Below are 57,671 nucleotides of genomic sequence, written 5' to 3'. Positions count from 1 at the left end.
GTTTCCAAAAATGCGGCTGCTTCAAACACTGGCATTAACGTCATGTCGCCAACAACTGCAAACACAACTGTCTTATCTCCTGCTATTTCGTGCAGCACTATTGCACCGTCTTGCAAACCTTGGCGAGTTTGTTCCAAAGTAGTGCGAATTGGCAGTGGCGACTTGCTTGCAGTAATCACAACTCCCTTATTTTTAGCAGTCAAAGCCCACTCGTAACAAGCTTGAATGCTGTTAGCATCCGGTGGAAACAAAGGAAACACATTTCCGTTCCGCATCATCGCCGCAAAATAAGCCTCAATTTCCGGCCGTTGGTGCGTCCAACCGTTGCGGCCTTGTTCCAATGCACCCGCTGTAAATAAGGTGACAGTTGCCGGAGTTGGACGGCGCAATTCGGCCATTGCTTGGGTTACAGTTTGCCAAATTGGTAAACCGTTGATGGCAAAAGATTCGTAGGAACACCACAAACTCCGCGCTCCGAATAGCGATAAACCTACGGCTAAACCAGCGCAAGCATCTTCGCTCAAAGGTTCGTAAACTTGACCGTTTGGCGATTGATTGTACAGGTCATCTGTCGTCGGGTGAATAATTTTGAGAGCTTGGTTGATATTGGCAATTGCCGATGCTTCATTGCCGTCAGCATTAGTCACAAGAAAAGTACGATCGCACTCGCCGACTTTCCCTACCAAACGTCCCATTGCTGTTGTCGAAATCTTCGCTTCTCCCCCAACTGCAAATTCTTCTAAAGGCAATTCGCCTAAATCTGCCAGCGGCAATGTAAACTCAGTAACAACTGTTTTAGCCGCCGGCCCGCCGCCCGCACGCTCGCAATTTGTCCGCACTAACTCCCAAGCAGCAGCAGTCAAAGCGCGCTCTTTTAAAGCACTGATAATGTGCGGAGCATCCAGTGTATCTTTCGGATAAAGGTTGTGAGATTTTGCTCCGCGCGCGTGAACCCCGGCCCCTTTCAACTGTTTGATAATAAACGCAGTTAATTTGCCACCGAGAGCAGATTTTGCCGCTTTGTCTACTCCTTGTAAAACAGCTTTGGTAAATGCCATCCGCTGTTCGAGCGAAAAAGCAGTGCTGTCCACATAATCTTCCGGTTGATTTTTATCGTCAAATTCCTTAGCATCAACTAAGATAACTTCTTCAAAACCGTTGCCTTGCCAATAAGCAATCATTTCAGCATTAGTTTTAGTCGAAACCATGCTGTGATGTTCCTGAGAATATCCGTTCCAAACCAACACAGGCAAAAAGTTAGTAACACTCGGATAAGCAGTGTGGAAATGCGCCATACTGCTCATCGGATAGGGTTCGCCCATGCCGCCGTCGCCCATTGTGAAAGCAAACAGTTTTTCGCGGTGCAAAAGCGCTCCAGCCATTGCGAAATGCTGCCCTTGTCCGAGGGGGCCGGCCGGTGCTAAAAGGCCGGGAATGAAACCGGAAAGATGTCCTAACAAACCGTCTTTTTCTCGGAATTTATCGCGTACTTGCTGCACGTTGAAAATTCCCATATCCTCCAAAGATCGATCGAGAAACATGGCGCTGTAAAAGCCGGGCGCGTGATGGCCGACTTCGGTGACAATGTTTTTGTGTCCGAGCATCACCAAAGCGGCATAGGCCTCAGCTTGGCTAGCAAAACCCCCCGGATGTCCCGATGCCTTGCTGGCGGTAACTTGTAGTGTCAGGTAGCGCAGGGCGTCTGCTCCCAGCATCGTTTGAAAGACGGCGACGGGATCGGCAGGATCGGCGATCGACTTGCTCCCCTCGGCGATCGCAGGTGTTTTCCCATAAGTATCAAAACCAGGGACTGTTTCAGAAAAATATTGAATGCCTTCGCAAAAAGCGGGCGTTGTTGACGTTGCCTGCGGGGTAGTTGCTGTCATGCTTGATACCGGAAAAATTTGAATTGGATTAATATAATAGTAATTTTATAGCTTCCGTGTTCCAAAAAATCATGAGTTCTATTAAGCTGTTGCGGCCTTTAAATTGTCTGTCAAAAAACAATCAAAGTCTTGTGGGGAGTAGGGGTTGAGCGTCCCGCCCGCCTCGAATATGCAATTTAAATGCGCGACAGCTTATGTCAGTGATAAATAAGTAAAATCTCTCAAATTTTCAGCTAATAAGTAGTTGTTTGAGAACCCGGAGTTTTTTAATAAATCCGGGTTCTGTGTTTACCCATTACTAATCCCTCTCAAATCTCAAATCGCCAATCTAAAATTGTTCCAGCCGTTCCCGCACATCGATATACAGCACAGTACCGCTTTCAGAAAGAGAAGGCACAGCTTTTTGATTCCGCAGCCAAACAAAAAAACTGCTAAGTGCAGGAGTCGGATCTTGATCGCGGCGCAGCGTGTAGATCAAACCTTCGCAAGGCCCATTAACGCGGCTAGTCGTGCAAATCGCTTTCTGGTTATTTACTATACCCACCGTCACATAATTTAGCTGTTTATTTCGGTTATAATTCTCAAGGCGCTGAGTCACTTGTTGGCAGCGAGTTAAAGGATCGTAGCCAGAACTAGAAAAGAAATTAGAATTCCAGCGAATCCAAGGCTCCCTGAACCCTTGCGGATTTTGATACACAGTCACCGGCTCGCCCGTGGAGGTATCGCATACAAATCCTCCATAACTCCGATTCGGCTGGTTTTGATCCGAGGCGCTGCTGAGAGAAAGATTGCTGAGAATGTCCCAGCCGTTACGCTTGTTTTGTGAAAGCAATGCCATAAAAGCATCGATCGGGATTGCCGCATTTAACCCCGTTTTTATCTCCTCAATCTGACCGTTCCACTGACTTCTAATTGTGCCAACAGTATCCCCCTGACCGTGAATTCCTATTACCCTGCCATCAGCATTAAATACAGGCCCGCCGCTCATCCCGCGCCTGGTTACAGCTTGGTAGCGCAGACGATACCCTGATGAGGCGCTGCCCAAGCGAGAAGAGATGATACCAGTAGTAAACTCAAGTTTTCGTTCAACTCCCGAAATTGGCAGCGGATAGCCAGAAACGTAAATAGCAGAACCAACAACAGCACGTTCTGACTCGCCCATTGGTGCTACTGGATACTGTTCTCGGCTCTGAAACTGGATCAAAGCCAAGTCTATATCCGTGTCATTTTTCGGTAGGCGCTGTATTCTAATCGCAGCATAATCCTTCTCTAAATGAGTGCGAATGCTGTATTTTTGAGCGAGGCTTGCCACTACATGATTAGCTGTCAAAACAGTGTAAATATTACCCTGTTTGGCAATAATTACTCCCGAACCACTAGCAAAAAAACCCAGCGTATTGTTGACTTCCACAGTTGTCAAGGTCGCTAGCTGGGCAATTTCTTCTGCTGTTTTGGCACAGGCAGCATATTGTTGACTGACAAGCGCCGTCACTGTTAATGCACCTGTCAAGATGATTGTCAGCGCGTCAAACCGCAAACTCCACACATTCATCGATAACTCCCTAGATGAAACGAGGCGAACTGCCAATATATACTAATTGGAATTCCCCAACTGGATTTAACCATTTTTTCCGATAATTCCGCTGTTGGTTCACTTCCCTCTTCAAAAGCATAAACGCAAAAATTTGGATCTCGATACTTGCCCCTACAGTTAATCCCAATCAAGAAACCTTTGGCATTAAAAATCGGGTCGCCACTCATACCGATTTTACCTCATTTGTATAGCCCAACCTATAACCTTGAGGCAAAGATTTGGCTAGCGGCACCGAAACGAAGCCCGCGTCAATCGATTTTAGATTTTAGATTTTAGATTTTAGAGGCGACCCCACGGATAAATGCGGGGGCTTGAGGATTTTCGATTTTCGATTGACTCCACGGATAAGTACCTACACAAAATTAATTACACATCCGACTTTGTTACTCTTTAGACGTATCAAGGGTTTTAAGTCAACTCAGTCGGCAATTATTAATTTTGTTTACCTACTTAAATCACGTGGCGGGTACCACCTTTGAAATTCGTGGTCAGCGAAACTCCTAACCTCAGCACCCCCAGGAAAGCCGACTGCCAACACTGGCTCAGACACCGCTCCGGGTTCAAGGCTGAATAGTGCTATTTTATACTCGATCGCGCTGCGAAACATAACGATCGCCCGATCGGTATTGCCCAGCCGCCTCAGAACTCCTAGCAGTGGGTGGAGGAGGCCGTCGTCGGTGACAAGTCCGATCGCCACAACCTGCTAGTTAGTGAGCACCGTATAGGTTTGGCCCTGCTGCCGGACGATCGTCCCGGAACCAGAAGATATTCCGGTCGGGATGCGTACCGCTGTTTGACCAAGAATTTCTTGATGGTACAAGCCCCCGGCTTGATCCGTGGAATCAATCCAAAATCTAAAATCTAAAATCCTCAAGCCCCCGAATTTATCCGTGGGGTCGCCTCCAAAATCCAAAATCTAAAATCTAAAATCTAAAATCGAATGACGCCCCAACTTTTCCACCTCAATCCTTGGAATTGGTGATGGGATGGAAAATTTGCCAATCTTTAAGGCTGTCCGAACGGTGGGGAAAAGAAGGCTGTTGCACCTCATCATCCGTGTTTTGCCCTAGCTTTTCCCTGACATCAATGTAAGGAATTTTACTGGTCTCATCAAAAGACGGCATCCCAACATATCCTTGGCGCCAAGCCAACAAATTATACAAAGAGCCGATCGGGTCCTGGCCGGGTCTGAGGGTATAAATCAAATTTTGACACCGCCCATTGACTTGATTCGCCGTGCAGATGACGTTCTGGCCGTTCATTTGGCCCGCAGTAATGTACTTAAGCATTCGTTGGCGGCGATAGGTTTCGAGGCGTTGACTCACTAATTGACACCGAGTTGCCGGATCGTAGCCAGAACTGGAGAAATAATCGGAAGTCCACTCAATCCAAGGCTCTACGGCACCTTTAGGGTTTTTGTACACCGTCACCGGCGCACCGGTCGAGGTGTTACACCAAAATCCACTTTCCCCCGGTGCTCGCCGACCGTAACTCGGTTCAGAAGCAACCGACAGGCCGCTGAGGGCGATCGCTGTTGCCACCAAAACTTTTGTCAATAATTGCTGTTTCATGATATTTTCACTCTTTATTTAGAGGATTCGGGACAAAAATCACCGAATGCTGAGATAACCCTCTTGACGCGCCTGTTCATTAAAGATCCGCTGACTTCGGAATAATGTTATTCGCGACTTGACCAGAAACCAGTTTTTTTACGAAAACACTTCGTTGCAGCCCTTATGCCTGGTTAAAAAACCCGGTTTCTTCGCTCTTGATGCGTAAGTTTTGATATTGTTCGCAACTTACCTTACGTATTCCTTCTAACCCCGCTTTCGACGGCGTTCACAAACCGCGCCGAAGGCGAGCTTAAAATACGCGCGCCAATCTGAATTCTGTCCTGATTACTACTAATAAAACTCAGGCTTTTACCAACCGGAAAGAGGCTTTTCACCTCAGACCTTGGAAGGGATCGAGTTGCAACGGTACATCACACCACTGACAAGGTATTTGATATCACTTACGAGCTGGGTCGCGAGTTCGATCTGCTGAGACAGGTAAACTGCTGGGCTACACCCTTGAGGGGTAAAACCCCTCTTACCTGATCTAACACTAAAATCCACGTATTAACAAGAACTCTTAACTTGTTTTCATCTCCGTACTGCGGGAAATACTTCTAAGTAAGTGTAATCAGGGTCTAAGTGCTTTCTACCACCAAAATTTACCCTCCATACACTGACGTTTAGTAGAGTATTAAAAACTATGAACCGTATCTGCAAACAGTTAGGATATTTAGGCGTTTGGTTAATTTTGATGGGCGGTAGCAGTTGTTCTAGCTCAGATGCAGCTACCTCAACCGAAAACCAGAGCCAACTCTCAGCAAGCGCCCGTCAGTTCCAACACCTACAGCTAACGGGAAATCAAATTGAGGCTCGATCGAGTCAATTAACGCAGCCTTCTAACTCTGTTGCCTCAGTTTTAGGCAGTGCTGCCCTCTCAGAAAATACTGTCACCGTTACGGTTTATAAGGTAGATAATTTGTGTCAAACTCTGAAGCCGGAAACAGTTACAGGCCCAGAGAACCAGTTAATGTCATCGGCGGTTAATGAAGTGTTAAAGCAGCAGATTTTCGATAGTCTTAGTTTGGCTGGCTATCGCCTCAAGATCGATCGCGACCTCGGAATAGCTACCGTGGATCTGCGAGCCTCCGGAAATTCGCGGCAGAAATTGCAAAATTTGTCCAGTTGTCAAATGTTAGGTTTGTTCGGGGGCGTGCGCCAAACTTTAACCAGTTATGCTCCTTGGCAAATCAAAACTGTTCGTTTTACAGAGCTTGGAGAGGATATTTTGAGCACAGTTCGAGAATAAGCGATTAAAATTATTGGAGATGGGAATTACACAATTCTCCCCTTAAAAACAAGGGTTGGGAGGGATTAAATAAACCTTCAAACCCTTTGAGGTTTTTTGATGCTGCTAAGTCCTGTGACCCAAACCCCGGTAATTCCTATGACACTACCTAACGGCCCCACAGATCCACCCTTTGTGCAGCTAATTCAATGGATCGGCGATCCCCTGACATTCATGGATAAATGTGCCAAACAATACGGCGACATTTTCACCGCTCAACTGAACAAGGGGAAACCATTGGTGATGATCCGCCACCCCCAAGCTGTCCAGGAGATGCTCAACAGCAACGCGTTTCACGCTCCAGGCCGCCTGAACAGCCTCCTCAAACCCTTGCTGGGAGAACAATCCATGTTTCTCCTCTCAGGAGAAAGGCACAAACGCCGGCGCCAATTATTGATGCCGCCCTTTCACGGCGAACGGATGCGGAATTACGGTCAACTAATTTGCGATATAGCTCAAGATGTTGCCAGCAAGTGGTCGGTCGATCGACCTTTTGTGGCCCGCAGCGCCATGCAGGAAGTCACCATGCGGGTAATCTTGCAGGCTGTCTTCGGCATGGATGACGGGCCGCGGTTACAAGCACTCAGGCCCTTACTTGCCTCAGTCGTCGATATGACCAACTCTCCCCTGCGATCGAGCATACTGTTTTTCGGCTGGATGCAGCAAGATTGGGGCTCTTGGAGTCCTTGGGGACGCATGAAACAGCGGCAGCGGAAAGTTGACGCACTCATCGACGCGGAAATTGAAGAACGCAGACAGCAACCAGACACCAGCCGCACCGACATTCTCAGCTTAATGATGGCCGCGCGCGACGAAAACGGGCAACCAATGACGAAGGAAGAATTGCGCGACGAGTTGATGACGCTGCTGCTGGCCGGCCACGAAACCACAGCAACGGCCCTAGCTTGGGCGTTTTACTGGATTCACAGTTTGCCCTCGGTGCGCCAGAAGTTGCTGCAAGAATTGGACAGTTTGGGGGAAAATCCCGACCCGATGGAGATTTTCCGCTTACCTTACCTGAGTGCTGTTTGTCAGGAGACGCTGCGAATTTACCCCGTGGCAATGCTGACGTTTTCGCGAGAAGTTCTCACGCCCGTGGAACTGATGGGATATCAACTCGAACCGGGCACGGTTGTCATCGCCTCGATTTATTTGACCCACAGACGGGAGGATTTGTATCCAGAACCCCTGCAATTTAAACCGGAACGGTTTTTGGAGAGGCAATTCTCGCCTTATGAGTATTTGCCCTTTGGAGGTGGCAGCCGCCGCTGTATCGGCTTGGCGCTGGCACAGTTGGAGATGAAACTGGTGCTGGCAACGATTTTGCGGGATTTTGACCTAGTATTGGCCGAGAAAAAGCCCGTACAGGCCAAACGCCGAGGGGTGACTTTAGGGCCTGCCGGGGGCGTGCGGATGGCCCTGCTGGGGCGGCGGATTCCGCAGCAGAAGCCTGAACCTGTTCTGAGTGGGGTTTAAAGTCGCAGCAGTTGCAGGGGGCGATCGAACTTTCAGCTTTGAGTGCAAACAATTTAGCGAGAAGGTGCGATCGTCCGCCAATGCCACCATTTTTTGTAGCACCCGCTACAGATAAATAGCTAGAATCCTTAACCTGTAAGCCTCCCCCCTCTCAATTTTCAAATTCTCAGTCTAAAATAATAGGAGCCTCGCAAACACAGCCTGAAAGCAAAAGTGGGTGATTGCAATAGTCCTCTTGATATCTCAAAAGCATCCCTGCCATACTTTAAAAACATATGCATACCCTGTTATTCAGCAAGGTCGGAAGCGTGTTGGCATTGCCACCAATCTTCCGGCCTCTTTATTTTTTGGGCTACTTCAGGCATTGGAGACAAGATGCAGAAGGCAAGGCAAAAATATAAATTCTCCCCCTGTCCCCCTCTGCCCCTCTCCCCAATGTAGAGCTTCTCCCTCTAATTCCAATAGAATCCGACAGCAAGTTTAAGGAATCACTAAGGAATAATTAATAACTTGTTAAATTATCTCCTTTGGCCCTTCTCTCAATCTTCTGTTTTCAGAAATTCTGACACCGAGACAGACTTCGGGAGACTCTCCATATCTTGAATTTCGCTTTCGTGGGCAAAAAACTCGACTTCTTTGTCGTCAATCTGGATTTGATAGCTAGCGGTAGCTGTCACAACCCGTCGCTTTTTTTTATCTTCTATTAAAACCCAACACACTACAGGTCTTACCCATCTCTCAACGTGCTGGCTTTGCTTGGTACTGCCAAAGGCATACCAGCCTTTAGCTTCAATAATCTGAAGCACTTTAAAATCGTTACTTGCCATATATTTCTATCGCGTTAACTTCAGTATTCTTCTTAGATAGAACGGCTAGCTTGCTAAGCATGGCAAAGGTTTGACTATCCCAAGCCACACTTTATAACCTGATTTTTTGTCAGGAAAAGCGGGTTGGGAGGGCCTTGTCTGCGTTGTTGCCTGCTAAATGTAGTGCGAGCTTTTTGTACTCTCCCACAATTACCGTAAAGTATCTATACCGCATCCTCAAAAAATATTCTCGCATTAGCCTCAACAGCAGCCAACTAGACCTTAGCTAGCTGCATCTAAGTGGATGCCAACTGCTTCTAACGCCTGGTTGGTGAGAGCGATCGGCATACAATCCTGTTAAGAGTTTTTGCTGCAATCAACTATCATCTTTACCCGATGGGGTAAAACTTAACTAGAGGTTGCCGCTTTCAATTCTAAGCCTCGGTGCGCCTAATTACTAATTAATTGTATGGTGTACTTGATAATTGCCAAACCGTCGATCGCACTCAACAGCCGTGTCTAACTCTTCGATTACCATCACCGTTAAACTGTTCGCCGCCTTCGGTGAAGCCTACGGCGTTTCGGAACTTACATTAGAACTTCCTCCCGAAACCCCAGTGTCTCAAGTGCTCGAAAGCTCGATCGCCCAATATCCTCAATTAGAACAATGGCGCGATCGCACCCGCTTCGGCCTCAACATGGAATTCGTCCCCCCCGACACCATCCTCCAAGACGGCGACGAAGTTGTACTCATCCCTCCCGTCAGCGGCGGGTAGGCGAAGTTGGTTCATCTGAAATGTTGCACCATTCTCAATAAGCTTTTTATGAACAGGCAAGATGCCTGTTCCACAAGAAAATTCATCTCTTGTGGAACAGGCATCTTGCCTGTTAAGCGAGAATGGTGCAATATCTCAGTTAATCAAAAATTCGAGGTTTTGTAGTTGTGTTCGATCGCACGACTGCCCAATTGTGCACCCAAAAAAGATTTATTAAGTTTTGTAACAATTTCGTCGGCAAATTATCCTTGAGATCGATCGGGCTGGCGTGCGGGCCTGAAAATCTGGATTAAGAACCCGATCCTGAAAACAACTCAAATCCTTGTGGTCTGGGCGTCCCGCCCGCCCAAATATCAAAGTTAAATACACCACTGTTTAATTGAAAAATCAATCCCGACTAAAAAAATCGGGTATGGTTGACGAGGTAAATTGACCGTGTTAATCTTGCACAAGACTAAGAAAACATCGCAAAACTAGAGAGTTGAGCTATGACCCAGGCCACCAGAACACAATCCACAGCAGCAACCTTCACAGCCCTCAAATGTAAAGAATGCGGCGAAGAGTACGAACTCCAAGCCAAGCACGTCTGCGATTGCTGTTTTGGCCCGCTTGAAGTCAAGTACGACTACGACGCCATCCGCCGCAGCGTCACTCGCCAAACCATCGCAGCCGGCCCCAACTCGATCTGGCGCTACCGCGCATTTTTACCAGTCGCTACAGATAACGTCATCGATGTCGGCACGGGGATGACTCCTCTATTAAAATCCCACCGCTTGGCGCGCCGCCTCGGTCTAAAAAATCTTTATATTAAAAACGATGCCGTCAATATGCCCACTCTCAGCTTTAAAGACAGAGTGGTGTCAGTCGCCCTCAGCAGAGCGAGAGAATTGGGTTTCACAACGGTATCCTGTGCCAGCACCGGCAATTTAGCTAACTCTACGGCTGCGATCGCCGCCCACGCCGGACTCGACTGCGTAGTCTTCATCCCCTCCGACTTAGAAGCAGGCAAAGTCCTCGGCACTCTGATTTACAATCCAACTGTCATGGCAGTTCACGGCAACTACGATCAAGTTAACCGTCTCTGTTGCGAAGTCGCCAATACACATGGCTGGGGATTTGTCAATATCAACTTGCGTCCCTACTATTCCGAAGGCTCAAAAACCCTCGGTTACGAAGTTGCCGAACAGCTAGGCTGGCAATTGCCCGATCACATCGTCGCTCCCCTCGCCTCCGGCTCTTTGTTCACAAAGATTTACAAAGGCTTTAATGAATTCATCGAAGTCGGTTTAGTGGACGAAAAGAAAGTCAGATTCAGCGGTGCCCAAGCTGACGGCTGTTCCCCCATCGCCCAAGCCTTCCGCGAAGGCCGTGATTTCGTCAAACCGGTGAAACCGAATACAATTGCTAAGTCGATCGCGATCGGCAATCCAGCCGACGGTATGTACGCCTTGGAAATCGCCCGCAAAACAGGCGGCAACATTGAATCCGTCAGCGACACCGAAATCATCGAAGGCATGAAACTGCTAGCAGAAACTGAAGGCATATTCACTGAAACCGCAGGCGGCACCACAATCGCAGTCTTGAAGAAACTCGTAGAAGCAGGTAAAATCAATCCCGATGAAACCACAGTCGTTTACATCACCGGCAACGGTTTGAAAACGCAAGAAGCAGTTCAAGGCTACATCGGCGAACCTATCACCCTCGAACCGAAACTAGAAGCATTCGAGCGCGCCCTAGAACGCGCCCGCACGCTCGAACGCCTAGAATGGCAACAAGTTTCGGTTTAATAAATAGTCATTAGTCATCAGTCATTAGTCATTAGTTATTAGTTATTAAGCTGTTGACTACTGACTGAGGACTACTGATTAATAGTCATCAGTCATTAGTCATTAGTTATTAGTTATTAAGCTACTGACTACTGACTACTGACTACTGACTACTGACTACTGACTACTGACTACTGACTAAGGACTAAAAAAATGACCGTCAAAGTTTTAATTCCAACCCCCCTGCAAAAATTTACCAACAATCAAGCCACCATCGAATGCGCCGGCGATAACATTTCCGAATTAATTGAATCGCTGGAAACCAATTGTCCCGGCATCAAAAAAAGCCTGTGCGACGAAAAGGGAGAACCCCGCCGATTTCTCAACTTCTACGTCAACAGCGAAGACATCCGCTTTTTGGATGGCTCAAACACAGCCCTCCAAGATGGCGATGAAGTCAGCATTGTTCCTGCTGTTGCTGGTGGCTGATTAATTTTCAAATAAACGCAAGTGAACGCAGATAGTTATTTAAATCTATCTGCGTTCATTTGTGTTTATTTACGGTTTAAAAACTACTCCTTCGCTAAGCTGTTCGGCATTTAAAGGGCTTGCGTAAGGTGCGTCAGCATCTAAGGTTTTCCGTTTCAGCGTAAGGGTTATAAGCTGACGCACCCTACTAGCCTCGTTACTGGTTTAAATGCTCCACAGCTTAACCGAGAAAATCCTACAAATCCCGGATTAGGTAAGGAATGAGAATTAAATAACTTACAATTTTAATTGTTATTGTGGGATGGGCGTCCCGCCCGTCCTTTTTGGACGGGCGGGACGCCATCCCACAATCTTGTGGAAGTTATTTAATTCTCATTTCTTATATCTAGGCTGGTAGTTGCGCTTGGGTACCCAAGCGCAACTACCAAACCTAAAACTCCTTTCTTTGTTCGCAGTGCGTCCGAGAATTATCCTACTAGGAAGCTGCCCTTGCAGCAGTCCGGGGACGGCGCCGGCCCGTCACCTGATTGGCAGGAGATGGCAAGGATGGGGATGATGGCGATGACGGCGATGATTGCGATGATTGCGAGGATAATAGCTTAGGTGCTTCCAGGGCACCTGGAGATACTGCTGCTTTTTCCGATCGCACTGCTTCTTCAGGAATTTGCATCAGGAATACCAGCAACGGATTGCTTTGCAGTTCCCGGCGCATCACTCGCTGAATAGCCTTTTCTATTTGCGTTTGCACTCCTACCCAGTCAACATCAACTTGTGAGTCTGAAGTAGCAGGTTTTACAAATTCTGACCAACGATCGCTCAAAACTGTTTCAATGGTTTGAGTGATTAATTTGATCACCTCTGCGCGATCGGCTGATGTCACTACGCCTTTCAAGTGAACTTCTGGTTTGGCAACTAATTTGCCTTCCCAATTCAAAGCCGCCGCTACAGTTACAACGCCATCTCCGGCCAACTGCTGACGTTCCTTGAGGACGCTAGCTTTGACAACGCCCGATCTAGAAGCATCTACCAATTCAATTCCTGAAGGCACTTGGCCAGCAACTCGTATCGAATTTTCGGTCAATTCTACGACATCGCCGTTATCAATAACCACCATATTGCTAGCGGGAATGCCCATGCTTTGAGCCGTCTTGGAGTGCTGGATCAGCATCCGGTGTTCCCCGTGAACCGGCAAGAAGAACTTGGGACGAGTCATGTTAATCATTAACTTTTGGTCTTCTTGACAACCGTGGCCGGAAACGTGAATGCCTTTGTCGCGGCCGTAAACCACGTGTGCTCCTAGCATCATCAGTTTATCGATCGTGTTTACCACTGCGATCGTATTTCCGGGAATCGGATTAGCTGAGAAAATGACAGTATCGCCTTTTCTGATTTTCAGTTCGTGATGTTCGCCGTTAGCAATGCGAGTCATCGCCGCCATCGGTTCGCCTTGGGAACCTGTAGTTAAAATCAGCACCTTGTCTTCTGCCAAATTGCGGATTTCTTTCAGCGGTTTGAAAATACTATCTTCGCATTTGATGTAGCCAAGATTGCGGCAGTGAGCGATGACGTTAAGCATCGACCGGCCAACCACTCCGACATACCGATTGTTTTTCTTAGCCAAGTCCAAAACAATTTGCAATCGGTGTACCGACGAAGCAAAAGTCGTCAGCATTATCCGTCCCGGTGCTTGAGCGATAATTCTGTCTAAATTCGGCGCCACAGAACTTTCCGAAGCGGTAAAACCGGGAACTTCCGAGTTAGTAGAATCGCTGATCAAGCACAGCACGCCTCTCTCGCCGTACTCCGCCAGCTTTTGCAAATCAAAATGCTCGCCGTCTACAGGAGTGTGGTCAATTTTAAAGTCTCCGGTGTGGATCACAATTCCGACGGGAGTGTGAATTGCCACCGTAAAACTGTCGGCCATCGAGTGAGTGTTGCGGATGTATTCGACTAAGAAATTCTTGCCAATTCTGACAGTATCCCTGGGTCTAACCGTTCTCAATTCAGTGCGGTGAGACACTCCGGCTTCTTCGAGTTTTCCGGCTAGCAAAGCCATCGCCAAACGCGGGCCGTAGATGACTGGAATTTCAAATTGTTTGAGGTGATAAGGGATACCACCTATGTGGTCTTCGTGACCGTGAGTCACGATCATACCTTTAATTTTGTGGCTGTTTTCCCGCAGGTAAGTCATGTCGGGAAGGACAATATTTACCCCGTGCATTCCATCTGTCGGGAACGCTAAACCGGCATCTAAAAGAATGATTTCGTCGCCGTACTCGAACACACAAGTGTTTTTACCGATTTCGTGCAGCCCGCCGAGGGGAATAACTTTTAGAGCAGATGCAGTTGTATTTTTGATCATGCGTATCCTTTGTTAGTTATTTTTGTTATTGGTCTGTGGTCTATGGTCTGTCGTCTTTCGTCTTTCGTCTACGGTTCGTTGGTAGGGCGATATTTTTCCAAATATTTATGGAAAAATCCCTGGCGGGTTTTACTCTCCCGTACAGTCAGTTGTCTTTGGCCTTCATTCTTCTATCTTCAGTCTTTAATCCTTGACTGTTAGCTACTTACTAACACTTAATTACTAATGACTGATAACTCAGAACTAATGACTGATAACAACCAATATTCAGTTGTCTGAAAACTCGTTCTCGCTCGTCTAGCTAGCTGATACTGCTGCTAGCTGACTCAGTACGTCCTTTAACTTTTGAGTTACCTCAACGGGCGGATCGCACAGGGGCGGACGGGTGGAGCCGACATCCCAGCCTTGAAGCTTGAGAGCTGTCTTGACGGGAATGGGATTTGTGGTGAGAAAAAGAGCTTTAAACAGGTCAAAAAGTTGCAAGTGAATCTGGGTAGCGACTTGAACTTGACCGGCCTCGAAAGCTTTGATCATCTGTTGCAGTTGTTCTCCTACCAGATGGCTGGCTACGCTAACTACACCAGATCCTCCTACCGCCAACATTGGCAAAGTTAGGGAATCATCTCCAGAATAGATGGCAAATTCAGGGGATGTCAAGCACCGAATTTGACTTGCTTGATCCAAGTTGCCACTTGCTTCTTTTACGGCCACAATGTTGGGAATTTGGGCCAATCGAGCCACCGTCTCCGGCAACATATTCTGACCAGTGCGACCGGGGATGTTATATAACATTATAGGCAATTCTGGAGCAGATTGCGCGATCGCCCGAAAATGATTATATAAACCTTCTTGCGGGGGTTTGTTGTAATAAGGAACCACCTGCAAACAACCGTCTAACCCTAGTTTAGCTGCTTTTTGGGTAGCTGCGACTGCTTCTGAAGTAGAATTCGATCCGGCTCCGGCGATTACCAACGCCTTACCGGCCACCGCCTTTTGTACCACCTGAAATAATTCGTACTCTTCATCCCAGGTCATAGTGGGAGACTCGCCAGTAGTGCCGCACACTACCAAGCTATCTGTACCGCGATCGGCTAAATGAACTGCCAATTGTTCTGCTACCGCATAGTTAACGCTGCCGTCTTCCTTAAACGGCGTAATCATTGCAGTCAGAACCCGTCCAAACTTTACCACACTTTCTCCGATTTTAGACTGTTGATGTTTGATTTTAAATTTTTGATTTCAGATGAAAGGTTTATCTAAAATCCCCAATTTCAATTTCCTAATTGCCAGGGTTCCCCCTAATTAGAAGCCGCCGCCACTTGGGTTCGCAACAATTTTTTTTGGACTAGCAACTCAGCTATCTGCACCGCATTTAAAGCCGCCCCTTTGCGAATTTGATCGCCCGACAGCCACATCTCCAACCCGCAGGGGTGAGAAATATCTTGGCGAATCCTGCCGACTAACACGTCATCCTTACCGCTGGCTTCTGCGGGCATCGGGAAATAATTAGCTTGCCAGTCTTCTACCAGCTTAACCCCGCTTGCCTGCTTTAAGATTTCCCTGGCCTCGATCGCGCTAAAAGGCTCTGCAAACTCTAGATTAATCGCTTCCGAATGAGCCCGCAGTACGGGAACCCGCACACAAGTTGCCGTAATTTTAATCTCGTCCGTACCAAATATCTTCCGAGTTTCGTTTACCATTTTCATTTCTTCTTCACAATACCCCAAATCGTTAATCGGGGTGTTGTGCGGAAACAAATTAAATGCTAACGGGTAGGGAAATATATCTGTTTTGGGAGTTTCTCCCTGCAAAATTGCTCTTGCTTGAGCTTTCATTTCCTCCATTGCCCTGGCCCCCGCCCCGCTGGCAGACTGGTAAGTTGCTACAACGATGCGCTGTATCGGCCTAACTTTGTGAAGTGGCCAAACGGCAACCGCCATCAAAATAGTCGTGCAGTTGGGATTTGCAATTATACCTCGGTGAGCTGCTGCCGCTTGGGGATTGACTTCGGGAACCACTAGCGGTACCGTCGCATCCATGCGGAAAGCGCTAGAATTGTCAATTACCACTGCCCCGGCTGCCACAGCTTGCGGAGCCCATAATTTAGAAGTAGAGCCGCCGGCAGAGGCGAGCACCAAATCTACATTATCAAAAGATCGCGCCGAAACTGCTTCGACCGGCAGCATCTCGCCACCAAAAGGCAAAGTTGTGCCTGCTGAACGTTCCGAAGCCAGCAGCTTCAAGTTAGAAATCGGAAAACTCCGGCTGTGCAAGAGTTCTAGCAACTCGGCCCCGACTGCGCCGGTAGCTCCTAAAATGGCAACTCGATAGGATTGAGACAAATTAGTTTCCTCCACAAATTAAAGTCTAAAGGATCGAAATCAAAAATTTAAATAACTGCAATTCTCAATATCAAACTTAATTAATGTTATGCGATATCAGGAGCATGAGAGGATAGCAATGGTGCAGTTAACCTAAAAGGGCGATCGAACTTCCCGATCGATCCGTGCGATCGTACCCAATGCCAGTTTAGCATCTTTTGCCACTCGCCCACGCCCAATCCGCATCCGGTTAAGTTTTGCGATATATCTGCATTTTCGCAGGCGCATCCATTGACTTTGACTGGCCGCAGAGACCGGCAAGATTGACATCACAGGGCGATATGTGCTATGGTGCATCGGCAATTAGTGGACTTAACCTCCACATTCCTAGCAAAAGCTAGTATCCTCAAACCCAAACTATTTGGCAAGAGCCAAAAAAGTAGCCGGCAATGACTTACAGTCTCATCCGGTAAAGGTGTTGTAGTTGTGCCGTTACGAGTCAAAGCGTACAAAATTAAAATGCAGGCAAAGTCAGATTTGTATGTATTTTATCAAGGAAATTGGGTCTAAAACCCTGTCCTTCTAGGACGGCTTTAATTTCTTAAATCCCTTCCTAAAAGTCAGGAAATTTCTAGTATTCTAGAGTAGTCAAGGTTAAACTCCTGCGCCCTAGTGCATAAAAACAGTTAACGACACACTTTGGCGCGTAAACCGGGGGACAAAGAGCGGCGAAAACTCTATAAACAGCTAGGGGCTTAACACAGTTCCTTTAACCAGAGAAACAAACTATTTAGTCTTGTTAAGTAGGGTAGGGCATACCCGAACTCTAGGTAAATATCCTAGTACGCTTTTGGAGATAGACCAAGAGGGATGACTGCGAATCAGGCTCGTTAATTGGTAGGATTTCTACGGTTAAAAAGTTTGAGGATTGCCGAAAGGACGCAACATTTTAAGGTCAGTCGCTGAATTAAGAATCCCTGACCTAAAGGACAGGGAGTGTCAATACACTATTGTTAAATATCAAAAAAGCCGATGAAAGTAACCCAGGAAAAACTTCCAGCTAGCCAAATTGGTCTGGAAATCGAAGTACCGTCAGAAAAGTCAAAACAAGCTTACGAGCAAGTAATTAAACAATTTGCTCGCGAGGTTAGTATTCCTGGGTTCCGCAAAGGCAAAGTTCCCCGTCAAGTTTTGCTACAGCGCCTAGGCCAGAGTCGTTTGAAGGCGACGGCTTTGGAAAATTTGATTAATGATTCCCTGCAAAAAGCCCTCGAACAAGAAAAAATTGCGGCAATTGGCAGTTTTGAACTTCGCACCGAGTTTGAAGAATTACTAGAGAAGTTCGATCCAGAACAGCCTCTGATTTTTTCGGCGAAGGTTGATGTACAACCCGAAGTGAAAATGGGTCAGTACACAGGTTTGCAGCTTCAAGCAGAAGAAGCTAAGTATGATGAGGGTCAGGTAGATGAGGTATTGGCAAAATATCGATCGGACAAAGCTACTTTAATCCCCGTAGAAGGCCGGCCGGCTCAGTTGGGAGACACGGCTTTGGTTGATTTCGCCGGCAGATTTGCGGAAGCACCAGAAGGCGAAACTCCCGCAGAAATTCCCGGTGGCGAAGCAGAAGACTTCCAAGTAGAATTGTCGGAAAATCAGTTTGTACCGGGCTTTATCCAAGGCATGATCGGGATGAATCCAGGAGAAACGAGAGAAGTTTCTGTACAGTTCCCCGAAGAGTATAGCAGTGAAGAATTAGCCGGAAAACCAGCAGTCTTTACGATTACCCTCAAAGAACTTAAGGAAAAAGAATTGCCGGAGTTGGACGACGACTTCGCCCAAGAAGTCAGCGAGTTTGAAACCTTAGCAGAACTGCGCGAATCGCTCGAAACTCGGTTTAAAGCAGACCAAGAAAACAAGACATCAGCTAATAAGGAAAAAGCTATATCAGCAGCCCTTGTGCAGCTAATAGAAGTGGAAATTCCCGAAACAATGCTCGATCGCGAAATCGATTATTTGTTGAATCAACAAGCCCTCCAATTGAAAAATTACGGCATAGATATCAACCAACTGTTTACCGAAGAAAATATGGGGCCGATGCGGGAACGCTCGCGCCCGGAAGCAATCGAGCGCCTCAAGCAGAATTTAGCTCTGGCAGAAGTAGCCAAGCTGGAATCCTTATCTGTTGAACCAGCAGAAGTAAAAGCAGAAGTAGCAAAAATCAGAAAGCAGTTTCCCAAAGGAGATTTTGACCCCCAAAGGTTGCAGGAATTTGTAGCAGAAGACTTGCTCAAACAAAAAACCCTGAAATGGTTGGAAGAAAAAGGAACAATCGAACTCGTACCTGAAGGCTCACTGACTCCTGCAGCAGCAGAAGAATCAGAAGAATCGGACGCTGAAGATTCAGCAGAAGCAGCCACGAGCGTTGAAGTGGAAGTCGTAGGCGAAGAATAGGGCGCAGAATCAAAGTAGTAGGGACAGCGCACGCCAGCCCTTCTTCGTGTAAACAAACACGTTAAACCCGCAGTCCGGCAGGGGTTTAAACCCCTGCCTCAAAGCGCAAGTCCTCGCTATGAGGACTGAATAATTCATTAGTCCTCATAGCGAGGACTTTAGCTATAAGCCCCGTGGAATTGATTCCCTGGCGGACTAGCGGGCCCACTGGTGGACTTGGCAGGCTGAAAGCTTAAGTGGACACTAATTGGCTCTTGGAGTGTCCCTAGGGCGGGGATCGGGGGTATCTGAAGTGCGATCGAATTTTACGTTCACTGTCGAACTACTGTTGAATTTGAGTTAAATAGTCACAAGATTTTTGCTCGACTATGCCCTGTTTGGCCAATGCCCAATTCCCCATTCCCCCCATATCTGTTCAGAAGAGGCATAATAGTTAAAAGCTGGCGGCTTAATTTAAAGCTTTCATCAGCAGCAGCAAATTGTCTAGAATCCTTGACTGGTGTCTTATGGTTGTATCTCAATCTTCCAATTACCTAATTACAAGCTATAACGATTTTGATGTCAGTTCCAGCCCCAGCAATGTAGTGCCGATGGTGCTAGAACAGTCGGGGATGGGCGAGCGGGCCTTTGACATTTACTCGCGCTTGCTGCGGGAGCGAATTGTGTTTTTAGGAACTCCCGTAACCGACGAAGTTGCTGACTCAATAGTGGCTCAGCTATTGTATCTAGATGCCGAAGACCCAGAAAAAGATGTCCAAATGTACATTAATTCCCCCGGCGGCTCGGTGACTGCCGGCATGGCAATTTATGACACAATGCAGCAAATCCGCCCGGATGTGGTGACGATTTGTTACGGTTTGGCAGCGAGTATGGGCGCATTTCTGCTGACAGCAGGAGCTCACGGTAAGCGGATGTCTCTTCCGAGTTCCCGGATTATGATTCACCAGCCGCTTGGAGGCGCTCAAGGTCAAGCAGTTGATATTGAGATTCAAGCCAAAGAAATCCTTTATCATAAGCGTAAGCTGAATCAACTGCTAGCGCACCACACAGGTCAACCGATCGACAAATTAGAGGCGGATACAGAGCGCGACTTTTTTATGTCAGCCGAGGAAGCCAAAAATTACGGTTTGGTCGATCGAGTTATCGAAAAGGAAAACCTTCCGACGGCGGGAGAGAATGTCACTGCACTGAATTAAGAGGCTGTTATGTCTAAGTACGACTCCCATCTAAAATGTTCGTTTTGTGGCAAGTCTCAAGAGCAAGTACGCAAGTTGATCGCAGGGCCCGGGGTGTATATCTGCGACGAATGCGTAGACTTGTGCAATGAAATTTTAGATGAGGAGTTGTTTGATTCGAGTGCAGTACCCGCAGCGGCGGTGGCCCCGAAGCAGGAAACGACGCAAAAGCGCCGCGCTACTTCGGGCAAAAGTATGTCGCTGAGCCAAATTCCGAAGCCGAGGGAAATTAAAAATTATCTCGACGAAAATGCGATCGGGCAAGATGAGGCGAAAAAGGTGCTCTCGGTGGCAGTTTACAACCACTACAAGCGCCTCAGCTTTATCCATGCCAAAAATAGCGGCAAGCACCCGCCGGAAGAAGTAGAACTGCAAAAATCGAATATTTTGTTAATCGGGCCGACGGGCTGCGGAAAAACTCTGCTGGCTCAGACTTTGGCAGATATGCTAGACGTGCCCTTTGCGGTGGCTGACGCGACGACGCTGACGGAAGCGGGCTATGTCGGGGAAGATGTGGAAAATATTTTGCTGCGGCTGCTGCAAGTGGCAGATATGGACGTGGAAGAGGCGCAGCGCGGAATTATTTATATTGATGAAATTGACAAAATAGCCCGCAAGAGCGAAAATCCTTCGATTACGCGGGATGTTTCTGGGGAAGGCGTGCAGCAGGCGCTGCTGAAAATGCTGGAGGGGACGATCGCCAATGTACCTCCCCAAGGCGGGCGCAAGCATCCCTATCAAGACTGCATCCAAATTGATACCAGCAATATCATGTTTATCTGCGGGGGCGCTTTTGTCGGTCTAGAGAAAGTGATAGAGCAGAGAACGGGCAAAAAGTCAATGGGCTTTATTCAGCCCGGAGAAGCTCAGCCGAAGGAAAAGCGGGCTGCTGATGTACTCAAGCAACTGGAACCGGATGATTTGGTGAAGTTTGGGATGATTCCTGAGTTTATCGGGCGGGTGCCGGTGGCGGCGGTGTTGGAACCGCTGGATGAGGAAACGCTGATGGCGATTTTGACGGAGCCCCGAAATGCTTTGGTTAAGCAGTATCAAAAGCTGCTGAAGATGGATAATGTGCAGTTGGACTTTAAGCCAGAGGCGATTCGGGCGATCGCCCAGGAAGCATACCGCCGCAAAACTGGAGCACGGGCGCTGCGGGGAATTGTCGAAGAATTGATGTTGGATGTGATGTACGAGTTGCCGTCGCGCAAGGATGTCGCCCGGTGTACGATTACTAAGGAAATGGTCGAGAAGCGATCGACGGCTGAGTTGTTGGTACTTCCCTCTTCCCTACCCAAGCCAGAGTCAGCTTAAAAGTAGATATTCACAATCACTAGGTGACTATAATTCAACCTAAAACTTTTAGGGTATTAAGAAACCTGGAAGGGCGGCCACTCTTAGCAGCGCCCCTACTAAAAAAACCGGGTTTCTCGGTTTTTTTTAGTGATCTTTTTTTTAGTGATCTATAGCAATCATCGCATCATTTGTGAATTTCTTACTCCCTCCCCTTGGTAAGGGGAGGGTTGGGGTGGGGTAAAAAATTTACGACTCCTGCAAGGATTGCTATCATTACCAATCTATAAAATCATCCTCACCTAACTCAGAAGATAACTCTGGAAAATCCGGTTCCGATTCCAATCTAAAAGTTTCCGACTCCCAAATCTCCAAGTCATCCGACAAATCGACTACTTGCCCGTCAAACATATCAGCCCATTGCCTAGCCCTATTCGCGACATCTCGCGCGTCATCACGCACCGCTATAGCCTGAGCGTTAAAGTCAGTTTGAGAGTCTGTAGAACCGTTGGTGGGCGATCGCGATTCGGAAATTGCCGGCACATTAACAGCGGTATTTTCAGTCGCAGGCGGGTGTTTTTGTTCTTCTCTACCCTTCCCCAAAAAATCATCTGTAATCTCAGAAGCCGCCGACTTCTGCACCTGTTGGCCCGCATCATCCGCAGGATGAGAATTGCTGGCATTTTCGCCACCACGTCCGTTAGAAGTTGGCAAATTCTTGGTGCGGGAACTATTAGTTTCAGCGGGATTTGTCAAGCCCACCTTTACTGTTACTCGACGGTTAAAAATTTGCAAAAAAGCTTCTGCAATATTAGCTACTTTGTCTTTAACCATATTGAGCAACGGCTGCGAACTAATCTTAACATAAGCAGTATCATTGCTAAAAATTACTAGCTGTCCATGTTGACGAAGCAGCGATTGAGTTCCATGGGGCCGCACGCGGTCAAGTACCTGTTCCCACACTCGATTTAAATCGATTTCATCGCCTGAATTAGCCGGGGAATAATTTGTTTGATTCGTTTCCGCAGTTGGTGCAGGTGCGGGAATTGCAGCAGGAGGTGTGCTTTCTATTCGATTAGCCACAGGCGGCGAAGTCGGCGGAGAATTTTGCGAATTGGGAACAGAAGATTGTTCAATATTAGATGTTTGACTTCCTCCCGATTGTAGGGGCGGTGCCCCCGTGCCCGCCCTTGGTTGGGGGGGGTAATTTTGTGGTGGTTGAGCAACATTTTTCGCTGGTTCGGCTGTTGGTTGCTGCTGAGTTCTAATTGCTGATGGCAATAATCCCAACAGCGTTACTTCCAGCCACAAACGCGGCTGAGTGGTGTTTTTAATTTGCACTTCGTGGGTTTGCAAATGTTTCTGACCTGCCAAAATCAACTCCGCATCCCAATGGCGGGCAAAATCCCCCAGTTTTTCCCAAGTGGCCGATGTTAAAGCTACTAAATCTGACCGTTTCGGGGCAGCTTTGGCTATTAGCAAATCTCGGTAAAAGCTCGCGAGACTTTGCAGCACGATTAGCGGTTCTCGGCCGCGATCCATTAGGTGACGAGTCATGTCTATTAGTGCTGTAGCATTATCTTTATCAATAGCTTGCAGCAAATCCATTAAATCATTTTCAGGAACTGCACCGACTAAATCCCAAACTTTTTCGACTGTTACTTGACCTGGAAATAAGCTCAGTTGGTCGAGCAAACTTTCGGCATCTCGCAGACCTCCTTGGGCGATTTGAGCAACCATTTGTACTGCATCACTGGCAATATTGATGTTTTCTAATTGGGCAATTTTGTGCAAGTGAGCAATCATTGCTTCGAGGGGGATGCGGCGAAAGTCAAATTTTTGGCACCGAGAAATAATAGTTGGTAATACTCTTTGTGGGTCGGTTGTGGCGAGGACGAATACAACGCGATCGGGCGGCTCTTCTAAGGTTTTTAATAAGGCATTAAATGCCTGGGTACTGAGCATATGAACTTCGTCGATTACATATACTTTATAGCGGCACTGTACGGGCGAAAATTGAGCTCGTTCGATCAAATCCCGAATGTTATCTACTCCGGTGTTGCTGGCGGCGTCAATTTCGATGACATCTAGTGTGGAACCTCGGGCAATTTCTTGGCAAACGTTGCATTTGCCACAGGGTGTGGGGGTGGGGGCTACCGTAGAAATACAGTTGAGGGATTTGGCGAAAATTCGGGCACTGGAGGTTTTACCGGTGCCTCTGGGGCCGGTGAATAGATATGCTGGTGCTATGCGCTCTTGTAGGATGGCGCTGGTGAGGGTTTGGGCGATCGCCTCTTGACCGACTAATTCGGCAAATGTCTGAGGGCGATATTTGTGGTGCAGGGGTTCGTAGGTCACGATCGAATATTGGTGGTATTAGCTGTAATCTTAGCTAAGGAGACGTTGTTCGATCGCAAAGAGAGCTCGACTCTCACAGCAAGCCGCCCGGTGGGCTTGCACGGGGGGAGTGAGCCAACAGTAGGAATTAGCACTCTTCAATGTCCGCCCCTCGATCGTCCGGGCGATCGACTGTTCTGCTTGATGTTTTCCGCAGCTCGCTTCCAGAGTTAGTATTAATTTATGTGTATTTCTTTTTATTTTTCTAGAAAAGGAGACCCCCGAACCAACATTTTTTTTAGCTGTATTGGTATAATATCTTACAGACAATTCACCATTTCTATTGGCCAGTACCAGCGCACGATTTTCCGATATTTCGGAAACCTGCTTGCAGTTAAAGATAAAGTATTAATTAGAGGGTGCGTGCTCCAGTTGCAGAAATCCAGTTGTACCAAGATGATGGTGGAATGATGTCAATGTTGGTTGATCCAGTTGCACTACCAGCTCTACTCTGGAGTCCTGTATAAATATAGCGTCAAATTTTACCCTTTAAAAGCCCATGTCAACCCAAATAATCCTTGTAGAACCAAGGTTGGCAGTAGCCTCTCCCAAACCTAAACAGGCTAAACCTGGAGATCCGTCCTCAGACCAACTCTTCATGGGAGCGTCGGGATTACTGTTGTTATTGCTTATCGGTTTAGCTGTGTTTACCAAGCTAAAACTCGACGATTTGAGCAAAAAGCTCAAGTTTGAGGAGTTTAGAAATCGAGAACTCCAGAAAAAATACAAAATGGCTCTGGAAACCATGTCAAAGATGGAAAAGAATCCCGACCTTATCCACTCGCGAGACTTTAATTTAGACTACCTGAGAATGCGAATGGCGGAAGAAGTCTTTCACTTTGCCATTGTGAATCAGATTAAGGTAAAAGTCAAAGAGAAAATTAGTATTGCCCTGCGTCCGACTCAGGCTGCAGTGGGAGATAAAAACGGGAATGCCGGCAGTGGCAGGCAAGTGGATTCGATGTTTGATATCGAATACGAAACTGGCGATCCGGCGGTAAAAATAGAAAAACGAGTGCTGTTTCGGATTCAAATTAAGCTGATGAAACTGCCGACTCAGGCTACATCAGCGACAATTAATCAAATTATTGACTGTTTGGAAACTTATCTGAGTCCTTCAGACGACCACGACAGTTGGCAGCCGACAATTCAAGGTCGCATCGTTCATATTGAGTGGGATCAAAAAGCCAAGCCGACGCCGATGTTGGTGCTGGAACAGTCGAATGAAGGGGTGAATGTTACCTTTAGGACTACGAGAACGCCTGCGGGCCGACCTGCAAATGACCTTGAGAGCCAGTTGACAGGAGCGAAAGGCCAAAAAAACGGCAAAAGTAGTTCTAAAACTCCAGCCAAAGGTGCAACAAAAAGTCCTGCCAAGGTAGGAGGAAAGCGTCCCGGTTCTCGGAAATAAGTTGAGGTGGATTAATATTATTTTCCCGAAAGAACGCCTGTGGCAGCCGCTGTTGATGTATCTTGTGCGAGGTAGCCGTCTTCCATGTGAATAATGCGATCGGCTATGTCTAAAATGCGGTTGTCATGGGTGACAAGCAAAATAGTGCTGTGCTGTTCTTTGGCTAAACCTCGCATGATTTCTACCACATCTCGACCTGATTTACTGTCTAGTGCTGCTGTGGGTTCGTCTGCTAATACTAATTTCGGCTGGCTGACTAATGCGCGGGCGATCGCAACTCTTTGTTTTTGGCCGCCCGAAAGACTGCTTGGGTAATAATCTATTCTGTCTCCCAACCCCACAGCTTCCAGAATCCCTTCTATTTTATCATTAGTTTCTTTGTGAGAAAGATGGTTGTGCAGGTCGAGGGACATTTGCACATTTTGCCTAGCACTCAAGCATTTCAGCAAATTATGAGCTTGGAAAATATAACCGATGTCGCGACGGACTTGTACTAATTTATTTTTCGGCGTTCCCCGCAATTCTTGGTCGAGAATTTTCAGACTACCTTCTTGGATAGATCGCAAAGCTCCAATCAAGGTTAACAATGTTGTTTTACCAGACCCAGAAGGCCCCGTCATCAGCACGATTTCGCCCGGATAAATTTCGAGGTTGATGTCAAATAATGTCTGTTTGCGAAGTTGACCTTCGCCGAAAGAATGGTTGAGATTTTTAATTGAGACAACTGGTAGAGTGTTCATGGTTATTAGTTATTAGTTATTAGTTATTAGTTATGAGTGTTTTTTTATTTCATAATTCCTCATTCTTTAATCCGTGTATCCGTGTCAGAATCCGTGTCGTGCCTTCCTTCCTTAAAAAATATCCGCCGGATCTGCCGCCTGCAACTTCCTAACCGCGATCGCCCCTGATACAGTACACATAATAACTGTCATTGTAAACACAGTTACAACTTTTCCCAAAGTCATGTACATCGGCAAACTCGTAGCAGTTCTCGCTAAATTGTACAGCACCATAGAAATCCCAAGCCCTGGCAAATAACCAAGGATTGCCAAAATTAAAGCCTCTTGAAAAACCACACTCAAAAAGTAACTGTCTTTATATCCCATCGCCTTTAACGTAGCGTATTCTGGCAAATGGTCATTAACATCAGTATAGAGAATTTGATAGACAATCACGATTCCAACGATAAACCCCATTGACGCGCCGAGAGTAAAAATAAATCCGATCGCCGTGCTTTCCTCCCAATATTTTTTCTCAAAAGCTACAAACTCTTCTTTAGAAGCAATTGTCACGTCTTGCGGTAAACTTGCCCTCATTTTTGCAATCACTGCCTTGACATCAGTTCCCGGCTGCAAGTGAACAATTCCGACATCAATTAAGCCTCTAGTTCTTCTACTGTGAAAAATCCGCAGAAAGTTCAAATCGCTGGTAATAATATTGCCATCTGCACCGAAAGATGCTCCTAAAGTAAATAACCCCTCTACAGTAACGCGACGGTTATCTATTTCAGTTTCCACAGGCTTTCCCTGGTTGAAATAGTCTGCTACTGGCCCAAACTCCGGGCGGGAAGCTCGATCGAATAAAACGACATCTGAAATTTTGATTTTGTCCAAATTATCCTTAACTTCCGGCAGCTCAAAGATGGGACGAGCGGGGTCAAAACCGATTACCATCAGTTGGCGGGTATTGTTTTTGTCGGGTTCGGGGTTTTTCCACAAACCAAAGCCTAGATATACCGGGCTGATTCCGGTAACGCCATTAAAACTCAAAGCTTGATACAAACGCCGTTGGGGAAAACTTTTCATGGCTATTAAAGCCGTTGACTGGGTGCTGGTGATAAAAATATCCCCTTTTAATTGCGAGTGAAAGCTGATGGAACTTTCAAACAGCGCATCTCTAAATCCAAACTGGATAAACATCAGCAAGTCGGCAAATCCAATGCCGGCTAGCGCGATTACTAAGCGCATTTTTTCGCGAGTTAACTGTGCCCAAGCTAGCGGTATTTTTGCCATAAGAGTCAATCAATTTTAGATTTTAGATTTTAGATTTTAGATTGGGGATTTTGGATTGAATAATTTTAGGATTTAAGCACGGGTGTTGAGAAACCGGGTTTTTTACCCTTATATTTGATTCACACCCTTAATCTCGGTAAAAAACCCGGTTTCTTGAGTCCCCATGCGTCAGTTTTGTCAACGTAAAATTTAGATATCTATTTTAACTTCAACCTGCAAGTTTGTTAGGGTTGCAACTTTCTTGCTCGATGCCGGATCGAGGCGAATTCTTACTTCGATAACTCTCGCGTCGGTGTCGGCTGCGGGGTCCGTATTGAGGACATCTTTTTTGCCGATTTGTTTGCCGATGCGAGCGACTGTCCCTTCCAAAGTGCCTGCAAAAACGGGGCTGGTGACTGCTGCGCGCTGGCCGTTTCGCACTTTGGCGATGTCGGTTTCGTAAACTTCTGCTACGGCATACATTTGGTCGGTGCGGCCTAGTTCTACGATGCCGTCTTGAGTGTTGACACGTTCTCCTTGTCGGCTGTGAACTTTGAGAATGTAGCCGGATACGGGTGCTTTGACGTAGCTTAAGTTTAAGTCTACTTGAGCTTTTTGTCTGGTGGCGATCGCACTTTCGACGGCTGCTTGGGCCGCTTGCACGTCTTCGGGGCGTACTTCGGCAATTTGGTCTAGATTTGCTTTGGCTTGATTGATTTCTTCTTGGCCAGTTTCTGCTTTTTGTTTGAGTATTGCTTCGGCTTGATTAATTTGTTCTCTACCTGTTTCTATCTTTTGATTTAAGGTGGCTCTGGCTTGGTTAATTTCCTGCCTACCTGTTTCTAACTTGCGTTTGAGATTAGCTCGCGATTGATTGATTTCCTGCTGGCCTGTTTCTAATTTTTGTTTGATTGTTGCTTTAGTTTCGACTATTTCCTCACGCAAAGTTTGCACGGTTTTTTCTAATATAGCTTGCGCTTCTTTAACTCTCTGGCGAGCCGTCTCTACTGCTAAGCGTTTGGTGTCGTAGGCGGAAGCAGAAATCGCGCCTGTTTCGGAAAGTTCTTTATTGCGTTGTTCCTCGGCTTCAGCGTTGGTTAATTCGGCTTTTAGCCGATCGACTGTAGCATTTTGAGAGGCAATTTCGCCGCGCAATTGAGCTTCTAACCTAGCCAATTTGGATTGCTGCACCTCTGTTTCTCTGTCTAGTTGTGCCTCAAATTTAGCAAGATTAGCTTGTTCGGCTTCGGTTTCTCTTTGCAGTTGTGCCTCAAACTTGGCGACGTTAGCTTGTTCGGCTTCGGTTTCTCTTCGCAGTTGAGCTTCTAAGCGGGCGACATTGGCTGCTTCGCCTTCGGTTTCTCTTTGCACTTGTGCTTCAAACTTGGCAACTTCTGCTTGTTGAGCGCCGACAACGCCTGTTTTTGCGCCTGCTTGAATTTTCGCTAATTCTGCTTGTTTGACTTTGACTTCTTTGTCGGCTTGTTGGAGGATTGCTTGGAGCCGATCGCGCGTATCGAGAACTGCTATGATTTGTCCTTGACTGACTCGATCGCCCTCTTCCACCTGCAACTGTTCAATTCTTGCTCCCTCCGACGCCGAAGGGGCCGACAATTTGATAACTTCCCCCTGGGGAGTCAACCTACCCAAAGCGGTAACGCTGTTGCGGGTGGCGACGGAAGTTGCAACCGCCGTTGCAGCCGCCGCCTTTAACTCTTCGGCTTTTCTAATTTGAGATACTTGCCAAAAACCGACTCCTGTGGTAATGAGAGTGGTCGCGATCGCTAAACCGATGATTCCTCGCCCTGGGGGTTTTAAAAATGATTTATCCTTGAGCCGTGATTCCTTTACCATTACTTATAAAGTAGGTGATTTCCTGATTAAGTTTTTTCCCCCTACTGTAAAGTATTGTAAACAATTTTCAGCTATTTAGGGATATCAAAAAGCACCTCGGTCATGTAATGTTCTGCCCAATCTTGACCGAAAGCTTTTTCGAGTACGCGGCGGGTTTTGTCGTTTTGCTGCTGCTGGGTGCAGTAGTAAATTTGAGCGTCTAGAATTTCCGATGCTTCGGCGGCAGAGACTGGTTCGGAAGCGACTGCGTGTTTGCAGTGAATTTCAACGTAGGATTCAACAATATCCAAAAACCGACTGTTTTCTTCGATCGACTCTGGCCGCACAAACAGACAAAATTCTGAGAAAATATCCCCCCATTCGGGAATTGGGCGGGGACAAGAAAATTGCTGAATCGGCAAAATTTCCAGTTGGGTTCGGTAGGTTTCCGACAAAGTTCGATCTCGATTGAGGGGAGAAAGGTCTGCGATCGCGGCGCTAACTTGGCCTTTGCCTGCTACGATATCCGTACCGAACATCGGCAAAGCATAATTCGGTCTGGGAAACATCACGCAGTGCAGAATGTCAAGTACCGGCCCGACTTTAGCGAGTTCGAGGTGTATTTTGCGGAACTGGGGCGTTTGATAGCAGCGGTTTTCAATGATCAGTTTTTCTCCTTCCAAGCGGCCTTCTACGTATCCCAACTCAGCGGGCAGGTGGTAGGGTTCGAGGTCGAGATAGCGGTGCCATACTGCTTCCATCCGGTCTGCTAAATCGCGGATGAGATGGTGCTGTTGCTCGCGCAGAGAAGGCTGGGATGTTTCTAACATTCTTATTTATCGTGCGATAGCTTAATTAAACTTGATTCTACTGTTGCAAGATGCAGGAAAAAAGGTAGATACTTTAACAATATCAGTAGATTGACTTAAGATTGACTTACGATCGAGCAAGTTTTAGAGGAGATTTTGTATGTTTGGTCTGGGATTGCCCGAAATGGGCATTATTGCGGTGGTGGCCATACTAATTTTCGGCCCCAAGAAGATTCCTGAGTTGGGAAATGCTTTGGGGAAAACGCTGCGGAGTTTTAAGGAAGGGGTTGGTCAATCTGAGGATGAAGCTGTTGAGAAGGAGAAGGAAAAGGAGGAAAAGAGCCAGTCTGGGGATTAGATAAATTAGGGATCGTTCGATTTTAAAAATGCGATAGATTCTGGGGAGAGAAGGCGATCCACTAATTTTAAATGTCAATTAGTTGTCGCCATTCTCACATAATAGAGCTTCTAGATCGCGGTAGCCACTCAGCAGGCGTTCAACTGCAATCCCATTTTCAAGGGGAGGGTAGAAGATGATATAGTTTCCAATAGCAAAACCGCGCAATCCCGGTGCTAGTTCTTCATAACTCCGTCCCATTCTAGGAGATTTTGCAATTAAATTGCATTGGTTTCTAAAGGTTTCAACAAAACGCCTCGCTGCTGCAATATTATCGCGAGCAATATAATTTTTAATCTCCCTCAAATCATACTTAGCTTGAGTGCTAAGAAAATACCTACTCATTGATTTCCCGCTCTTCTAATTCTATTTCTTCCAGAAGTTCTGCAACTACTTCTTCGCCATCAAAAGTTTCTCCTCTATTCGATTGCTCAATACCAACAGCCACTTCTCGGCGAAGTTTTTCGATCCGCATTTGACGCTGCATATCTCGCTCTTCAAGCAGTCGCAATGCTTCCCGAATTACTTCACTAGCCGATAAATACCTGCCAGTGTTGACCTTTTGCCGAACAAATTTTTCTAATTCAGGTGTCAGCGATACATTCATAGCTGAGTTGAGGTTGTGATGTATTTAAGCAGATTTTAGCAGGAATGTCAAAGTTTGTCAAACTTTGTTATGGCTGAGATATAGCAGGCTTTCCAAAAAGTTGCAGGGCGGGTTTCACCGACAATAATTGGGGAAAACCCGCAATCTCCTAAACCCGAAAGATCCCAACTATAAAATCTTTACGAATTAGGAAATTTTCGTTCTCTCACTTCAAGGGAATAATCTTTCACAGCTTGGGTAATTGTTTCTCGCAAATTGGCGTAAGCTTTAGCAAAAGGCGGCTGTTTTTCCGAAAGTCCCAACAAATCAGAAGTAACTAAAACTTGACCGTCGCAGTGCGGCCCGGCGCCGATACCAATGGTGGGAATAGTTAATTTTTGGGTAATTTGAGCGGCTAAGTCTGCGGGAATGTGTTCTAAGACGATCGCAAAGGCACCGGCTTCTTGAAGTGCGATCGACTCTGCTAGGATGCGATCGGCTGCTTGGGCCGTTTTTCCTTGTTTTTTGTAGCCGAGTTGGTGTACCGACTGCGGAGTTAAACCGACGTGTCCCATCACCGGAATTCCGGCGGATGTTAGCTGCGAAACTGTGGCGGCCATTGCTGGATATCCACCTTCCAATTTTACAGCTTGAGCGCCGGTTTCTTTCAAAGCTCTCCCGGCCGAGTGCATGGCTTGCTGGGGACTTTCTTGGTAAGTCAAAAACGGCAAATCGACCACAATTAATCCTTGTTTAACTCCACGACGCACTGCTTTAGCGTGGTGCAGCATTTCATCGAGGGTTATGGGTAGGGTTGTGTCGTAGCCTAAGACTGTCATGGCGAGGGAATCGCCGACTAGGATGATATCTACGCCTGCTTGATCGATGAGTTGGGCGATCGCATAATCATAAGCTGTCAGGGCAACAATTGACCGCCCTTGTTGTTTCCACTGAATTAATTGATGAGTAGTGACTGACATTTTAGTGCAAAAATATAATATTATCTGTCTTCTACAAAAACATCCTCAAAGTCTCTATAACCACTCAACCCTTTCAATTTGGATACCATTTTTAATAACGCGGTAAAAAATTACATATTTATCTACAGGGAAACTGCGTAGAGACGGTGCTAATTCCTCACGACTGCGCCCCATTTCTGGAAAATCTGCTAATAAACGAAATTTTTCCTGAAAAACATTAAGAAAATGGTTGGCTGCATTGGCGCTAAACTGCAACAGATAGTTCGTGAGTTCCCTTAAATCTTGCTTGGCGGGGGCACTCAAAGTGTATCGACTCATTTTTCACCCTCATCGGCTTGCTGAATCTCCTCACGCAGTTCTCTTAACACTTCTTCACCATCAAAAACCTCTCCGCGATCGGAAGCTTCAATTCCAATCATTATTTCCTTGCGGAGTTCCTCTAAACGCACCAAGCGTTCCATTTCTCGTTGTTCTAGCAATCGTAACGCAGCCCATACCACTTCAGAAGCTGATGAGTATCTACCGTTGTTGACTGTTGACTGAACAAACTGCTCTAGTTCGGGAGTTAAGGATATGTTCATTACCTTGAGTCACCTATTTGAGTCAACTACTATTTCCCATAATAACAAAAAACTATCAAATTTTGCGATCGGGATTTTAAACAATGAATCAGAGACAAGTAAGCTCTAATGTAGGTATAGCCAGAATTTAACGTTAATAATTTAGATTTTACACGCGAATATAGCTTTGCATTCCCTCCGCCGGCAAAACAATCAACCGCTGATTTTTCAAGTCCGGTTCTAAACCCAAATCTTCGAGGGGAATTAAGCCCAGTAAAGGTTCTTCTCCTGCGGGAATTTCTACACAATCATACCTGCCTTCTCGTCCAGCTACAGCAAGACTAACATTTTTGAACAGACGAAATTGTCTAGATCCTATTGCAGTATTTCCTTGGATTTCACCAACTAAAGTTAAACCTAACTGAGCGATAATATCTGCTGGTAAGCAGAGTCGAGTTGCGCCTGTATCGACTAAGACATTATCGATGGTGATACAGCGTATTTGCTCTGCGGGGATGAACCCTCTTTCTGCTAGCATCTTGTCTACTTCGTTGGTGACGGTTATTGTGGCGGTGACTCTGCCCATTTTTTTATCCTTTTGTTTTGCTATAGAATGTTTCCGTTGCTTTTTGACTAAATCATATACGATTCAGGGTGCATTTTCTATATTTTAACAATATTTGTAACTGATAGCGCTGTTGTTCTTTATTCTTTAAATTGGATTGAAAAATATGGCCAATTAATAGCAAAAATGCTCTCTAATTATTGAGTTACGAAGCTTCTGCCATTCTTGTTTAGAAACATCTGCACGAGTTTTGTCACCCGATGGATCGCGGATATCCCAAATTGTATCTGCAATCCGATCTAGCGATCGCCCATGATAACGATAATCGAAGTCCCAGAAAGCATCACCGACGCAATCTCCTTGTGTAGTAATCATTTCTCGATCGACTGTACTACGAATAGCATTCCATTCGCGGATGTAGGCAGAAGAATCGTCAGATCGCAATTTTCGACCTCCCAATTGAGGATTCACTCTATAAAAAAACCAATCCGTCAGCCTATCCACAGCTTGAGTTCGTGATTCATAATCGCGCGCTGTAGCACAGTCTAGATTGGAACCACCGAGTACAAGGGATATAGCTAACGCACACACCCCTAAAAACTTCGATTTTGACTTAAGTGAAAGTGATTTAGTTAGCACGATTAAACCCAATAAAAATTATCAATATCCCAGATATAGCTGGTAATAAATCTTTTATTTCCATCCATCTTTAGAACAAAAAATTCCTCCTGTTTTAGGTGCGAGAGTAGATAAACACCAATAACTTTTTCCATCAAACACAACGCCTTTTGTGATATATTGTAACTCAGATAGAGGTTGCCACGGTCGGTCGATATTAGACTCATCATAATATCGATATTGTTTTCCCTTGACCTCTAAACCCTGAGCCGAACCTCCCAACCAATAACGACCTTCTTGAATTATGTTTGATGACGATTTTTGTTGATTGCTATCTGTCTTTTTCTCAATCCACCAATTCCTCACAAAACGTTTTGTATTTTCAGAACCTCTTGTTGTAGCGACTACAACTAGCAGTTCTCCTTGTTGATTGATAAACTCAAAACGACAAGGCCCCTCTCCTGTACCCGAACAATCCTTAATCTCTTTATATCCTAAATCAAATAGCTCTTTAACCGAACGATCTCTGAGGTTAGGTTGACTTTGTAAGCTGGGCTGCCAGCCTTGTTGAATCAGGATTTGGCGCGCCTCTTTGTATGGCATACCTTGTTGAAGAGGTATTTTTTTGGGGGCATTTACAGAATTTTCAAGGCTGACTTGAACTTTTTTATTTAAAGCCTCGATAGTTGAATTTTCGGGTGGATTATTCAGGTAATTTTTTTTAGTTGTTGTATCGATGTTTGCACTATTTAGGCTGGGAAGTTGTTGCTGTGGGGCAGCATCGGCCAAACTTGTATATCCAATGGCGATTAGTCCCATCAAGGGTGCAATAATTCTGGTTGTAATAAGAGTGCGATCGCCTATCCAATTTTTCATACTCATCGGTTTAAAACCTTTCTTTTTACAGAGTTGTGTAGAGATGACCTCTACTCTAGGAGTTATCTTCGATAAATGCTGCGCTGTAAGGCGATCGAGTCTCACAATCCACAATTGGAAATATACATTTCGCGTCGAATTGCTGACCATTCACTAATGCCGATCCGATCGCTTTTGGGAATGGGCTGTCCGGTTCGTTGAGGATGGCGGCTGTAAAAAATTGTATCTGCAAGTAAATCGTAGGTTTGCTCGTAGGTTTCGCCGTTAATTGTCGTGAATTCCCATCCTGTCTCTTCTGGGGCTGGCATAAAACAGACTTCTTGTACCGACTTAACTCGTGGATCGATCGCTTCGCGCAATCTCCGCCATTGATTGCTATATTCGCGATCGCCCGCTTGGAGTTTGCGATTGTTTAACTGAGGATTAACCCTGTAGAATAAGAAATCAGTCAATCGATCGACGGCTTGTTCTCGCGATTCGGCTTTGGCTAGATTGGGGCTGCTGAGGACAAGGGCGATCGCGATCGCACAAATTATTGATAATCTGGAGACGGGTTTAATTGACAGCGACTTGATTAGCATAAGAGTCTATAAACCGGGTTTTCATGAAAATACTTGGTTACCGTCCGTAGACTCCGCAAAAACCCGGTTTCTTTGGTATTTATGAACATATTACAACAATAACCTGTTGATTTCATGTAACACTTCAGCTAACGTGGGTGCGGAAGAGGCCACAATATTTTCTTCACTCTCTTCATGCTTATGGTGAGGTAAATTAGGTAAATTCAACTTAGGTTTATGGTCAGCATTATCATAACGAAAAATTAGATTTTCCGACGAATTAACATAGTGATATGAATACATATCCCGCTCAACTTCTGTAATTACATAGACAAACTCGCGCAGATGAAGTAATGAGCCATCTGGAAAGTAAACCCTCCCCCGCAAAAACCCGGTATAACTATCACGTTTGGCTTCTGTCAGTTGAAAAGACTCAACTGCTGTACAAGCAGCAATAGCCTCCCGAATTTGCTCAAAATACTCCTCAATGAACAAACTATGCCTCCCTCATTTCACTCACTAATTGAGCTGTGGCTAAATCGGCGGTGATTGTGGCTATAGTGCCATACCGCCGGGACTGCGGCGTTACAAAAAATTCAATACTGTTTAATTCCTTAGCATTATCTTGCAATCTCTTCAGCATCCTAGATTCACCAATCCACTCATCAAAGTCGGGACTATGATGTAATTCATCATTGCTAAACTTGCTTAAAAACTCTTGAGTGGAAAATTGATATTGAGTTTCAAACTCTCTCAATCTCTCCTCAGTGACTCTAATTCCATCGGCGAGTAATTGTAACTCTTTAGTAATCGCATCTGTGACGAAACGCAGGATTGAGTCTGGGCGTTCACAGATGATTTTGATTTCAGCCATTCTTGTGACTCCTTTTGAAGCTTAGATTATTATACCAAATCCGGTGGCATTGGAATTGATATTACGCAAAACAATCATAACCATTACTTCCATCCCAACCACCTGAGCACCGGCACAACTAAATAATGACTAACTCCCAAACAAAGCCCGATCGCACTTCCCAACAAACCAAAAAACACAATCGAGCCCCAAACTTGCAGCCAGCCGAAGGTAACGTTAGACAGTGACAAAATCCCAAAGAAACTCCCCGGAAAAATGTTCCACGCATTCAGCAACAGAAACATTCCCGTAGAGAAAACAGCCACTACCAAAGCGTGAACTAATTGATGGCTCCGCAAACCCATTCCCACAGTCATAGAGGCGATCGCAAAAGCTCCCAAAATAACCCCCTGCACACCACTAGAAGCTGTTGCTTCCATCCAGCACAAACCCGCCAACAAATAACCCTGAGCTCCCATCAATCCAGACAGCCAATACTGTTTTTGCTGGCGAAAACTTCCCGCATCAGTCAAACCGATCGCAGTTCCGAACCCCGCAAATCCAAACAGCAGCACTTCCGGCCCCACAGCGAAAGTCATGTTAGGAATTAATTGCTGCAAACCTTCATTCAGAAAACTGGCAATTTCCGGGCCAATAGGCGAAGCATAACCCAAAACCAAACCGCCGATCGCCCCCGCACTTCCACCAACGGCACCCAGCACCATTTCCCAGCCAGTATCCAGAGAAGCTACCACGATTTGGGCGATCGCGCCGAACAGCGCAACCGTCAAACTTCCCGTTTTTTGCGCCCCCGCCACCACTACTTGCCGACAGAATTCTACAATAGCTTGACCCATGGGGGCGATGGCAATTTTGCCCTTACTCCTAGCATAAATCTCCTGCAAACGCGCCCGAACATCGCCAGCAGTCGCCGGACGTTCCCGCACGTTCGATCGCACCATATCGTCCAACAAATTAGCCAAAGGCGGACTCACAGATACAATGTGGCGCCACCGCAACTCTCCCGTCATCGGATCTTCAATTTCCGCCGGATACTTCCCCGTCAGCAAGTGAATGCAAGTCCGCCCCAACGCATAAAAATCCGTCGCCGGCACCACACCGCCCCCCACAATTTGTTCCGGCGGACTGTATCCGGGCGAAATCAACCGCGTCGAACTCGGAGAATCTTTCCCCACCGGTTCGACACCGCCCATCTGTTTAACTCCCCCAAAGTCGATCGTCACCAATTGCAGTCCGCCCAAACCCTTGCTTAGCAAAACTTGGGGCGATTCCGGGTCTCGCAGCATCAAATTTGAGGGTTTAATGTCACGGTGAATAATCTGACACCTGTGCAACTCCTCTAAAATTTCCACAGCTTGACTCAGCCAACTAAACACCCATTCCTGCGGACATCCTTGAGGGTGCTCGTCGAGAACCTCTTCTAAAGTTTTGCCGTGAATCTTTTCCATTACCAAACAAGGCAGCCGCTTCGCCGCCGGATTTCCCTCCCCGCCTGCAAAATTTTGTGTTTGGACGTGAAAATAACCGTCAGGATCGACTCTAGGGACGCCAGGGTGCCGCAAAAGTGCCAAAACCCAAGCTTCTTGCTCGAACAGTTTCAGGGCTTTCGGGGCCGTTTCGAGCAACACTTTCAGGACGCGCTCGGTTTCAGTTTCTGTGTCCCAGACTGTGAAAATTGCTGCAAAACCCCCGGAACCGAGGCTTTCTAGAGGCACGTAGCGATTTTTTAGTCGCAGGGGAGCTCCGCAACTATGACAAAAATTGTTGCCCCAAGTCTGAGGGTAGGGCCTTGGGCAATCTGGATTGATGCAGTGGACGGCTTTTGAAGGGGGGTGAGGCACAACCAGAGTAAAAATGGGGCTAAATATCCATAGTAGACTTACGCGCCGCTAACGCAGAAACCCGGTTTTCAGCGTGGTCAAATGGCTGTAACGACGGATTTGGTTTGAGAGCACAAGTCCTGTCCATATTATGTGCTATGCTGTCGATTTTTGAGTTGGCGGTCTCCGATTCACGGGATTTTAGATTTTAGATTTTGGATTTTAGATTGCTACATACTGAATAACAGTTGAGATCGATCGGGCGATCGATCTTAACTCCCAACCATAACTTTAGGTATTTCTAACTACTTCCTCCTTGCCGATTACCCATTACAAATTCTGATTTTTAAGTATTAAATTCTTTACATAAACCGTATTGATCCGCTGTTCCGCTTGCTGCACCATATCTTTCGGTCGAGCAAAATTCCCCCCCACTCTGCGATCCCCAGCCTTTCCTCCTGCATCCTTCGCCCCTAGAATTTCATAAGATATGTTACAAATATTTGCTTAATGTAAAGCAAAATAAATAATACTTATGATGATTAAAAGAATATTAAAATTTGAGAGTGACACTTTGTTGATATATTTTTAACAGCCTGCGATCGGGCAAAAAAATTAAGCGAATACTAGGAAGCGAGATATGGCTTACGCGCAAACCCAAACTCAATCAAAGGCTGGGTATAAAGCCGGAGTTCAAGACTATAAACTAACGTATTACACGCCGGACTACACGCCGAAAGATACAGATATTTTGGCAGCCTTCCGCGTCACACCGCAGCCGGGAGTTCCCCCAGAAGAAGCAGGCGCTGCTGTGGCTGCTGAATCTTCTACAGGTACATGGACGACTGTTTGGACAGACCTCCTGACCGACCTCGACCGCTACAAAGGTCGCTGCTACGACATCGAACCAGTTCCCGGTGAAGACAACCAATACATCTGCTTCATTGCTTATCCTTTGGATTTGTTTGAAGAAGGTTCCGTCACCAACTTGCTGACCTCTTTGGTCGGTAACGTGTTCGGTTTCAAAGCTCTGCGTGCTCTGCGGTTGGAAGACTTGCGGATTCCCATTGCTTACCTGAAAACCTTCCAAGGCCCTCCTCACGGTATTACCGTTGAGCGGGACAAATTGAACAAGTACGGCCGTCCTTTGCTGGGTTGTACAATTAAGCCCAAATTGGGTCTGTCTGCTAAGAACTACGGCCGTGCCGTTTACGAAGTTCTGCGGGGCGGTTTGGACTTCACCAAAGACGACGAAAACATCAACTCGCAACCGTTCATGCGTTGGCGCGATCGTTTCTTGTTCGTTCAAGAAGCTATTGAAAAAGCCCAAGCAGAAACCGGCGAAGTCAAGGGTCACTACCTCAACGTAACTGCCCCTACCTGCGAAGAAATGATGGAGCGGGCTGAGTTCGCTAAGGAAATCAAAACCCCCATCATCATGCACGACTACCTGACCGGTGGTTTCACTGCAAACACCACCTTGGCTAAATGGTGCCGCCGCAACGGTATTTTGCTGCACATTCACCGCGCCATGCACGCAGTTATCGACCGTCAGAAAAACCACGGTATCCACTTCCGCGTGCTTGCCAAGTGCTTGCGGATGTCCGGTGGAGACCACCTGCACTCCGGTACAGTTGTGGGTAAACTCGAAGGCGAAAAAGGCATCACGATGGGCTTCGTAGACTTGATGCGCGAAGACCACATCGAAGAAGACCGCAGCCGCGGTATTTACTTCACCCAAGATTGGGCCTCCATGCCTGGTGTCATGCCAGTTGCATCCGGTGGTATCCACATCTGGCACATGCCGGCTTTGGTGGAAATCTTCGGCGACGACTCCTGCTTACAGTTCGGCGGCGGCACCTTGGGCCACCCTTGGGGTAACGCACCTGGTGCAACTGCTAACCGCGTTGCTTTGGAAGCTTGCGTCCAAGCTCGTAACGAAGGCCGCAACTTGATGCGCGAAGGCGGCGACGTAATTCGCGAAGCTTGCAAATGGTCTCCTGAACTCGCTGTTGCTTGCGAACTCTGGAAAGAAATCAAGTTTGAGTTTGAGGCAATGGATACCCTTTAAGGATTTTTGGTTTGAGATTTTAGGTTTTAGGTCGCAAACTTGCTGGGAAGTCTTTATCTTTGAAGAAGATTTACAAGTAAGTTTGCATCCAAAATCTAAAATCCAAAATCTAAAATTTGAGGGAGCTGGGGTCAAAATGGATCTCAAACAAGTTGCGAAAGACACCGCTAAGGTGCTGGCAAGTTACCTAACCTATCAATCCGTGCGGATGGTGGTCGCTCAGTTGAGCGAAACCAATCCTCCTCTGGCAATCTGGTTGAATGACTTTTCCACTAAGGGCAAAATCCAAGATGGAGAAGCTTATATTCAAGAGTTGCTTTTGGAAAATCAAGATTTAGGCTTTCGGATCATGACTGTGCGAGAGTATCTGGCTCACGATGTGACGGAATTTTTGCCAGAAATGGTTTGTACTGGCATTCAACAGGCGAATATGGAACACAGACGCCAGCATTTAGAGCGAACTACGCAACTTAATTGGTCTGTTTCTAGCAGTAATCCTGAAACATCAATAGATTCTGAACCGAATCTGGATAATTTGTCGAGTTAATCGATCGACAAGTGCGATCGAACACACACCTTAGAGATACAAAAAATGAAGACTTTACCTAAAGAGCGTCGTTACGAAACTCTGTCCTATTTGCCCCCGCTGACAGACGCCCAAATTGCCAAGCAACTCCAGTACATCCTGGATCAAGGCTACATTCCCGGCGTAGAATTCAACGAAACCTCTGCCGCTGAAATGCGCTACTGGACTTTGTGGAAGTTGCCTTTGTTTGGTGCTCGCAGCGTCCAAGAAATCATGGCTGAAGTTCAAGCTTGCCGCCAAGAAAATCCTAGCTGCTATATCCGCGTCATGGGTTTTGACAACGTGAAGCAATGCCAAGTGCTCAGCTTCATCGTGCACAAGCCTAACACCAGAGGCTACTAAAAAGTATTGGCTGGCTAATCTAACTTTTAGGTTAACAGTCATTGCAGATTGGAGGCGGAGAATTTTCTCTGCCTCTTTTTTTATAGTTTGCAAATAGCTTTTAACACTTGCAGCAACAAAATTGAAGAGTCGGACTCCATCAGGTTTAGCAAAGGCATTAGGTGATAGGTTGGGTTATTGCCCCCCTGAATATTGACGAACTGATAGTGCATTCCGTTTGTTGTCAAACCCCAGATTGTGTCTTGATACTTTAAATTTTGATAAGCATAGGTTAGCAATTGGGATAAACCCATCAATGCGTTGATTCCAGAATTTTTACTTTCAATCACCAAAACCCAAAAATATGTATCGCTTCTGATAGGTTTTATCCTGTTGACAGCCAAGATATCAAACCGTCCTTTAATGATAGTATCTTCATCTTCAATGCTAATTTCGGCGATGTCTTGTTCTAAACTAATTTTAATCGGGCGGCGGTAGAAGCCAGCTAATCGCATTAGGGGAAAGGTAGTCAGAGCTTTTACCAGTCCTTCAGAAACTCTATCAGTTGAAATGTAGTCATCGAAATCATCCCTAATTTGTATAAGTTCCTCCTTTTCGTGTTCTGTGATATCTTCAAGGGATAACAGAGAGGTAAATGAGTTCGTGTACTGCTTTTGAAAGCCGAACAGACGGTGTACTTCTGCTAATGTTAGGTTTTTGGCATTAATAGTTGTCGTCATATTTTAATAGTTATTTAATTTTTAGTTATAATTATAACATAGACATTGCGGTAGTCAACTTGCACCATTCTTAGGAACAGGCAAGATGCCTGTTCCACAACATATCAAGTTTCTTGTGGGGTATGCCGGAGAGCCGGCCCATATTCTTAGGAACAGGCAAGATGCCTGTTCCACGACATATTAAATTTTTTGTGGGGCGGGCATCTTGCCCGCCCATGAAAGTGACAAATGGGATAACTGCGAACCTAATCTATCCTTTCCATCACAATTCCATCAACTATTTCATAACCCCAATTAGAGTTGCGATTTGCCAACTGCTCGGCCATATCGCATTCGCCTAAATTGCATAGTTCAACTAACTTTTGATATCCTTCATCTCTTGCTCGCTGCAATCTTGACCGCCGCAGTTGTTCCCGAGTTTCCTCAGAAGGATTTGGTCGCTCTTCTCCCAGTGGATTGATTTCGCTAATTCGTTTCATATTTGCTTACTAAAAAGGGATTGATTCGACTATTTCACCGTCTACTATTTCGTAGCCCCAGTCTGGATTTGCAGCGATTTGTTTTTCAACTAGACTTCGGCCGAGAGGAGTTTGGTAAGCTTTTTGCAAAGAGGAAATACTGGGAATTTCGGCGGGAGTTGGCGATGCTGTTTCCGCAGGTTTCGGCAGTGCTGGAATCGGGTCAGATGTGGATTGATTGAGGGCTAATTGCGGCGCGATCGCCCCTAACTTCCGCATTACACTATCCTTGGTGATTTGCGGTTTTTCGTTGAAGGAAGAGGGCAGATATGGTGTGTCAACGCCCTGCTGTTTTGCTTTGAGTGCATCATCGGCAAGCCGATCGCACTTTCGCAGAAATCCCTCCCACAAATCCTTGCCCAAAACCGGGTTTCTCAAATCAGCACGGGCTTTAGAGACTGCTGCTTCCAGCGGTTCGCCTTTGTGCACGTAATACTGAATTCGCTCCTCTTCAAAGGCGGGATAAGGCACTTCCGGCTCGATTTCCCAATCCCGCTGGACTTTCTGACTTTCTCCTAAAGGAATTCCGGCGATAAATTCATCCCAAAAAGTTGAGGTTAAGCCTTTTGTCATGCTGTCAATAATTTTAAATGCCCATCCAGAAGGATTGCCAAATCCTAAATTATGCTCTTGAGCATATGCTTCTAAAGATCGCTGAAACTTGTGCAATTCTTCTTGGGAGTTCCAAGGGCCGCTAAATCGGTAATTTGGGGTGACAGCAACGGCTATTTGCTGGCGGGGTTGCCCAAAATATTTGTCGGTTTTAACTACATGATTTGGGGGTGATGTTTCGCGGAAGATTTCTACAGGGTGATTGTTGTTTTCGCGGCTTGTCTGTGTTATAATTTCTGGCAGATTCGGTGTCCAAAAGTTATTGAGTTTTTCCTCGAAAGCGTCAATGTCCGCCCAGAGTTCTAGGGTGTCGGTGTTGGGATTTGGTAGTTTTTCTTTCAGGAGCGATCGCACTTTGAGCTGCTTTCTCGCTAATTCCTGTTCTTCCTGATTTAAACCCGTTGCTTTTTCTATTTCTGCGCTGTTAGTTTTCACCCATTCGCCGGAGTTGGACTGTTGTGATTGCCATTGCAATAATTGGCAAAGAAAAATACTCGCCACGACTCCGCCGGTGATTTTGGCGAGTTTGGGATAGTAGATGGCGGGGTTTCCTAGATTTCCTAAAAATATTCCTATTTTCATTTTTTATATTCCTAATTCCCTTGAATAGTAGGGTGATTTTCGGCGCACCATACCTCGACTAAACTAGCATTGAAAAACTTAAGATTTTCTTTAAACTCCTGTCTATTCCTGACTGAATGGAGTTTCTAGAGTAAAAACGGGGATCGCTTATTCGATCGCCTGATTGACAGGAATCAGTTAAGCGTAATAATAAATTATTTACTGTACAGCTCCTCCCAAAATGAATCCAGAACGCCAAGAGGCTTATTTGAACTTAATCGAGCGAGTGCTTACCTGTCCCAACGGCCAAGAACCAGAGGTTTTGAGTTCCTGTTCCGATTTAATTGATGCGGGATTTGTGCAAATGCTAATCCAGATATCGGCTTCAATGGCCCGCGAAGGTGACGAAGATACTGCTAATTTTTTAGTGCAACTTGCTCGTTTGCTGGGGAAATCTTTGGGTTTGTCGCCGGATTTGATGCTGGCTGGGTACAGTAGTGGACAGGGGTAGAGAAAAAGTGCGTTAGCGAAGCCCTCGAAGAGGATCGTCTCGTTGTATCATGTTTTGAGAAAAGAGGGCGATTCCCTACCCTTCGGGATAGCTTCGCCTCACCTAATTTTTAAATGCAGCTATGGCTTTACAGTTTATATTCGAGAGGTTCACAAAAATCATCCACCCCAGTTTTAAATACATAAATAATCACCGAAGTCACCAAAATATCAGGGCAAATTTTTGCGGCCACTAAATCTCTAAATGCTGCATTCAATTGTCCGTTTGTCAACTCTTCTTTAACCTCTGATTTGCAGATAGCAACGCGGCATCTTTTAGCCAATCCGTCTAACCAATTTTCCGAGATATTCGGTTCTTGTCCGGCTTGAATTGCTAGAGATATCGCAGCATCTTCGATATTACCTTCGCAATCTTCGATGGCGTCTAGGGCTTTTAGGGCTTCGGGATATTCGGCTAATTGCGAGCGAAATTGGGCAATTTGTTGTGAGGTAATAATCACCATATTATTTTCCTGGGTTCTCTGTTGGTGGGATAACTTTAGCAATTAAAGTGGATATTATAGCATTTTTTGATTGAGATGGGAATTGGGCGATCGAACTTAATTACATTTTCAACTAATATTTTGCACTTCGCAATGGTCGGGCTGGGGCTTAAGCCCTGGTATTAAAGCTTAAGTCCAGGCTATGAGGAGTGATGTTAAAATTAACAAAATGCGGCGCTAAAATAAGTTTGCAGGACTCATATTTTTAGGGAGTTAGGAAAAATGACAACCATTACTTTAAACTTAGATACTGTCGAACTAACAGACGAACAGTTTTACCGTTTATGCCAGATGAATCGAGATTGGCAATTTGAACGGACACCTAAAGGAGAAATCATTATTATGTCCCCCGTAGGCGGAGTCAGCGGCAATCGAAAAGCCTATTTAATTACAGATTTGGGCTTGTGGAACCGTAAAACGCAGCTAGGGAGAGTGTTTAGTTCTTCTACAATTTTTCGCTTGCCTAATAATGGCTATCGAGCTCCAGACGTGGCTTGGGTTAGCTTAGAAAGATGGTCTGCTTTAACAGCAGAAGAACAAGAGAAATTTCCGCCGATTTGTCCTGATTTTGTCATAGAATTGCGATCGCGCCCAGACCCCCTGCGGCCGCTTCAGGAGAAAATGCAGGAGTATCTAAACAGTGGTTTACGCTTGGGTTGGTTAATTAATCCTCTAGACGAAAAAGTGGAGATTTATCGCCCTTCTCGCGAAGTAGAGATTGTACAATTTCCTGTGAGTTTATCGGGAGAAGATGTCTTGCCCGGATTTGTGCTTAATTTGCCGATGATTTGATATTGCATCAAATTTTTCCTGTTTCCAACTCTATTTTCTTCGGACAAATATCATCATCGTACCAACCAGTCAAAGCCACCGCCAAAGCATCCGCCGCATCGTCGGGTTTCGGAATATAACCCAACTCCAACTCCCGCGCCACGGCCTCTTGCACTTCAGATTTATCCGCATTACCGCGGCCGGTCAAAGCTTGCTTAATTTGAGCCGGCGTAAACTCGAACAGCGGCACTCCACACTGCGCCAATACTAGCGTCAAAACGCCCCGCGCTTGCGCTACAAGTATGGTATTTCCCATCTTGTAAAAAAACAGTTTTTCGGCAATTGCTATATCAGGTTTAATCTGTTCAATTACCTCGTGCAAATCGTCGTAAATTGTTTTCAAGCGCTGTCCCATTTCCTGTTTTGGCGTTGTTTGTATGACGCCGCAATCAATCATGGAAACGCTGTTTTTATCTTGTTTGCCGGGGACAATTTGACAGGAAATTGCCCCGTAGCCAAGATTTGCTAAGCCCGGATCTAATCCTAAAATTCGTTTTTCCATTGCCAGAATTAGTAATTGGGAATGGGAATTAGGTATGAAAATTTGGGAAGGTTTCATCACCACCAATTACCCATTACCAATTACCAATTACCAATTACCCCTCAGTTGTTTCTAGGCCGAATACCCGATCGAACACTTTAGTCACTTTATACCCCGAATCTATTGATTCTAGCGGGTCTTTCCGCAACCGGTGCCGCAAACACAGAGTCATCACCCGGCGAATATCGTCCACAGTCACCTCCGTGCGGCATTCCAAAGCCGTGAAAGCTTTCGCAGCCCGATTCGTCACCAAATCGCCCCGCAGCCCGTCTACGTCCAATTCCGCGCAAACTTGGGAGATTTTTACCCGCAACTCTCGATCGATAGTTACCGATTTCAACCTTTCCTGAGCTTCCACCAACTTCTGCTGCATATCATCTTGTTCGTGCTGATATTTCGCGAGAAACTCCGGCGGATTTTGGTCAAAACTCGATCGCTGTTCGACAATTTCCACTCTTAAATTCGGGTCTTTTACAGTCCGAATTTCTGCGTGCATCCCGAATCTGTCGAGCAACTGCGGCCGCAATTCTCCTTCTTCTGGATTCCCGGAACCGATTAAAATAAACTTAGCCGGGTGGCGGATCGAAATGCCTTCTCTTTCAACAGTATTCCAACCGCTGGCGGCGGAGTCGAGCAAAACATCGACTAAATGATCGTCGAGCAAATTGACTTCATCAACGTACAGAATGCCGCGGTTAGCTTTAGCTAAAAGACCGGGTTCAAAAGCTTTAACACCTTCCGACAAAGCTTTCTCGATGTCGATCGTACCGCAAACTCGGTCTTCGGTCGCGCCCAAAGGTAAATCTACCATTTGAACTTTTTTGCGGGCGATTTTAATGTCCGTTTGAGATAAAGTGCGATCGCGCACCTCATCACTCATCAAATCTGGATCGCTGGGATGACTGTTAAAAGGATCGTCAGCCACCACCTCAATTTCCGGCAGCAAATCAGTGAGGGCGCGGATTGTGGTAGATTTGCCAGTACCTCGATCGCCCATAATCATCACCCCGCCAATTTTGGGATCGATGACATTCAACAGCAGCGCCAGTTTCATCTCCTCCTGGCCAACAATTGCAGTGAAGGGAAAAACAGCGCGGCGGGCTGCGGTAGCGGTAACGGTTGGTAGGGCGCCCGCATTTAGGGTATTGCTGACTTCGGCAGTAGGACTCACAGGATAACTCAAAATATAATAATTGCTTGTTTATTGTAGGGGATAAGGGATTGTCTGGGGCGATTCCCTTCGGGATAGCTTCGCACGCGCGTACTTGTAGGGTGCACGCGAAGCACAAAGCCGCTTCAACATCCAAGCGCAACTAAGCTTTTCTGTATTTGCATAGCATCTTTGGGCGGGCTCTCCTGCCCAACCCCTACTCCCCACAAGAGTTTTAAGCAAAATCACCAGTAAATTAAATGCGGGTAGATTGCAAATTTTGGGCGATCGGCAACCCTAATGTAAACTTATGTAACGATTCACCGCGCTTCGCATAAAAACCTCAACTTCCCCCAGATAGATAATTAAGAGCATTTTCAACCAACTATTTTTCAGGGGTAGTATGACTGAACTTAACATCGGGGCATTGACTGGCAGCACAAGCTACACAGGTAGTGTTGACACTACAAATATTTTTGACCTTTACAAATTTAACATCAACAGTCCGGGAAGTTTCCAATTGTCGATCGACAGTTTGAGCGGGAATGCCGACGTATTTTTGTTAAACTCTAGTGGCGCAACACTTTACAGTTCCACCAACGCGGGAACCAGTGCAGAAACAATTAGTGTTGACAGCTTACTAGCCGGAGACTATTCAGTCAAAGTTTTGCAAATCAGTGGCGACATCAAATACACGCTGAATTTAGCACCAACTAGCACTCAAAAATCATCCGACGCAGACACCCTCACCGGTGCACAATCAGATTCTCTACTTCCCTCAAACAGCGCCGAAACTTCGGAAAAACCCACTGCAAACATAGATGTAATTACAGGAACTCCTGTTGATGAAAAGACTGTCACCGCAGAAACAACATCAACAACTACCGACAAACCAGTCACTACCGACTCCGAAACAACTCTCACGTCTGAACCAGAAAAACCTTTAGCAACGACTGAATCTGCGGCAGAAACATCAACAACTACCGAAAAATCAGTCACTACAGACTCCGAAACAACTCTCACGTCTGAACCAGAAAAACCTGTAGCAACGACTGAATCTGCCACAGAAACATCAACAACTACCGACAAACCAGTCACTACAGACTCCGAAACAAATCTCACGTCTGAACCAGAAAAACCTGTAGCAACGACTGAATCTGCCACAGAAACATCAACAACTCCCGACAAACCAGTCACTACCGACTCCGAAACAACTCTCACATCTGAACCAGAAAAACCTGTAGCAACAAGTGAATCTGCTAGCGAAGAACTGCCAAATGAAGAGACTACATCAGCGGGGGAAATCGCACCAGACAAACCACCAACCGATTCAGCAATTTCAACCGCCGAAGAACCCAGCGAAACTGCTGCCACCAACAATCCAAATAGCACAGCAGCAGCCAAAACAGATGCAGTTGCAGTCGAAACTGTTGCCACTCAAGAACCAAAAACAGGCGAGACTGTAGTTACTATTTCCCCAGATGTCAGCAAGCCAGGGGACGAAACAAATACTGACACCAGCGACGGGGAAGAAACAGAGAAAGAGAATTCAACTACTACCGTAGCAACAACTGAAACCCAAAAAGAACCAGAACCGACTACGGACAAAAAGTTAATTTCTCCCTTTACATCGGGGGTATTTACTACCGATGAAACTGGTCGAATCAGTGTAGACTACACATTTGATGGTGGGAGTTTCCAAGGTGAGTTAGCTATTTTCAGCTTAGACGATTTAGACAAATTTGAACCCGGTTCGGAAGCATTCATTAAAGAAGTAGCTGCGCGTTCTTTAAGTAACTCGGTGAAAGGTCATGTAGTGATTAATGATGCTACAGAAGGTGCACGGTTTTCCGGTTTCTTAGGAGAGAATAATGCCAACGAAGGAGTCTACCTAGGAGTCAAAAGTTTTGCCGTAACTGCTGGGGGTAAATATGGGGTGATGTTGGTACCCAACGGTAGTGTCAAGTCTGTGTATGATAATCCGACTGTTGGCGGCGCTCAACGTCCTTTATTTTCTATGGCAATGGCGAATCCTGTGGAGGGATTTCACTTTGGTCAAATTGCGGATGTCACGGGAGAAGGCAATACCTTTGTTATGGAGGATATGCGGTTAGATTCGGGGACTGACAGGGATTACAATGATATCATTTTCCAAGTGCGGGGTGCGACGGCAACAACTGCTTTAGTGGATAGTGTGATTAACCCCGATAAAGAGTGGCGGAAAACTGATTTGGGCAAGGCACTTATTGCTTATGCGAAACCTTACATTACCCCGGAAGCAAAACCAAATGTAGATGCTGAATTATCAGATTTACTGGATGATTTAGAAACGGAAATTCTGAATCCATCAACTTCAGATATAGAGACTCCAAAAACTCCAGCGCCTGCCACTACTACCGACGAAGATACTACTGATGCAGCCCAAGTTGAAACAACGGATCAGGTAGATACAAAGCCTACTACTCCAGCGGTGACGACTGAGGAAGAAGTCAAAGATACTGCGAATAATTCTGGTGATTCGACTCAGGTTGAAACAACCGACAAAGTAGATACAAAGCCTACTACTCCATCGGTGACGGCTGAGGAAGAAGTCAAAGATACTGCGAATAATTCTGGTGATTCGACTCAGGTTGAAACAACCGACAAAGTAGATACAAAGCCTACTACTCCATCGGTGACGGCTGAGGAAGAAGTTAAAGATACTGCGAATAATTCTGGTGATTCGACTCAGGTTGAAACAACCGACAAAGTAGATACAAAGCCGACAACAGATGCGACAACTACACCAACTGCTGGCAAAGATACTGTGGCGGATTATACGGGAAAATTACCAGTTGAAAAAACGCCTATTCCCGTAGCGACAACTGAGGTAAAAGACCAAGTTACCGAAGCACCAGCAACGCCCATTTTGCCCGCAAAATTTACTGTTGAGACAGAAGTTGCTGCAACGACACCAACGGAGAAACTAGAAACACAACCCGAAGAATTGCCAGGAGAAATTCAGGCAGAGGTAGAAACAAAAGCCGAAATTTTGCCAGTAGGAACTCAGAGTAATGTAGAAACAAAACCGGAAGTTTTGCCAGCGGTAGTAATTCAGGCAGAGATAGAAATTAAACCGGAAGTTTTGCCAGCCGTAATTCAGCCAAAAACAGAAACAAAAGCGGAAGTTTTGCCAGCGGAAAGTCTGACCGGGGTAGAAACAAAACCGGAAGTTTTGCCAGCGGAAAACCCGGCAAAAGAGGAATCGAAGCAGGCTTTAGTAACTGAGGGAGAGAAAACTGAAACTACTAAAGTTGTTGTAGCCGCAAATCCTGTAGAGTCGGTGAAGGAAAGTCAGCCAACGGCGGTTGAGAGTAAAGAAACTACAGAATTTAAGCCGTCATTACCGTTGAAACAGACAGATTTGGAAAGTATGCCAGTGACGACTGCTAACAAGAGTGAAGAGTCGCAGACGAAGGAAATAATTGCCGAGACTCCGGCTGTTAGTGATGTGGTGATTCCAAAAGAGTCTTTGCCGAGTTTGCCGATAGTTGATGAATCAACTGAGGATGATTTCGCTACTGTTGAAAATCCCCAACCATCTATTGATGTTTTTCCCACGGGTTCTGAAGTAGATTATTCTATTTCCGCCAATTTGATAGCGCGATTGGAAAGCATGAAACAAAGTTTGACTAACTTGGGAAGTGCCGACGATCCGGGTGGGAATAGCAGCAACGAGACTTTGATTGCCCGTTTGGAAAGCGTGACTCAAAAGTTGATGACTTTCAATGAATCAACTACTGTTTCCGATAAGATTGTGGCTTTAGTCGATCGCCTGGAAGAGACGGTCGATCGACTAACCATACCGCCCATCCAGCCACCATTACCGTCGATTGAGACAGCACAATTCGATTTTTCTGCTGCCGATCAGCCGATAATCGGAGTCATTGACACGGGATTTGCTGGCAACAATCCTGATATTGACTACTCGCGAATTACTTGGGGACAAGACAGGGTAGATGGCGATGCTGACTCCAGATTGGAACCTGGTCAAGGCAACGAACACGGCACTCATGTTTTAGGAATTATTGCCGCCACTCAAAACAACGGTGTTGGTATTGACGGCATTAATGAAAAAGCACCTATTTGGGCTGGAAGGGCGATCGGTTCTGGAAAATGGGCAGATTCATTAGTTGAATATGTTGATTTTGTCAAAGCTTCCGGGAAAAAGAATGCAGTCATTAATTTGAGTATGGATCTTACTCAAGTTAATCTCGATGGTACGACAACAACTCGCTATGAATTTACGCCGGAGGAAAGGAGCGCGATCGAATATGCTCGTCAAAATGGAGTAATGATGGTAGTCGCGGCTGGAAATGACGGTGGCGTCATGTCTGCCTTGGGTCAAGCTTCCCAAGAATTTGACAATATTATTACTGTCGGTGCGGCCGATCGGGTTAATGATGAAATTGCACTTTCTAAAGCTTACGATCGCACAAATTATTCCAGCTACGGTCAAGGTTTAGATATCGTGGCCCCTGGAGGAACTGTTCAGCATCCAGAGTTATCCACAGTGGGTGATGGTGTCGGGACAATGGCCGGGACTTCGGTGGCGACTGCGAAAGTCACGGGTGCTGTTTCGCAAGTTTGGGCGGCGAATCCTAGTTTGAGTTATCGCCAAGTAATTCAAATCATCAAGGATACAGCTACTGATTTAAAGACTCCCAATTGGGATAGCGCGACGGGTGCTGGAGTGGTAAATTTAGAAGCTGCTGTCGCTTTGGCTCTAGCTACGATACCGCAAGAGTATGACGTATCAGCAATGTTAGTTCCTGAAACATGGAGTGGTGAAGGGAAGGTAACACCTAGCGAACGAGCGGCGGCTAGTCCCTTCTGGCCCACTGTCGAATCAGCCAACTTTTCTGCTTGGGTGATGCCGACTAATGGTGCAAATGTACGATCGGGCCCCGGAACTAATTTTGCGATCGTGAGTGTCTCTCCTTATCAAGCAACTATCCAATTTGACGGCTGGACTTATGGGGAGCGCATTCCTGACGAGCAACTAGGAACACCCGATGAGCGGTGGTATCGGATCGCAGGTACAAATAACTGGATGGCAAGTGCAGTTGTTTTCGGGAATGCACCCGGATCTACCCCGCTACCACCTGTTCAAGCGCAGCCACAACCTCTCCCCCCTGCCCTTTTACCCGGACAAGGAAAAGTGCCAGCTAATGCAGGCTCGTTTATAAAGACAGTAGTCAGCAATCAAGTAACCACTCACTACTACCAGAACGGATATTTGATGGTGCAGCCAAATGGGCAGCAAAGTTGGTACGCTTTGGGTTCGAGTGCGTTGCCATTGCTGCCAGTTCCGGTTCCAAAGCCCGTTACAGTATTGCCGTCGCCTCACGGCAGCACAGGGGGGTGGCAAGTGCAATTTTGGAATAACAAAAATCTCTCAGGTAATCCAACTTTTACTCGCGCCGAACCGCCGGGACAATTGCGATTTTCTGCTGGGGGAGTTCCATCTGGAACTGTTGGAATTCCTGCTGATGGCTTTTCAGCCCGCTGGGAAACCACTAGCAATTTTGAAGGCGGTTTTTATAACTTCATCAGTCAGGCAGATGATGGCGTGAGAGTTTACATTGATGGTGTCAAGGTTGTTGACAAGTGGAAAGACCAAGCTGCTGCTCGCAATGATGCTTTTGTCGCCGTACCGAAGGGTCAACATAAGGTAGTTGTCGAATACTTTGAAAATGCTGGAAATGCAGTTAATAACCTGCGGTGGGAAGCGTCAAATCTTCTAAAAAACTGGACAGGTGAATTGCGCCCGGTCGGTTATGATGGCGGAGCCGTTCACGACACTTATCTCAACAGCTATCAGCGCAATGGGGGCATTTCCAAACTTGGCTATCCGATTAATAAAGTCCATCCTTGGGGCCAAGGCTACACTCAAGATTTTGAGGGAGGCTCTGACGGCAAAGGCGCGATTATGAAGTCAAACGCCAACGATAATTCTTACTGGGTTGGCAACGATTTCTGGACAACCCTTTTAGCAACTGGCGGTGCTGACGGTATTTTAAAATATCCGACTTCCGATCGTTACTTCACTAAGTCTGGTCAACGACAAAATTTCCAAGGGGGTGCCGTTCTCAAGTCTAAAAACGGAACCTTCCCTATCTTTGGCGGGATGGCTGGGAAATATTTCGAGCTAGGAGCAGAAAACAGCTTTCTGGGATTCCCGACTAGCGGTGAAATAGGTCTGGGTGACGGTTGGATTATTCAGAATTTTGAGGGAGGTTACATTCTTTATAAAGAAGGAATGCCAACCATTGCTTACAATACTAAGGCAATAGAAAGCTGGCCACCAGATAGCGGTCATGGTAGCACTTCGGACTGGCACGGTCAGTATTGGAACAATAAGAATTTAGTTGGTTCTCCGCAGTGGTCGCAATACGAACAAAAAGGTGAATTGCGGTTCGCGGCTGGTGAAGGGGGGCCGCCCAATACCAGAGGAATTAAAGAAGATAATTTCGGGGCGCGTTGGATTACCACTAGCTATTTTGACGGTGGCATCTACAACTTTATCAATCAAGCTGATGATGGAGTACGGGTTTATGTGGACGGCAAACTGACTATTGACAAATGGAAAGACTCGGCGTTTGAAAAGAAAACAGCTTTTGCAGCTATTGAGCCTGGATACCATCAGGTCATGGTGGAGTATTTTGAGAATGGTTCTGCGGCCGCTAATACGCTGAAGTGGGAACAAGCAAATCCTCCAAAAGAATGGGCGGGCGAGTTCTTCCGAGGGCAAGATTTGAATGATAAAAACTTTGCTGGAAATCGCGGTGGCGGAACGAGTTTCTTAGATAAGGATTGGGGAAATAGCCATGAAGCGGGCGTGCCCATTGGTGACGACGATTTTTCAGATCGGTGGTCAACAACTCGCTATTTCGATTCGCCTGGAGTGTACAAATTTACCAGCCAAGCCGATGATGGCGTCCGCGTTTGGGTGGATGATAAGCTGGTCATTGATAAGTGGGGCAACCAACCATTTGTTAGCAATGAGGTGCTAATTTCGCTGGATAAAGGTCATCACAGAATTCGAGTCGAGCATTTTGAAAATGCTGGGATTGCAGCGAATAAGCTGAGCTGGCAGAAGTTACGATTTTTGCCAATACTCGGCCCAGGTGTCATCGGTTTAGTTCAACAGGAACCTTGGGTGGCTGAGTATTTCAATAATCGAGATTTGAGTGGGGCACCTGTTGTAACTCGCGCGGATCGTTCTGCTACCCCAGGATTGAGTTTAAACTGGGGTGAGGGCAGCCCTGACAGCCGAATTCAAAGGGATAATTTCTCATCGCGACTGACAACTCACCGACAATTGCCTGCTGGCACTTATAAGTTTAAGTTGCAAGCTGATGACGGGGCGCGATTGTATATTAATGGTGAAAAGGTTATTGACCGCTGGAACAATCCGCCTTTTAACGGTCACGAAGTAGAAATTACTCTCCCGGCTGGACTGCATACGCTGCAAGTCGAACACTCGGAAGATGTCGCACCAGCTTATCTGAATTTAGATTGGGATTACTCTCCTAATAGCCTTAATTACCCGATCGATCCTGCTTTGCAGTCTGCCTACAATAGTTTGGCAACTCAGTTAGGTACAAGCGCGATTGGAGTTGCGATTACTCAGTTACCGCCGAATCCTTTGAGTAATAAAATTCAGGAATTCCGAGGTACTTTGGGGCGGGGAGCATTGTTGAAAAAAGCGGGAAGTTCCACTGTTAGCTATGTGTTCGGCAAGTTGTGGGAGGCTTATCAAAAAGCTGGTGGTTCTAATGCTTTGGGTTATCCTTTGTCTTCTCAAAAGGATTTGGGCAATGGCGCTTATGAGCTGGATTTGCCAAATGGGAAGCTGTTCTGGGCACCGGGAATGACGAATCCCACTTACTACGAATATTTCAACAACCGTTTGACTATTCCTGCTGATAGTTGGCGGGGTGAATATTTCAATAATCGGGATTGGGCAGGAAGTCCTGCTATGGTTCGCGGTGATAGTCCTTCAGCTAGTAATTTGCATAAAGAATGGGTGCTTGGTAGCCCTGGGCCTGGGGTGCAAGCTGATAATTTCTCCGTGCGCTGGACGACGAATCGACCGTTTGACAGAGGAACCTATCGCTTTGTTGGCAACCACGATGACGGTTTTAAGGTAGAAGTAAATGGTCAGGTTCCCATTGACAAGATGATAGAAGTTGCAACACAGACAACTGGCTATGGAACTTTTACTCAGCCCGGTCAATATCCAGTGGAATTAAAATATCGGGAGTATGGTGGCGGTGCAACGGCTCAACTTCGCATGGAGAAAGCTTCTGATTTTGTTGTCGGTCTTGAAGCTAACAATAACCAGAGCATAGAATTGCCTGATGTTTTTAATAAACATGGTGGCTATGACCGAGTTGGTGTACCGACTAATAACGTTCATTTGTGGGGCAATGGTTATGTCCAAGACTTTGATGGCGGGGCGAATGGTTGGGGCATTCTGATGCGCCGTCACAATACGACGGTCTTCTATTATGTTTCTGGCAAAATTTGGGAAGCTTATCGTAACACGGACAACGGTGCCCCCGGTTGGTTAGGTTATCCCACTAGCGATCCTTTTCAGGAAGGAGGAGTTACTCGTCAAAACTTTGAAGGGGGTCACATTACTTTCAATGGTCAAACAGCAACAGTCCACCGTCCTGCTCCGCCTGTGCAGTCACAACCCGATCCAGGTGTAGGTGGAGGTGGAAAATATTATCCTGAGTTGTCTTCTTTCAGTGACAATAAATGGGATATACAAAGCGGAGATGATAATCAGTTCCGCTCAGATTCGCCATTTGGTGGCGGAGATCAACGCTGGAAAACAGATGATGCAGTCAGACAAGTTTATACCGATCTTTCCAACGATGTTTTTGGGTATCGCGTTCCCATGACCACAGGTTATGCCTATGACCAAAGCTATTACTCAAGTAATGGAACTTGGCACGCAGGGCTTGATATGGGCGCAAGTAATGGGGCTACAATTAAAGCTGCCATTGGAGGAACAGTTGAGTGGATTAGTGGCTCAGGCGATGGCTACGTTTTTGTAGGAATTAACTCTGATGATGGTCGTCAATGGGTTTATGGTCATTTGAAATCTTCAAGTGGTTTATGGCGGGGTAAACGAATCAATGCTGGTGAAACTGTGGGTTTAGTAGGCTGGTACGGTGGTGCGCCACATTTACATCTTGAAGTCGAAAACGGTTTTGCTTATGGCGGTACACAAGGAGCTATGACAAACCGAGGCATATTACTAGGTGTTACTGTAAGCCCACTTATGGCTTATTGGCAGTGGCGAAACCGATAGTAATGTATTCACAACTAAGTTTGGATTTAGGCCGATCGCACTTCCTCCTTTACCTAAAAGAGCGATCGCCCTTTGCCCAAACAAAAGAAACCGGGTTTTTCAGATCGCCTTTGCCTATACACCGATATCTTGTGCAAAAACCCGGTTTCTGAACCCCCAAGCGATCGTCCTTGTCGGATAAAAAGAGCGATCGCTTTTTTGCCACAAATGCGATCGCCCTTTACTCCTTTTTCTCAACCAAGGGCAATCGCTACCAATTAATTACCGTTAAAATAGTTACCTTTGCGAACTCTCGATCGGCCGTCACCAAACTTGCTGAATTTTGGATTGCCATTGCTGCAATAACCGCATCCGGTAGTTTCAAGCGATGTTGCTGGCGAATTTCAATGATTTTCTCAATCAAAACAGCATCCATCGCCACTAAACCAAGAACCTCCACTCGTTGCAGAAACTGCTCAAAAATCTGACGATCGTCTTGAGTCAACCCCGGAAATACCAGAAACTCAATTTTGCTAATAACTGAAACTCCGATCCAATCCGCATCTTTAAGTAATTCAATGAGTTGAATATTCCCTTGAAGCAAAGCAACGATCGCATTCGTATCCAACACATAGCGATTACCACTCATCGCGTAGATTCCTCTGCATTGTTACTGCATCTCCCTGCCAAGTTAATCGCCCCACCAAATCAGAGAAATCATAGCTAGGTTTCTGCTTCTCCTCTGATGAAACCGGATTCAAAACAACTAAAATTTCCCGTTCTTTTAGCAATCGTAACCCAGCCAGAATAACTTCAGAAGCAGATGAGTACCTACCGTTTTTGACTGTTGATTGAACAAACTGCTCTAGTTCAGGAGTTAAGGATATATTCATGATGTTGAGTCACCTATTTGAGTCAACTACTACCCCATAATAACAAAAATTATCAAATTTTGTTATTTAATATTTTTTGCGATGGGAAGATTTGGCGATATCCTTGCTTGTAAGTGCAGATTAGCGATCGCCCTTAGTTCCTCTTTCTCAAAAAAGAGCGATCGCCCTTTTGGAATTTGTCACAAAGTGCGATCGCCCTTTCTTGCTTTTTCTCAACCAAAGGCGATCGACCTTTTGGAATTAGTCAAAAAGTGCGATCGCCCCTTTGGAATAAGTCAAAAAGGGCGATCGCCCTTTCTTGCTTTTTCTCAACCAAGCGCGATCGCCCTTTTGGAATTTGTCAACAAGTGCGATCGCTCTTTTTGATATGGAAAAGTCGATATCTCTTTTGTTCTGAGTCAAAAAGGGCGATCGACTTTTATTTAAGCTGCCACGATTGCCGGACTCGGAGGCACTAAATCTTCTTCTTGGCAATACTCAAGGTAGCTGGAGATCGCTTCTTTAGCATTGGCGATCGCTTCTTCATAAGTTTTCCCATAAGTACAGGGCTGCATTGCAATTGTTGCAAACTCTGGCAGTGTTACCAAATACAGTCCATCCTTTTGTGGCCATTGAATTAATAAACTATAGCGGTAATTCATTCCTCTGATTCCTCTGCTGAAGAATCGTTTCTAACTCTTGAATTGCTTTTTTTAACAATTTCTCCAAATACAATGGTGTATCCTCAACACAAGAAGAGATTTTAGGATCTGCCGTGGCGCTAGTGTGGGTGGCGGTGTGGCATTTCTGGGGGTGGCCGCGCGAAGTAGAAATTGC

55 protein-coding genes (1 of these 55 running past the window's edge) are annotated in these 57,671 nt (G+C 46.1%); 19 read left to right on the top strand and 36 right to left on the bottom strand.

Translation table 11 applies throughout. The features are described from left to right. From QUB20_RS11825 to QUB20_RS11810, 4 genes are all read right to left on the bottom strand, one after another. A protein-coding gene (locus tag QUB20_RS11825; protein WP_333246278.1) for a phosphoketolase crosses the window boundary here: on the bottom strand, positions 1–1,886 show its 5' portion. It extends 328 nt beyond the left edge of the window; only the first 1,886 of its 2,214 coding nucleotides appear in the window; it begins with the start codon at positions 1,884–1,886; its stop codon lies beyond the left edge, outside the window. A 328-nt stretch (positions 1,887–2,214) separates the two neighbouring features. Then, the gene (locus QUB20_RS11820) at positions 2,215–3,438 is read right to left on the bottom strand and encodes a COP23 domain-containing protein (RefSeq protein ID WP_333054773.1); all 1,224 of its coding nucleotides are present in this window, start codon (positions 3,436–3,438) and stop codon (positions 2,215–2,217) included. A gap of 484 nt (positions 3,439–3,922) precedes the next feature. Further along, the gene (locus QUB20_RS11815; protein ID WP_333246276.1) at positions 3,923–4,177 is read right to left on the bottom strand and encodes a hypothetical protein; all 255 of its coding nucleotides are present in this window, start codon (positions 4,175–4,177) and stop codon (positions 3,923–3,925) included. A gap of 265 nt (positions 4,178–4,442) precedes the next feature. Beyond that, complete coding sequence (locus QUB20_RS11810; protein ID WP_333246273.1) at positions 4,443–5,051, bottom strand: COP23 domain-containing protein; 609 nt, start codon at positions 5,049–5,051, stop codon at positions 4,443–4,445. A 685-nt stretch (positions 5,052–5,736) separates the two neighbouring features. Here QUB20_RS11810 and QUB20_RS11805 point away from each other — a divergent pair. Both QUB20_RS11805 and QUB20_RS11800 read left to right on the top strand, forming a co-directional pair. Continuing rightward, a complete protein-coding gene (locus tag QUB20_RS11805; protein ID WP_333246271.1) occupies positions 5,737–6,342 on the top strand; it encodes a hypothetical protein in 606 nt (201 codons plus the stop codon). Positions 6,343–6,480: 138 nt separating this feature from the next. Further along, positions 6,481–7,857: a cytochrome P450 gene (locus tag QUB20_RS11800; RefSeq protein ID WP_333246269.1), complete on the top strand. Its 1,377-nt coding sequence runs from the start codon at positions 6,481–6,483 to the stop codon at positions 7,855–7,857. Between the two features lie 539 nt (positions 7,858–8,396). Here QUB20_RS11800 and QUB20_RS11795 read toward each other — a convergent pair. Further along, complete coding sequence (locus tag QUB20_RS11795; RefSeq protein ID WP_333246267.1) at positions 8,397–8,684, bottom strand: hypothetical protein; 288 nt, start codon at positions 8,682–8,684, stop codon at positions 8,397–8,399. Positions 8,685–9,178: 494 nt separating this feature from the next. Here QUB20_RS11795 and QUB20_RS11790 point away from each other — a divergent pair, with 494 nt between their 5' ends. The 4 genes from QUB20_RS11790 (at position 9,179) to QUB20_RS11775 (ending at position 11,694) form a co-directional block, all read left to right on the top strand. After that, positions 9,179–9,439 (top strand): MoaD/ThiS family protein, encoded by a 261-nt coding sequence (locus tag QUB20_RS11790; protein WP_333238006.1) that lies wholly within the window; start codon positions 9,179–9,181, stop codon positions 9,437–9,439. Between the two features lie 61 nt (positions 9,440–9,500). Next, a complete protein-coding gene (locus QUB20_RS11785; protein ID WP_333291369.1) occupies positions 9,501–9,656 on the top strand; it encodes a hypothetical protein in 156 nt (51 codons plus the stop codon). 271 nt (positions 9,657–9,927) lie between these two features. Then, positions 9,928–11,226: a threonine synthase gene (gene thrC / locus QUB20_RS11780; RefSeq protein WP_333238003.1), complete on the top strand. Its 1,299-nt coding sequence runs from the start codon at positions 9,928–9,930 to the stop codon at positions 11,224–11,226. Positions 11,227–11,418: 192 nt separating this feature from the next. Beyond that, a complete protein-coding gene (locus tag QUB20_RS11775; RefSeq protein ID WP_333054763.1) occupies positions 11,419–11,694 on the top strand; it encodes a MoaD/ThiS family protein in 276 nt (91 codons plus the stop codon). Between the two features lie 475 nt (positions 11,695–12,169). Here the strand turns inward: QUB20_RS11775 and QUB20_RS11770 are convergent, their stop codons facing one another. The 4 genes from QUB20_RS11770 to QUB20_RS11755 all read right to left on the bottom strand — a co-directional run bounded on the left by QUB20_RS11770 (position 12,170) and on the right by QUB20_RS11755 (position 16,734). Next, on the bottom strand, positions 12,170–14,056 hold the full coding sequence (locus tag QUB20_RS11770) for a ribonuclease J (protein WP_333246264.1): 1,887 nt from the start codon (positions 14,054–14,056) through the stop codon (positions 12,170–12,172). A gap of 297 nt (positions 14,057–14,353) precedes the next feature. After that, positions 14,354–15,247, bottom strand: coding sequence for a 4-hydroxy-tetrahydrodipicolinate synthase (gene dapA, locus QUB20_RS11765; RefSeq protein ID WP_333054761.1), 894 nt, complete (start codon positions 15,245–15,247; stop codon positions 14,354–14,356). Between the two features lie 107 nt (positions 15,248–15,354). Next, positions 15,355–16,398 (bottom strand): aspartate-semialdehyde dehydrogenase, encoded by a 1,044-nt coding sequence (locus tag QUB20_RS11760; RefSeq protein WP_333246262.1) that lies wholly within the window; start codon positions 16,396–16,398, stop codon positions 15,355–15,357. 132 nt (positions 16,399–16,530) lie between these two features. Then, on the bottom strand, positions 16,531–16,734 hold the full coding sequence (locus QUB20_RS11755) for a hypothetical protein (RefSeq protein ID WP_333291365.1): 204 nt from the start codon (positions 16,732–16,734) through the stop codon (positions 16,531–16,533). 675 nt (positions 16,735–17,409) lie between these two features. Here QUB20_RS11755 and tig point away from each other — a divergent pair. From tig to clpX, 3 genes are all read left to right on the top strand, one after another. Next, positions 17,410–18,828 carry a trigger factor gene (gene tig / locus QUB20_RS11750; protein WP_333246260.1) on the top strand — a complete coding sequence of 473 codons (1,419 nt, stop codon included), beginning with the start codon at positions 17,410–17,412 and terminating at the stop codon, positions 18,826–18,828. A 506-nt stretch (positions 18,829–19,334) separates the two neighbouring features. Continuing rightward, positions 19,335–20,024 (top strand): ATP-dependent Clp endopeptidase proteolytic subunit ClpP, encoded by a 690-nt coding sequence (clpP, locus tag QUB20_RS11745; RefSeq protein WP_333045253.1) that lies wholly within the window; start codon positions 19,335–19,337, stop codon positions 20,022–20,024. A gap of 9 nt (positions 20,025–20,033) precedes the next feature. Then, the gene (gene clpX, locus QUB20_RS11740) at positions 20,034–21,377 is read left to right on the top strand and encodes an ATP-dependent protease ATP-binding subunit ClpX (RefSeq protein ID WP_333103398.1); all 1,344 of its coding nucleotides are present in this window, start codon (positions 20,034–20,036) and stop codon (positions 21,375–21,377) included. A gap of 255 nt (positions 21,378–21,632) precedes the next feature. Here clpX and QUB20_RS11735 read toward each other — a convergent pair whose 3' ends face one another. Continuing rightward, positions 21,633–23,714, bottom strand: coding sequence for a DNA polymerase III subunit gamma/tau (locus QUB20_RS11735; RefSeq protein WP_333246257.1), 2,082 nt, complete (start codon positions 23,712–23,714; stop codon positions 21,633–21,635). Between QUB20_RS11735 and QUB20_RS11730 the strand changes: the two genes are divergently transcribed. After that, positions 23,694–23,927 carry a hypothetical protein gene (locus QUB20_RS11730; RefSeq protein ID WP_333054756.1) on the top strand — a complete coding sequence of 78 codons (234 nt, stop codon included), beginning with the start codon at positions 23,694–23,696 and terminating at the stop codon, positions 23,925–23,927. The two genes, QUB20_RS11735 and QUB20_RS11730, sit on opposite strands and share 21 nt — an antisense overlap. 325 nt (positions 23,928–24,252) lie before the next feature. Next, entirely contained in the window at positions 24,253–25,164 is a 912-nt protein-coding gene (locus QUB20_RS11725; RefSeq protein WP_333054755.1) for a hypothetical protein, read from the top strand. Positions 25,165–25,181: 17 nt separating this feature from the next. Here QUB20_RS11725 and QUB20_RS11720 read toward each other — a convergent pair whose 3' ends face one another. The 4 genes from QUB20_RS11720 to QUB20_RS11705 form a co-directional block, all read right to left on the bottom strand. Further along, a complete protein-coding gene (locus tag QUB20_RS11720; protein ID WP_333246256.1) occupies positions 25,182–25,904 on the bottom strand; it encodes a DevA family ABC transporter ATP-binding protein in 723 nt (240 codons plus the stop codon). A 111-nt stretch (positions 25,905–26,015) separates the two neighbouring features. Then, on the bottom strand, positions 26,016–27,176 hold the full coding sequence (devC, locus tag QUB20_RS11715; protein ID WP_333246253.1) for an ABC transporter permease DevC: 1,161 nt from the start codon (positions 27,174–27,176) through the stop codon (positions 26,016–26,018). A gap of 189 nt (positions 27,177–27,365) precedes the next feature. Further along, entirely contained in the window at positions 27,366–29,009 is a 1,644-nt protein-coding gene (locus QUB20_RS11710; protein WP_333246251.1) for an HlyD family efflux transporter periplasmic adaptor subunit, read from the bottom strand. A 71-nt stretch (positions 29,010–29,080) separates the two neighbouring features. Next, on the bottom strand, positions 29,081–29,818 hold the full coding sequence (locus tag QUB20_RS11705; protein WP_333246249.1) for a phycocyanobilin:ferredoxin oxidoreductase: 738 nt from the start codon (positions 29,816–29,818) through the stop codon (positions 29,081–29,083). A gap of 139 nt (positions 29,819–29,957) precedes the next feature. Here QUB20_RS11705 and QUB20_RS11700 point away from each other — a divergent pair, with 139 nt between their 5' ends. Continuing rightward, complete coding sequence (locus QUB20_RS11700) at positions 29,958–30,155, top strand: TatA/E family twin arginine-targeting protein translocase (RefSeq protein ID WP_333138464.1); 198 nt, start codon at positions 29,958–29,960, stop codon at positions 30,153–30,155. A gap of 78 nt (positions 30,156–30,233) precedes the next feature. On the opposite strand, the gene QUB20_RS11695 is transcribed toward QUB20_RS11700, so the two are convergent. The 12 genes from QUB20_RS11695 to QUB20_RS11640 all read right to left on the bottom strand — a co-directional run bounded on the left by QUB20_RS11695 (position 30,234) and on the right by QUB20_RS11640 (position 37,654). After that, on the bottom strand, positions 30,234–30,539 hold the full coding sequence (locus QUB20_RS11695; RefSeq protein ID WP_333246247.1) for a type II toxin-antitoxin system RelE/ParE family toxin: 306 nt from the start codon (positions 30,537–30,539) through the stop codon (positions 30,234–30,236). Then, complete coding sequence (locus tag QUB20_RS11690; RefSeq protein WP_333203029.1) at positions 30,532–30,801, bottom strand: type II toxin-antitoxin system ParD family antitoxin; 270 nt, start codon at positions 30,799–30,801, stop codon at positions 30,532–30,534. The genes QUB20_RS11695 and QUB20_RS11690 overlap by 8 nt, the downstream gene beginning before the upstream one ends. A 179-nt stretch (positions 30,802–30,980) precedes the next feature. Beyond that, on the bottom strand, positions 30,981–31,760 hold the full coding sequence (panB, locus tag QUB20_RS11685; protein ID WP_333246245.1) for a 3-methyl-2-oxobutanoate hydroxymethyltransferase: 780 nt from the start codon (positions 31,758–31,760) through the stop codon (positions 30,981–30,983). A 54-nt stretch (positions 31,761–31,814) separates the two neighbouring features. Beyond that, complete coding sequence (locus tag QUB20_RS11680; RefSeq protein WP_333246243.1) at positions 31,815–32,078, bottom strand: type II toxin-antitoxin system RelE/ParE family toxin; 264 nt, start codon at positions 32,076–32,078, stop codon at positions 31,815–31,817. After that, positions 32,075–32,341, bottom strand: a complete 267-nt coding sequence (locus QUB20_RS11675) for a type II toxin-antitoxin system ParD family antitoxin (RefSeq protein ID WP_333054747.1) — start codon at positions 32,339–32,341, stop codon at positions 32,075–32,077. The genes QUB20_RS11680 and QUB20_RS11675 overlap by 4 nt, the downstream gene beginning before the upstream one ends. 148 nt (positions 32,342–32,489) lie before the next feature. Beyond that, positions 32,490–32,906, bottom strand: coding sequence for an aspartyl protease family protein (locus QUB20_RS11670; RefSeq protein WP_333246241.1), 417 nt, complete (start codon positions 32,904–32,906; stop codon positions 32,490–32,492). 153 nt (positions 32,907–33,059) lie between these two features. Further along, positions 33,060–33,329, bottom strand: a complete 270-nt coding sequence (locus QUB20_RS11665; RefSeq protein WP_333291364.1) for a hypothetical protein — start codon at positions 33,327–33,329, stop codon at positions 33,060–33,062. 249 nt (positions 33,330–33,578) lie between these two features. Further along, positions 33,579–34,385: a hypothetical protein gene (locus QUB20_RS11660; RefSeq protein WP_333291361.1), complete on the bottom strand. Its 807-nt coding sequence runs from the start codon at positions 34,383–34,385 to the stop codon at positions 33,579–33,581. Between the two features lie 95 nt (positions 34,386–34,480). Then, entirely contained in the window at positions 34,481–34,960 is a 480-nt protein-coding gene (locus tag QUB20_RS11655; protein WP_333246235.1) for a hypothetical protein, read from the bottom strand. A gap of 90 nt (positions 34,961–35,050) precedes the next feature. Further along, a complete protein-coding gene (locus QUB20_RS11650; protein WP_333054741.1) occupies positions 35,051–35,434 on the bottom strand; it encodes a toxin-antitoxin system TumE family protein in 384 nt (127 codons plus the stop codon). A gap of 1 nt (position 35,435) precedes the next feature. Further along, entirely contained in the window at positions 35,436–35,813 is a 378-nt protein-coding gene (locus QUB20_RS11645) for a hypothetical protein (protein ID WP_333054740.1), read from the bottom strand. Positions 35,814–35,896: 83 nt separating this feature from the next. Next, positions 35,897–37,654, bottom strand: a complete 1,758-nt coding sequence (locus tag QUB20_RS11640) for a serine/threonine-protein kinase (protein WP_333246233.1) — start codon at positions 37,652–37,654, stop codon at positions 35,897–35,899. A 619-nt stretch (positions 37,655–38,273) separates the two neighbouring features. Between QUB20_RS11640 and QUB20_RS11635 the strand changes: the two genes are divergently transcribed. The 3 genes from QUB20_RS11635 (at position 38,274) to QUB20_RS11625 (ending at position 40,632) form a co-directional block, all read left to right on the top strand. Beyond that, positions 38,274–39,704: a form I ribulose bisphosphate carboxylase large subunit gene (locus QUB20_RS11635; protein WP_333045238.1), complete on the top strand. Its 1,431-nt coding sequence runs from the start codon at positions 38,274–38,276 to the stop codon at positions 39,702–39,704. A 136-nt stretch (positions 39,705–39,840) separates the two neighbouring features. Continuing rightward, a complete protein-coding gene (gene rcbX, locus QUB20_RS11630) occupies positions 39,841–40,251 on the top strand; it encodes a RuBisCO chaperone RbcX (protein ID WP_333054738.1) in 411 nt (136 codons plus the stop codon). 45 nt (positions 40,252–40,296) lie between these two features. Beyond that, entirely contained in the window at positions 40,297–40,632 is a 336-nt protein-coding gene (locus QUB20_RS11625) for a ribulose bisphosphate carboxylase small subunit (RefSeq protein WP_190745620.1), read from the top strand. Between the two features lie 80 nt (positions 40,633–40,712). On the opposite strand, the gene QUB20_RS11620 is transcribed toward QUB20_RS11625, so the two are convergent. The 3 genes from QUB20_RS11620 to QUB20_RS11610 all read right to left on the bottom strand — a co-directional run bounded on the left by QUB20_RS11620 (position 40,713) and on the right by QUB20_RS11610 (position 43,063). Further along, the gene (locus QUB20_RS11620) at positions 40,713–41,351 is read right to left on the bottom strand and encodes a restriction endonuclease subunit R (protein WP_333246230.1); all 639 of its coding nucleotides are present in this window, start codon (positions 41,349–41,351) and stop codon (positions 40,713–40,715) included. A 245-nt stretch (positions 41,352–41,596) separates the two neighbouring features. Then, on the bottom strand, positions 41,597–41,830 hold the full coding sequence (locus tag QUB20_RS11615) for a hypothetical protein (RefSeq protein ID WP_333246228.1): 234 nt from the start codon (positions 41,828–41,830) through the stop codon (positions 41,597–41,599). Positions 41,831–41,839: 9 nt separating this feature from the next. Then, a complete protein-coding gene (locus QUB20_RS11610; RefSeq protein ID WP_333246226.1) occupies positions 41,840–43,063 on the bottom strand; it encodes a hypothetical protein in 1,224 nt (407 codons plus the stop codon). 220 nt (positions 43,064–43,283) lie between these two features. Between QUB20_RS11610 and QUB20_RS11605 the strand changes: the two genes are divergently transcribed. Beyond that, positions 43,284–43,553, top strand: a complete 270-nt coding sequence (locus tag QUB20_RS11605; RefSeq protein ID WP_333138436.1) for a hypothetical protein — start codon at positions 43,284–43,286, stop codon at positions 43,551–43,553. Between the two features lie 127 nt (positions 43,554–43,680). Here the strand turns inward: QUB20_RS11605 and QUB20_RS11600 are convergent, their stop codons facing one another. After that, positions 43,681–44,055 carry a hypothetical protein gene (locus QUB20_RS11600; RefSeq protein ID WP_333138433.1) on the bottom strand — a complete coding sequence of 125 codons (375 nt, stop codon included), beginning with the start codon at positions 44,053–44,055 and terminating at the stop codon, positions 43,681–43,683. A gap of 261 nt (positions 44,056–44,316) precedes the next feature. Here QUB20_RS11600 and QUB20_RS11595 point away from each other — a divergent pair, with 261 nt between their 5' ends. After that, positions 44,317–44,886: a Uma2 family endonuclease gene (locus QUB20_RS11595; RefSeq protein WP_333246224.1), complete on the top strand. Its 570-nt coding sequence runs from the start codon at positions 44,317–44,319 to the stop codon at positions 44,884–44,886. Between the two features lie 7 nt (positions 44,887–44,893). Here the strand turns inward: QUB20_RS11595 and ruvC are convergent, their stop codons facing one another. Next, positions 44,894–45,427 (bottom strand): crossover junction endodeoxyribonuclease RuvC, encoded by a 534-nt coding sequence (gene ruvC, locus QUB20_RS11590; protein ID WP_333246280.1) that lies wholly within the window; start codon positions 45,425–45,427, stop codon positions 44,894–44,896. 94 nt (positions 45,428–45,521) lie between these two features. Beyond that, a complete protein-coding gene (gene bchI / locus QUB20_RS11585; protein WP_333237961.1) occupies positions 45,522–46,637 on the bottom strand; it encodes a magnesium chelatase ATPase subunit I in 1,116 nt (371 codons plus the stop codon). 382 nt (positions 46,638–47,019) lie between these two features. On the opposite strand from bchI, the gene QUB20_RS11580 reads away from it, so the two are divergent. After that, positions 47,020–55,983 carry a PA14 domain-containing protein gene (locus tag QUB20_RS11580; protein ID WP_333246221.1) on the top strand — a complete coding sequence of 2,988 codons (8,964 nt, stop codon included), beginning with the start codon at positions 47,020–47,022 and terminating at the stop codon, positions 55,981–55,983. A 250-nt stretch (positions 55,984–56,233) separates the two neighbouring features. Here QUB20_RS11580 and QUB20_RS11575 read toward each other — a convergent pair whose 3' ends face one another. Both QUB20_RS11575 and QUB20_RS11570 read right to left on the bottom strand, forming a co-directional pair. Next, complete coding sequence (locus tag QUB20_RS11575; protein WP_333246219.1) at positions 56,234–56,611, bottom strand: type II toxin-antitoxin system VapC family toxin; 378 nt, start codon at positions 56,609–56,611, stop codon at positions 56,234–56,236. After that, a complete protein-coding gene (locus tag QUB20_RS11570; protein ID WP_333246217.1) occupies positions 56,601–56,855 on the bottom strand; it encodes a type II toxin-antitoxin system ParD family antitoxin in 255 nt (84 codons plus the stop codon). Before QUB20_RS11570 ends, QUB20_RS11575 begins: the two co-directional genes overlap by 11 nt. Before the next feature lie 81 nt (positions 56,856–56,936). On the opposite strand from QUB20_RS11570, the gene QUB20_RS11565 reads away from it, so the two are divergent. Next, positions 56,937–57,221 (top strand): hypothetical protein, encoded by a 285-nt coding sequence (locus QUB20_RS11565; RefSeq protein ID WP_333246215.1) that lies wholly within the window; start codon positions 56,937–56,939, stop codon positions 57,219–57,221. 56 nt (positions 57,222–57,277) lie between these two features. On the opposite strand, the gene QUB20_RS11560 is transcribed toward QUB20_RS11565, so the two are convergent. Both QUB20_RS11560 and QUB20_RS11555 read right to left on the bottom strand, forming a co-directional pair. Then, positions 57,278–57,496: a type II toxin-antitoxin system HicB family antitoxin gene (locus QUB20_RS11560; protein WP_333246213.1), complete on the bottom strand. Its 219-nt coding sequence runs from the start codon at positions 57,494–57,496 to the stop codon at positions 57,278–57,280. After that, the coding region (locus QUB20_RS11555; protein WP_333246211.1) for a hypothetical protein at positions 57,480–57,671 on the bottom strand (192 nt) is incomplete at its 5' end. The genes QUB20_RS11555 and QUB20_RS11560, both read right to left, overlap by 17 nt.

It is taken from the genome of Microcoleus sp. B4-C2 (assembly GCF_036705265.1).
Classification (GTDB): Bacteria; Cyanobacteriota; Cyanobacteriia; order Cyanobacteriales; family Microcoleaceae; genus Microcoleus.
Note: the sequence above shows the minus strand (reverse complement) of the source record. Positions and strands in the feature narration are given on the sequence as shown.

Bases quoted from the DNA above. Each gene is read 5' to 3' on its own strand.
- QUB20_RS11820 (WP_333054773.1), bottom strand. From the start codon at position 3,438: ATGAATGTGTGGAGTTTGCGGTTTGACGCGCTGACAATCATCTTGACA.
- QUB20_RS11810 (WP_333246273.1), bottom strand. From the start codon at position 5,051: ATGAAACAGCAATTATTGACAAAAGTTTTGGTGGCAACAGCGATCGCC.
- QUB20_RS11805 (WP_333246271.1), top strand. From the start codon at position 5,737: ATGAACCGTATCTGCAAACAGTTAGGATATTTAGGCGTTTGGTTAATT.
- QUB20_RS11800 (WP_333246269.1), top strand. From the start codon at position 6,481: ATGACACTACCTAACGGCCCCACAGATCCACCCTTTGTGCAGCTAATT.
- QUB20_RS11795 (WP_333246267.1), bottom strand. From the start codon at position 8,684: ATGGCAAGTAACGATTTTAAAGTGCTTCAGATTATTGAAGCTAAAGGC.
- QUB20_RS11785 (WP_333291369.1), top strand. From the start codon at position 9,501: ATGCCTGTTCCACAAGAAAATTCATCTCTTGTGGAACAGGCATCTTGC.
- thrC (WP_333238003.1), top strand. From the start codon at position 9,928: ATGACCCAGGCCACCAGAACACAATCCACAGCAGCAACCTTCACAGCC.
- QUB20_RS11775 (WP_333054763.1), top strand. From the start codon at position 11,419: ATGACCGTCAAAGTTTTAATTCCAACCCCCCTGCAAAAATTTACCAAC.
- QUB20_RS11770 (WP_333246264.1), bottom strand. From the start codon at position 14,056: ATGATCAAAAATACAACTGCATCTGCTCTAAAAGTTATTCCCCTCGGC.
- QUB20_RS11755 (WP_333291365.1), bottom strand. From the start codon at position 16,734: ATGCACCATAGCACATATCGCCCTGTGATGTCAATCTTGCCGGTCTCT.
- tig (WP_333246260.1), top strand. From the start codon at position 17,410: ATGAAAGTAACCCAGGAAAAACTTCCAGCTAGCCAAATTGGTCTGGAA.
- clpP (WP_333045253.1), top strand. From the start codon at position 19,335: ATGGTTGTATCTCAATCTTCCAATTACCTAATTACAAGCTATAACGAT.
- clpX (WP_333103398.1), top strand. From the start codon at position 20,034: ATGTCTAAGTACGACTCCCATCTAAAATGTTCGTTTTGTGGCAAGTCT.
- QUB20_RS11725 (WP_333054755.1), top strand. From the start codon at position 24,253: ATGTCAACCCAAATAATCCTTGTAGAACCAAGGTTGGCAGTAGCCTCT.
- QUB20_RS11720 (WP_333246256.1), bottom strand. From the start codon at position 25,904: ATGAACACTCTACCAGTTGTCTCAATTAAAAATCTCAACCATTCTTTC.
- devC (WP_333246253.1), bottom strand. From the start codon at position 27,176: ATGGCAAAAATACCGCTAGCTTGGGCACAGTTAACTCGCGAAAAAATG.
- QUB20_RS11710 (WP_333246251.1), bottom strand. From the start codon at position 29,009: ATGGTAAAGGAATCACGGCTCAAGGATAAATCATTTTTAAAACCCCCA.
- QUB20_RS11705 (WP_333246249.1), bottom strand. From the start codon at position 29,818: ATGTTAGAAACATCCCAGCCTTCTCTGCGCGAGCAACAGCACCATCTC.
- QUB20_RS11700 (WP_333138464.1), top strand. From the start codon at position 29,958: ATGTTTGGTCTGGGATTGCCCGAAATGGGCATTATTGCGGTGGTGGCC.
- QUB20_RS11695 (WP_333246247.1), bottom strand. From the start codon at position 30,539: ATGAGTAGGTATTTTCTTAGCACTCAAGCTAAGTATGATTTGAGGGAG.
- QUB20_RS11690 (WP_333203029.1), bottom strand. From the start codon at position 30,801: ATGAATGTATCGCTGACACCTGAATTAGAAAAATTTGTTCGGCAAAAG.
- panB (WP_333246245.1), bottom strand. From the start codon at position 31,760: ATGTCAGTCACTACTCATCAATTAATTCAGTGGAAACAACAAGGGCGG.
- QUB20_RS11680 (WP_333246243.1), bottom strand. From the start codon at position 32,078: ATGAGTCGATACACTTTGAGTGCCCCCGCCAAGCAAGATTTAAGGGAA.
- QUB20_RS11675 (WP_333054747.1), bottom strand. From the start codon at position 32,341: ATGAACATATCCTTAACTCCCGAACTAGAGCAGTTTGTTCAGTCAACA.
- QUB20_RS11670 (WP_333246241.1), bottom strand. From the start codon at position 32,906: ATGGGCAGAGTCACCGCCACAATAACCGTCACCAACGAAGTAGACAAG.
- QUB20_RS11660 (WP_333291361.1), bottom strand. From the start codon at position 34,385: ATGAGTATGAAAAATTGGATAGGCGATCGCACTCTTATTACAACCAGA.
- QUB20_RS11655 (WP_333246235.1), bottom strand. From the start codon at position 34,960: ATGCTAATCAAGTCGCTGTCAATTAAACCCGTCTCCAGATTATCAATA.
- QUB20_RS11645 (WP_333054740.1), bottom strand. From the start codon at position 35,813: ATGGCTGAAATCAAAATCATCTGTGAACGCCCAGACTCAATCCTGCGT.
- QUB20_RS11635 (WP_333045238.1), top strand. From the start codon at position 38,274: ATGGCTTACGCGCAAACCCAAACTCAATCAAAGGCTGGGTATAAAGCC.
- rcbX (WP_333054738.1), top strand. From the start codon at position 39,841: ATGGATCTCAAACAAGTTGCGAAAGACACCGCTAAGGTGCTGGCAAGT.
- QUB20_RS11625 (WP_190745620.1), top strand. From the start codon at position 40,297: ATGAAGACTTTACCTAAAGAGCGTCGTTACGAAACTCTGTCCTATTTG.
- QUB20_RS11620 (WP_333246230.1), bottom strand. From the start codon at position 41,351: ATGACGACAACTATTAATGCCAAAAACCTAACATTAGCAGAAGTACAC.
- QUB20_RS11615 (WP_333246228.1), bottom strand. From the start codon at position 41,830: ATGAAACGAATTAGCGAAATCAATCCACTGGGAGAAGAGCGACCAAAT.
- QUB20_RS11610 (WP_333246226.1), bottom strand. From the start codon at position 43,063: ATGAAAATAGGAATATTTTTAGGAAATCTAGGAAACCCCGCCATCTAC.
- QUB20_RS11605 (WP_333138436.1), top strand. From the start codon at position 43,284: ATGAATCCAGAACGCCAAGAGGCTTATTTGAACTTAATCGAGCGAGTG.
- QUB20_RS11600 (WP_333138433.1), bottom strand. From the start codon at position 44,055: ATGGTGATTATTACCTCACAACAAATTGCCCAATTTCGCTCGCAATTA.
- QUB20_RS11595 (WP_333246224.1), top strand. From the start codon at position 44,317: ATGACAACCATTACTTTAAACTTAGATACTGTCGAACTAACAGACGAA.
- ruvC (WP_333246280.1), bottom strand. From the start codon at position 45,427: ATGGAAAAACGAATTTTAGGATTAGATCCGGGCTTAGCAAATCTTGGC.
- QUB20_RS11580 (WP_333246221.1), top strand. From the start codon at position 47,020: ATGACTGAACTTAACATCGGGGCATTGACTGGCAGCACAAGCTACACA.
- QUB20_RS11575 (WP_333246219.1), bottom strand. From the start codon at position 56,611: ATGAGTGGTAATCGCTATGTGTTGGATACGAATGCGATCGTTGCTTTG.
- QUB20_RS11570 (WP_333246217.1), bottom strand. From the start codon at position 56,855: ATGAATATATCCTTAACTCCTGAACTAGAGCAGTTTGTTCAATCAACA.
- QUB20_RS11565 (WP_333246215.1), top strand. From the start codon at position 56,937: ATGGGAAGATTTGGCGATATCCTTGCTTGTAAGTGCAGATTAGCGATC.
- QUB20_RS11560 (WP_333246213.1), bottom strand. From the start codon at position 57,496: ATGAATTACCGCTATAGTTTATTAATTCAATGGCCACAAAAGGATGGA.